Below are 57,671 nucleotides of genomic sequence, written 5' to 3'. Positions count from 1 at the left end.
CTTCCTCAATTCATCAATGTTCTGAGGGGGCAAATGTCTGTGGTAGGTCCTCGTCCTCATATGTTGGCCGTTGATAATTACTACAAACCAAAAATCGGAAGATATAGCTTAAGGAGTATGGTAAATCCTGGAATTACAGGACTTGCACAGGTAAGCGGATTGCGTGGTGACTTTGGAGATGTAGAGGTAGAAATGAAGAAAAGAGTTCTTGCTGATGCTTTCTATGTAAGGAACTGGAGTTTTGTTCTGGATCTGGTGATTATATTAAAAACCGTGTTACTGGTAATAGGCGGGGATAAAAATGCAAAATAAAGCTATGCTAAGGTTAGGATAATTTTAACATTATCTGGACATCAGTCTTCACTTCAACCTTAGCCTAATTCAATAAAAAAGTCTAATTTAGCGGTATGTTAAAAAAGTTTTTCACAGCAGTAGGGGAATATATTATTCTTTTGGGAAAATCCCTGCAGAAACCCCAGAAAATGAGGGTTTTTTGGAAGCTGCTCATGAGGGAAATTAATGATTTGGGAGTAAATTCTTTCGGACTTGTAGTCTTCACCTCGATCTTCGTGGGGGCAGTAGTAGCTATTCAGATGTTCAACAACTTTGATGCTTCTTCGTTTCCAATCCCTCCTTCATTTGTAGGATATGCAACAAAAGCAGTACTTGTATTAGAGTTCGCGCCTACCATCATCAGTTTAATTTTAGCGGGTAAAGTGGGATCTTATATTGCTTCCAGTATTGGAACAATGAGAGTATCTGAACAAATTGATGCTTTGGATATCATGGGAGTCAATTCGCCCAACTTTCTGATATTCCCAAAAATCATTGCCTGTATGATTTTTAATCCTCTTTTGATTGCTATCAGCATTGTCTTTGGTATTGCCGGAGGTTATATTGCTGGTATCTTAACAGGAAACTGGACAGAAAACGACTATATCACTGGGATTCAAATGTATATGCCTAATTTATTTGTCTATTACGCATTTACAAAAACAGCTGTTTTTGCCTTTATCATTGCCACTGTTCCTTCTTATTTCGGATATTTTGTAAAAGGAGGTTCTCTTGAAGTAGGTAGAGCGAGTACCCAGGCGGTGGTTTGGACAATGGTATTTATTATCATTTCCGAATTAATTCTAACCCAATTAATATTAAGCTAATGATTGAGGTAAAAGATCTTAAGAAAAGTTTTGGTGATGTTGAAGTACTTAAGGGAATTTCAACCACATTTGATAAAGGCAAGGTAAATCTTATTATTGGGCAGAGTGGTTCAGGAAAAACAGTTTTTCTTAAAAGCTTACTCAATGTATATGATCCTTCATCAGGAGAAATTCTGTTTGATGGTAAAGATATTAACACGATGACCCGTGATGAAAAGCAGCATCTTCGTTCAGAAATTGGAACGGTATTCCAGGGGAGTGCCCTTTTTGACTCTTTAACTGTGGAGGAAAATATTATGTTCCCTCTTGACATGTTTACCAACCTTACTTACAGAGAGAAAAAGAAAAGAGTATTCGAAGTAATAGGAAGAGTACATCTTGACAAAGCAGAAAGAAAATATCCTTCTGAAATTTCAGGGGGAATGCAGAAAAGGGTGGCCATTGCAAGAGCTATTGTAAACAATCCAAAGTATTTATTCTGCGATGAGCCTAACTCAGGACTGGATCCATATACTTCAAAAGTCATTGATGATCTTCTTTATGAAATTACCAAAGAGTATAATACGACGACCATTATCAATACCCATGATATGAACTCTGTAATGACGATTGGCGAGAAAATTGTATACCTAAGACTTGGTATCAAGGAATGGGAAGGGAATAAAGACATCCTGATTACAGCAGGCAATAAAAACCTGATAGACTTCGTTTATTCTTCAGAACTGTTTAAAGAGCTGAGAGAATATTTACTTGAGAATAATAAAACAATTGAGAATACAAAATTAGACGATAATGAAAAAGGTATTTAGTATAGCGTTAATAGGGTTTTCAATGTGGGCTTCTGCACAGATCTCACTGGCAGGTAAGGCCAATATAATATTTCCTACAGGCTCACCATCATGGTCCAACATTAAAGGAACTGTGAATGATGCTATTGAAGGAACAGGAAAAAACAACGTAGGTTTCAATGTAGGACTTTCAATGAAAGTAGGATTACCTACTTCATTATTCTTAATGCCCGAGGTATATTATACTCACTTTAAGAATGAGTTTACTACTGAGAATACCACTTTTGATGTAAAAAGCAACCGTATTGATGTTCCGGTTCTTTTAGGATATAATCTTTTAGGGAATATGTTAGGTGTTTTTGTAGGGCCGGTAGGAAGCTTTAACCTAAGCAAAGACAATACTTACAACGATTTTAAAGAAAATGCAAAAAATAACTTTACTGTAGGTTATCAGTTTGGAGCTCAGCTTGAAATCAAGAAACTTATTGTAAACGCAAGATATGAAGGAGCTTTCAGTAAAGATGAAAGAAACTTCATCAATAAAGTTTCCGGTTCGGAAATCAGATATGACAACAGACCTAACCTGTTTATGGTTGGTTTGGGATATAAATTTTAATCAACAACCGAAAATAACAACTTTAAATCCTCAAATTTATATTTGAGGATTTTTATTTTGCTCTTCAAGCTCAGCCTGGCGTTTTGCAATGTCTGCCGCCTGCTTTTCCAATTCTTCTTTTTCTTTCTGAAGCTGCTTGAATTCTTTTTCTTTTGTTCAGCCTTTATAGCACTTCCTTTACTCAGATATCCTACCATTCCGCCAATGATAAGTCCAATTCCTACTCCAGCCATGATACCCATGATGTGAGAAATTTTGATCTGCTCTACAGCAAAATCAGTGGTAAGATAAAATAATAAAGCAGAAACCGCTAAGAGGATAAGACCGGTAATTGATAAACTCTTCATAATATTGTGTTTAAGTAATTATGTTATAAAAGCTAAACCAAATTTACTAAAAAATTAATAAGCCTTTATACAGGAATCATATTTTAATGGTGTTTTCAATAATAAACATAACCATTATTATTCCAAATTATGTGAAAAAGAAAAATATTATCAAATAAAAACGGACTCATTTTAAAAATCAGTCCGTCTTTTTATAATAAGCTAATAGATTATAACTTTCCTCCCGCAGCTTTATAATATTCTAAAGCTTTTGGTAAGTCTTTATTGATATCTGAAATTCTTGTATCCGGGCTCGGGTGAGTAGATAAGAATTCCGGTTGTCTTGCTCCCGAAGAAGCAGCTTCCATTCTGTTCCAGAAGGGGATAGCAGCTCTTGGATCATACCCCGCCATAGACATCAGATAAAGCCCCATTTCATCAGCTTCCGATTCCTGGCCTCTACCATATTTTAATAATGCAACTTGTGATCCAATAGGGTATACTTTCTGGAAAACGCTTGCCCATTGTGCATTAGAAATAGCTCCACCAAGGATAGCTCCACCATACTGAGCCATCATAGCCTGAGAAATTCTTTCATTTCCATGACCAGCCAATGCGTGAGAAACTTCATGTCCCATTACCACGGCAAGTCCATTATCATCTTTGGTAACAGGTAAAATTCCTGTATAAACAGCTACTTTACCTCCTGGCATACACCATGCATTCAGTTCATTGCTTTGCAAAAGAGCAAACTCCCAGCTATAATTGGCAAGATCAGCAGATCTTCCTATACTCTGATAATATCTCTCTGCTGCATTTTTAATTCTGTTTCCTACATTTACCACTCTCTTTGCATCTGCTGTTCCGGTAATAAGTTTACCTTTAGACAATGTCGTTTTATATTCCTGTGCAGACATTGTTAAAATTTCTGAATTATTGGCCAGCTGTAAAGATGATCTTCCCGTAATTGGATTTGTAGTACAGGCAGCGACCAACAGAGCGAATGCTCCCATTCCTAATAGATGTGTAACTTTCATAGTTTGAGTGTTAATAATTCAACCTTAACAATTTTTATTCCAAAATATTTTTGATATCGAATTTTTGCATACATTTTGCTATTTAAATTTAATAATTATCTCTATCATGAAAAAGTATATTTATATTCTGACGATCTTTGGATTTTTATTTAGCTTTCAGAGCTGCGCATCACAGGGTTCATCAGATCCAACAATAGTAAACGCGTTAGTAGATTCCCAGGAATTTACTTTCTACGCACAGAAAGCTAACCCTACCAATTATGATGTCATCAATGTAATGAACTCTATGCCCAATTCTACTTCAACCAGAATGTTGAATCTGAATACAGGAGATTATACGATTGATGTAAGTAAAAATAGTGTGGATGTAGTACTTCCCTATTTTGGAAGATTATTCAATCCTTCGTTTGGAAATACTGATAAAAATGGCTACAGATTTACTTCAAAGGATTTCACCATCAATAAATCTCAGAATAAAAAGGGAACCTGGACTGTGAAAATTCAGCCTAAAGATGTAAGCACTGCTGAAGAGATTAATATTGAGATCTTTAAAAACGGAAAAGCATTCGTTTCAATAAAAAGTAATGACAGACAACCGATCACGTATGACGGCTATGTTTCTAAAAGTGAAGTAAAACAGGAAAAGGAAAAACCTTAACCTCTATTTTCACCTGATAAAAATTTTTCAACAAATAATTTGGCTTCAGTGCTTGGATTTGAAACCATCTCTGAAGCATTTTTTTTGTGCATTTGATAAGCTTCCTCTACTCCATTACTCTTTTTCAGAAGAGACAGAATGTATTCCTGAACCCAATATTCGAAACGTTTCTCGGCTTGTTGGATACGGATTTCTTCAAAACGTCCGGTTTTCTTTTTCAAATCAATAAACTCAAAGATTTTGTCATATATTTCCTGCAGCCCTTCATTGTGCAAAGCAGAACCCAATAGCACAGGGATCTTCCATCCTTTTTCTTTTGGCGGAATAAAATCCAGGGCTCTCTTTAATTCAAGTCTGGTATTTTTTGCTTTTTGAAGGTTATCCTGATCTACTTTGTTGATGAAAATAACGTCTACCATTTCCATGATTCCACGTTTTATTCCCTGGAGCTCATCTCCACCACCAATGATTTTAAGGAATAAAAAAACATCAGTGATATCAGCGACTAAAACTTCAGACTGCCCTACTCCAACAGTTTCAATTAAAATATAATCATACCCAGCAGCTTCACAGATCATCATTGTCTCAAAGGTGGTATTGGCTACTCCGCCCAGGAATCCTGAGCTTGGGGAAGGGCGTATAAATGCATTTTCTTCTTTTGCGAGTTCTTCCATTCGGGTTTTATCTCCCAAAATACTCCCTTTATTGATTGATGAACTAGGATCAATGGCAAGGACAGCCACTTTTTTGCCTTGGGCAATAGCTAATCTACCGAAACTTTCAATAAAAGTAGACTTCCCTGCACCGGGTACTCCAGTTACTCCTACCCTTATAGAGTTTCCTGTTAAAGGCATAATTTTTTTCAGAAGTTCTTCCGCCTGTACTCTATGCTCAGCTTTTTTACTTTCAACTAAAGTAATAGCCTTTGCAATCAGACGCTTGTTGCCTGACTGTATTCCCTCAATAAGTTCTTCTGTAGAAAATTTCATTGATTCAAAATTAATAATTAAAAAGCTAACGGTCAATAGTTCATCCTTAAAGGCAAAATAAAAAATGCGGAGTAGTCAATTTTATATTATAGTATTCACAATAATTCAAATTTTATTTCTTCTAAATTAAAACTACAGCACGCTCTATCAAAGGGTTCCGGAATTTATTACATTTGTTATATATCAAAATAAGAAACATGAAAAAACTCTTTGCTGCGGCATCATTCACTGCAATTCTTTTAGTTTCCTGTACTCCTAAAGCATCAACGTCTGCTGCTACAGCAGGAACTTCAACTTCTACGGCTGAAGAGATTGCCCAAGGAAAAACAATATTTGAAAACTCGTGTGGAAAGTGCCATAAACTGCCAGATCCTACTTCACACAATTCTATACAATGGGTAGGAATTATGAATGCTATGGCTCCTAAGGCTAAACTAACGGATGAACAGCACAAATGGGTATATGATTATATTGTTTCTGTGAAAAAGTAATCATCAAACAAAATAAAAAGGTATGAAAAAGTTAATCTTAAGCGGTATTGCAGCATCAGTATTTCTGATATCCTGTGGACCTAAAAGTACGGCAGTAACGGGTCCTAAATATACCTCATCTGAACAGCTGGCCCAAGGGAAAACTATTTTTGAAAATTCCTGCTCGAAATGCCATAAACTGCCAGAACCTACCAAACATGATAATCAGGGCTGGATTAATACGTTAAGTAGAATGGCTCCTAAAGCCAAGCTTAGCGATGACCAACATCAAATGGTCTATGATTATCTGATCTCTGCAAATAAAAAATAAGCTTTCAGATGAAAGCTTATTTTTTATTTGCAAATCAATTATATACAAACAGGATCTATTATTCTGCCTTTTTCCTTGTTCTCGCTTTAGGCATTTTATTCTGAACCGCCTTTTCTCTCTCTTCCAAAATCTCAAAAGTACTTTTGCAAAAGCTGAATTTTCTCGCTTCTTTAAGCTGTTCTAATGCTTGTTTATATTCTCCTTTTCTTTCCAATAAAAGAGACGCACAATTAAGAATTTCAGCCTTATCTATTCCCTTCATTTTTAAAGCATATTTGATAAGCTTCTCTGCTTCCTCATAATCTTCATTACTCAAAAGGCATTCAATATAGTATTTAGGGGTGTTCACATTTCCTATATTGCTCTGCATGGCTTCTTCAAAATATTTTTTACCTGTTTCATAGTCTTTCAAAACTTCTGAATATACTCTTCCCATAAGGCAAAGGCTGTCTGCATCTTCAGGTTCATAGGATAGGGCATAGTTCAGAGCATCCAGGCACTCTGCCATATATATGGGAAATAGTCCAATGCTTCAAAATAGTATTTATTCTTAGTTAAGGTCATTGCTGTAGTTTTTTAATTCCTGTTTAAGGATATTCCTTTGTTTTTTATAGGTTTTATCCTGATACGTATTTTTAAAATCTGTTCCGGAAAATGTACGGACAGGATTTCCGCGTTCAACCTGAAGATGAAGATTCCAGGTTTCTTTCATTCTGTGTTCCAACTGTTGAATATAGACTCCCATTACCTTTTCTTTTAACCTGATAATGGATAGCTTTTTATTTTTCAGTTGTGAGCGTGTATCCTGCACAAATACGGATTCATTGGTTGGAATGTGGATAGCACGAACGGCTGTATTCACTTTATTAACATTCTGCCCGCCACTTCCCTGACTTCTGGCTGTCTGAAATTTTATTTCTCTTTCGTTGAAATTAATGGTTTCCAGATTTTCCACTTCGAAGATACCGATGAACCATTTATTTCTTTTATGCAGTTTCCTGAATGTGCTCTTCCCTTCCCAGCAGACACTTCCTAACCATGTCTTTAAAAATTCTTTTATATTTTGTCCTTTTAAAAGTATGGTTACAGACTTCACGGTCATATTTACATCGCCATTTTCACGATGAATAATTTCGTAACCTATATTATTTTCTTTTACTTCTTCTAAAAAGGTCTTTAATACTTTAGAGACTACCCATTGGCATTCTAAAGGACCTCTTCCTGAAGTGATCTGTATTAATTTTTCCATTGTTATTTTGGCATTTTGCTTAATAAGGGATGTCCAACAGGATTTATTCCCTTTTGTAATAATTCTTTTGCCGCCATTACGGCCCAGCATTTATCGCTGGAATGAATATTTCTGTAGAATGAAAGTAGAACATCAGGTTTCACCACTGTAAATCCATTGGTTTCAACAGTTTCAAGATCATTTCTTTCAAAAAAATCGATAGTGATTCTGTGATACTTTTCATTTTCCAGTTCTACTGTTTTTTCGTACCGTCTAAAGTTTTCTTCACTCGGAAGATGATCATAGCGGGTCCATACTTTTTGAAATCCTTCCTGCTGAAGAATGATAACTACTTCAGCAACGTTTTCTTTCTTTACAAAAACATCAATATCCTTGTGGTCATGAGCATGCTTATGTTCTGTATGTCCTGTTTCAGACATAAAATGCCATGCCCAGCCACCTGATATAATTACTTTATTCCTTAGTTTTTTTAAAATTTCGAGGCCTAGCAGGATTCTGAATTCCGGCCAGACTTCTCCATATCTTTTTATATTATGAGGTGCTCCCATTTTTTTTTCGTTGAGGGTTAATAATAGACAGCTATTTGATATGTCATAGTATTAAACCTTATAGGCTTTTGAAACCCATAAGGTTTGATTTACACTGAAGTTATCTATCCATTCTCACAATTCTTGGCTGGAATGTTCCCAGAATGTCTACCAACTCACTTTGCGCATTCATGACTTCATGAATGTCTTTATAAGCCATAGGTGCTTCTTCTGTATTTCCGCCCATGAGGGTAACATCTTTAAGTTTCAATTCTTTTTTGATGTCATTCTGAGTAAAAAGACTCCTGCATTCTCCTCTTGAGTGGGCTCTTCCTGCTCCATGTGAAGCTGAGTTCAGAGATTCTGGATTTCCTTTTCCACGGACGATAAATCCTTTGGCAGTCATAGAGCCAGGAATCATTCCCAATTCATTTTCATTGGCTGGAGTAGCTCCTTTTCTGTGAACGATCACTTCTTTTCCATGATGGATTTCTTTCCATGCAAAGTTGTGATGGTTCTCAATTCTGGCTTTTACCCTTCCGCCGACTGCTTTTACCAGCCTTCTGTGGATATCATCATGACAGGCAGAAGCATAATCTCCTGCAAGGTTCATGGCCGTCCAATATTCCAAACCGAGGTGTGTGTTTAGATCCAGCCAGGCAAATTGCTGAGCTTCTTTAGGCAGCGGACATTGTTCTACTGCTACTCTTGAGTAATATTGAGCTATTTCAGCACCTAATCCCCGAGAACCGCTGTGTGAAAGGATTCCCAAATATTTTCCTTTAGGCAATCCTATTTGCTCATCTTCTTCTGTGATGTCCACTTCACCAAATTCCACAAAGTGATTTCCTCCTCCGGAAGATCCCATCTGTTTGATCGCTTTTCCTTTTAATCTCCTTAAAATAGGGATCATATCAAACGTATCTCTATCAAAGATTTCATGATCTATATGAGATTTATGAGTCTCATACATTCCGAATTTTGTATGTTCGGCAAGGGCTTTTTCATATTTATCCCTTGCTCCGTTCAGATATGAAACGGGGGTATCCAAAATGCTAAGACTCATTCTGCAGCCGATGTCCATCCCTACTCCGTAAGGAATTACAGCATTTTCTACGGCTAAAACACCTCCAATCGGAAGGCCATAACCGCTGTGAGCATCTGGCATTAATGCGCCCTGAACAGAAACAGGAAGCTTCAATGCCGTGTACAGCTGATTTTTAGCTTCTTCGGAAATATTATCCCCAAAGATCTGAAAGTCTGCACGCTGTGCATTCAACATCCTTTTTTCTGTTTTTTTAGAGGAGAGCAAGGTTTCCGCAATTTGCCCGAAGGTTAAATCTTTTTCGAATTGCTCCGGATGCATCAGAATTTCCTTGAGAAGAGATTTTACATAATGAATATTTTTAGTAGCAAAATTTCTCTTCATGACCTCCAAGGCTACGTTTACACTTTGATTATTTGGATAGCCCAGTTTTAATATATCTTTTCCTTTTAGTTTTAAATTTCCCATTATTTTTGTTTTAAATGAAGGACTCATCGTCCAAAAAACTTTCTGCAATCTCTGTTGCAGACATTGCGCAGGTAGTATATTTCCTGCTTTTGATAAGATCTGTTTCGTATTCCATTTTCCATGGATTAGATTTTCCGTGCATTTTTTTCTGAAGAATTCCTATGACTTTATGCTGTTCCAGATAGGCATCCAGTTCTGCCTGTTCTTTTTCCAGTTCCGCATCTATAGGTTTTTGATGGGTAATCATATGCGGTCTTGTCCTCAGGGTAAATCTCCACGGTTCCGTAAATTCGTAGTAAGTTTCATTGCATTTCCGGAAGGGGCAGTATTCTTCCCTCTTCAGGAAATACTGTCTTTCTCTTGGGGTGAGCCCGAATTTTGGACTGCTCCAGGAGTATGAAGAAACGCGATTGAGCTTTTGTTCTCTTTCTACATATATTCTTCTGCCAAATTTTCTTTTCTTTTTTAAAAACTGACGGCTTTCGGAATACATATACGTATTGATTTTCTTCAAAAGTCCTTCAAAGAACTCTCCATCGCTGCTCCGCATAACATCATCCCTTACTACAAAGAATCTTACGAATCCTAATTGATAAGGAGTTTGCAGAGGAATCAATGGAATGTTTTTTCTTATATGCCAGACTTCCTTACTACGTTTATACTTTTTTCTTATCTGTTTTTCTACATCTTTTTTCATTGTTCTTTTTCTGCTTCTCAGGCTTCTTAGCCTATAAGACAGAAGGTTATCATTTTCCATGTAAGACACAAGATATCAGATACAATATCCAGAATACCGGATTTGATCTTCTTCTATTTTCTTTCTCAACTAAAATAATAGTTGAATGAATTAATAATGATGAACAGTTATAGTTTGGGATATAAAACCTCAACTATTTTGTTCTTAAAAACACTTAAAAAGATTTCGGGGAAACGTGAGTTTGAAATATTGCGCAATAAAAAACCCGAAATCTTTACGACTTCGGGTTTTGATATTGTATTGTACTATTATTCTAAGAATGTACCAAACCGCGAAGCCTTACCACCATAAGGGGTAATCCAACTGTAGAATTCTGATTAGTTCTGAACATTGCTTCGTTGTTTTTAAATGGTTAAACTTGATTTTCAGGTGCAAATATAGAATTATTTTTTTAATCATCAATTATTTAAATCTTATTTTTGTGAAAAAAGAGTTTTATGTATAAAGTTTTATTGGCCTTACTTCCAATGCTTTTTATAGGATGCAAGAAAGAAGAACCTGTAAAAAAGGAGGTAATAAAAGTATCAGAAAAAGGCTGTTTCTCTACGAATTTCATGGAAAAAATTCTTGATTTGGAGGAAATAAAAGATCAGGCAAAGTTTCTGGATTCACAAACCCAAGGAAAGGGTAAAATCGGATTTCTTGTAGACAGTACAAAAGTAAATACTGGTTGGGATTATTCTATTTCTGTTGGGTATAATGGTCCGGATCGTTTTGAAACCTATCATATTTTCCATGCTTCAAGTGCTCAATGTAACACTTTAGCTATTTTAGAACCTGTATCCGGAGAATATATTTCTATTGAGCAATGGAGAAAAAGCAAAAATGAGCCTGCCGCAATAGAATCTTTATTAAAACCAGGACTTTATAACTTACCTATTGAAAATCTTCCTCAGGTAGATGTAAAATTTATAGAAACAGATTTTGCGGTGGAAGGTTCAGAACAGTACAGCTGTGGAGAATCAAAGTTCAGGTATTTTCCTTTAGCCCGATATAAAAATGTTGAACTGATTCTTGTCCCAATGGATTGCGGAGATTTTGATTACCGGTACTATCTGCTTACCGTAATGAATAACAGCATCGCTGGGGAAGCCTATGTGGAAGGTATTTGGTTTGATCCCGGACAAGATGATAAGAAGGAGGAATTCAGCAGCTATGAAATCAATAAATCAGGAGAAATCACTGTAACAACAGATCATAAGATTGATGGAAATAGTCAAAGGATAACTAAAACTCATTATCAGATTATGGATGATGGTAAAATCGTTCAGAAAAAATAGAATAAAGGCTGTTTCAGACGTTGAAACAGCCTTTATTTTTTCACTTGAGGTAAATAATGCTTAGAAAAATAGCATCAATAACTTTTGTCATCCGTTGGATATCCAATGTTTCTAAAGTGTCTGTAGATTTGTGATAATTTTTGTTTCTAAAGAAGGAAGTGTCAGTAATCATAAGCGCGGAAAAACCGGATTTCCAATAGTTCAAATGATCTGAGAAGTCGACTCCGCTTACAAATTTCGGGGCGGGAAATGTTTCTGTTTTTATCTGATTTGAGTGTTTAAAATGATCTATAAAGTTTCCAACGAACGGCCCTGCTCCGCTGAACTTTTTCACCAAAGTAATAAAATTCCCCTTGTCTCCATAGATCCACGAAAGAATGCCTACAGGGAAATCCTGAGATCCTTTTTCATCTTTAAAATAGCCAATCATTTCTACACTGGCCATTCCATAAACGTCTATATGATTGTCTTTTAAATATTTTGCATGAATATAACTGCCCATATTCTCTGTCCTGAAATATGGCGGTTCTTCTAATGTATAGGCCACAAGATCTATCCGATAATTGAGCTTTTGCCCTTTGAGCATTCTGGCTAATTCTAAAAGCGTCGTAACTCCTGTGGCATTATCATCTGCTCCCTGCTGATCTCCACAGACATCATAATGGGCTCCAATTATTATTCTTTTGCTATTTTCAGTTCCAAAGGAGCAGATTACATTTTTATAAGTTTGCCCACCTACTTTATACTCTTGAAAGCCTGTGCTGTCACTATATGTTTTGAATGTTTGGCGAATATAATCTGCAATGATATTCAGCTGAGCTACATTTTTATGATTCCGGAACTTTGGAGTCTGGGTAAGGGCGACCAAATGTTTCTTAATCTGTGTACTATCTGCAGGAACAGGAGAAGTTTGTACAGTTCGCTCCTTTTTTCCTATTGAAACGAATAATACAATAGCTATAAAGAGAAAGCCTACAAAGAAAATCAGCTTTTTCTTTGTAGGCTTTAGTTTATTTTTTAAACCCATAGATTTGCTTTTAATTTACTAATGAAATTTAAAGCTTTTTGGGATTAGTTTTCTAAAAACCTTTCCAGGATCTCAACAGCACATTTTGGAAGGTTTGTTCCCGGACCGAAAATAAAATCTGCTCCATTCGCATACAGAAATTCATAATCCTGCTGCGGGATAACTCCTCCTACAACAATGGTAATATCATCTGCACCCAGTTTTTTTAATTCTCCTACCACCTGAGGAACTAATGTTTTGTGTCCTGCAGCCAGGGAAGATACTCCCAAAATATGAATATCATTTTCTACGGCCTGCTTTGCTACTTCTTCCGGAGTTTGGAACAATGGAGCCACATCGACATCAAATCCCATATCTGCAAATGCTGTTGCTACTACTTTTGCTCCTCTATCATGCCCATCCTGCCCCATTTTAGCCACCATAATTCTTGGACGGCGTCCTTCTTCTTCTTCAAACTTTTGAGTCAGATGAAGGGCTTTTTCAAAATATTCATTTTTTCCGGCATTCATAGCGTATACTCCAGAGATTGTTTTAATGTTTGCTTTATATCTTCCGAAGGTTTCTTCCATGGCATCACTCATTTCGCCAAGGGTAACTCTTCTTCTTGCTGCTTCAATACAAAGTGCCAATAGATTTCCTTTTCCTGTTTTTGCACTTTCGCGGATTTCATTCAGAATTTCTGTTACCGCTTCAGAGCTTCTCTCTGCTTTGATAGTAGTTAATCGTTCGATTTGCTTTCTGCGAACTTCGGTATTATCAATATCAAGAATCTCAATGGCATCTTGTTTTAATGATGATTTGAATGAGTTGACTCCGATGATGAATTCTTCACCACTATCGATCTTAGCCTGCTTTTTAGCGGCAGCTTCTTCGATTCTCATTTTTGGGATTCCCGCTTCAATGGCTTTGGTCATTCCTCCTTCCTGTTCTACCTCATCAATATACCTCATCGCTTCTTCAATCATCTGCTGAGTAAGACTTTCTACAAGGTTACTGCCTCCCATCGGGTCTACTACATCGCAAATTCCGCTTTCCTGCTGGAGAATGATCTGTGTATTTCTTGCAATTTTAGCTGAATAATCGGTAGGAAGAGCAATAGCTTCATCCAAGGCATTGGTATGTAGAGACTGCGTTCCACCTAATGCTGAAGATAGCGCTTCAATAGCGGTTCTTGTGATATTATTAAAAGGTTCCTGCTCTGTTAATGACCACCCTGAAGTTTGAGAGTGCGTTCTTAATGCTAAGGATTTTGGATTCTGAGGATTAAACTGTTTTAAAAGTGTTGCCCAAATATATCTTGCGGCACGCATTTTAGCAATTTCCATGAAGTGGTTCATCCCGATTGCCCAGAAGAATGATAATCGTGGGGCAAAATCATCTACATTCATTCCTGCTTTGATCCCTGTTCTTACATATTCAAGGCCGTCTGCCAGCGTGTAAGCCATTTCCAATACCGGAGTGGCTCCTGCTTCCTGCATGTGATAGCCTGAAATGGAAATAGAGTTAAATTTTGGAATGTTTTGCGAAGTATATTCAAAAATGTCTGCAATGATCTTCATGGACGGTGCAGGTGGATAAATATAAGTATTTCGCACCATGAACTCTTTCAGAATATCATTTTGAATAGTTCCTGAAAGTAATTCCTGCTTCACGCCCTGCTCTTCTGCTGCAACAATATAGAAAGACAAGATGGGAAGTACAGCACCATTCATTGTCATGGAAACAGAGATCTGATCTAATGGAATTTCATTAAAAAGAATCTTCATATCTTCCACTGAATCGATGGCTACTCCTGCTTTTCCAACATCTCCTACAACTCTTGCGTGGTCAGAGTCATATCCTCTGTGTGTAGCAAGGTCAAAAGCTACGGAAAGTCCTTTTTGTCCTGCTGCAAGATTTCTTCTATAAAAAGCATTGGACTCTTCGGCGGTAGAGAAACCAGCATACTGACGGATGGTCCATGGTTTTTGTACATACATGGTGGAATACGGGCCTCTCAGGTAAGGTTCAATTCCTGGAGAAGTCTGTGTTAATGATTCATCTTTCACATCCTTTTTTCATAGGATGACTTAAGTTCCAGCCCGTCTTTTTCAAAGTTGTAAATTTCTCTTTCCTGAGGCAATACACTAAAATCGGGCTTTTTCACAGAAATTGTTTTTCGCATTCCAATAATTTTTGTCTCCGTAAAGTTAATTTTTTTGAACGAAACATGAAACTTCTGTTAACATTCAGTTTTACTGAATATTAGGAAAGAAAAAGTCCGAATATACATCCGGACTTTATTCAGTTTATTTTAATCTGTTTCTCGTTTTAATGAGATTGGTTTTAGCTTTATGGCTTAAAGTTTTACGCCCATCTCATATAAAGCAAACGATATCAAATCTGCATTTTCACCAATTACCTGATCTGTTGATCTTCCGGCTCCGTGTCCTGCATTTTTCTCAATTCTTAATAAAATAGGGTTCTTACAAGCTTGCTTTTCCTGAAGTTCTGCTCCAAATTTGAAAGAGTGAGCCGGGACTACTCTGTCATCATGATCACTGGTAATAATCATGGTAGATGGATAACATGTTTTTGTTTTTACATTGTGTACCGGAGAATAGGATTTCAGATATTCAAACATTTCTTTGTTGTCTTCTGCTGTTCCGTAATCATAAGCCCATCCTGCACCAGCTGTAAATTTGTTGTATCTTAACATATCCAGTACTCCAACTCCCGGGAATGCTACTCTCGCCAAATCAGGACGTAAAGTCATTGTTGCTCCAACCAGTAAACCTCCGTTTGATCTTCCGGAAAGGGCCATATATTCTTTTGATGTATACCCTTTGCTTTGTAGATATTCTCCTGCTGCAATAAAGTCTTCAAAAACGTTTCTTTTCTGCATTTTTGTTCCAGCATCATGCCACTTTTTACCATACTCACCACCTCCACGGATGTTTGGAACAGCGTAGATTCCGCCATTTTCCATCCAGATCGCATTTACGACTGAGAAAGATGGCTGTAAACTGATATTGAAACCTCCGTAAGAGTATAGAATAGTTGGGTTTTTACCATCCAGCTTAGTTCCTTTCTTATAGTTAATCATCATCGGAACTTTTGTTCCGTCTTTGGAAGTGTAAAATACCTGCTCAGAAACATAATCATCCGGATTGAATTTTACTTTCGGTTTTTGATATACCTCAGATTTTCCTGAATCTACATTGAATTTATAAGTAGTTCCCGGCGTGATATAGTTACTGAAAGAATAATAAAGGTCTTTCTCTTTTTCTTTTCCTCCGAAACCTGAAATATTTCCTTTACCCGGAAGGGTAATTTCTCTGATTAGTTTTCCGGTTTTATCGTATTGTTTTACCTGATCTATGGCATCCACCATATACGTTGCAAAGAAATATCCGCCTCCAGAAGAGATTCCCAATACGTTTTCCGTTTGTGGAATGACATCTTTCCATGTTTCCGGAGCCGGGTTGCTGATTGTAGTTTTTACAAGACGCATATTCGGAGCATCTTTATCTGTGGAAATAAAAAGGTCATCTCCCTGAGTGTCTACAATATTTGCATTGATGTCAAATCCTTTATTAATCTGTACAAAATCACCTCCTTTTTTCAAATCTTTGATAAAAAGCTCATTTCCATTAGTAGCATTCGCTGCAGAAATGATCAAATATCTCTGATCGTCTGAAACGCTTGCTCCCAAATATCTTCTTGGTGTTTTTTCACCCCCGAAGATCAGTTTATCTTCAGATTGCTTTGTTCCCAGCTTGTGAAAATACACTTTATGTTTATCTGTCATTCCGGAAAGTACAGTACCTTCTTTCGGTTTGTCATAACTTGAATAATAGAATCCTTCGTCATTCTGCCATGCAATTCCACTGAATTTTACATCTACTAAAGTCTCATCAATCTGTTTTTTGGTAACAGCATCAATGATGATAATTTTATTCCAGTCACTTCCACCCTCAGAAATAGAGTACGCAGCCAAATTTCCTTTTTTATTGAAAGAAAGGTTAGACATTGAAGTGGTTCCTTTTTCAGAGAATTTATTAGGATCTAGAAATACTTCCGTAGCTTTGGTCTTATTATTTGTTCTGTATAAAACAGATTGTGCCTGCAATCCATCATTTTTGGAATAATAAGTATAATCACCTTCCTTGAATGGAGCAGAAATTTTTTCATAATTCCAGATATCTTTCAGCTGATTTTTAATTTTATCCCTGAATGGAATTTTTGAAAGGTAATTCTGGCTATACGCTACTTCTTCATCCACCCATTTTTTGGTTGCTTCAGAATCATTTTCCAGATCTCTATACGGATCAGAAACTGCAGTTCCAAAATAAGTATCGCTTTGAGTCCCCTTTAATGCTTTTGGATAATTCATTGTTTGAGAATAAAAAGATGCTGAAAATAGAACTCCAGCCGTTAATAACATAGGTTTAAAATTCATACTGAACAGTTTTTATCAAAAATACATAAAGTATGTGAAATAAAAAAAGTCCCTAAATTTCGGGACTTTAGATTATTCAAGAAGCTATTAATCAGTTCTCCGCCAATTAAAAGCTGTCAAAATAGAAATCGGTAAGATTGGTAACAATTTGATCCGGGCTCCCGTTCCAATAGTATATTTTACCTCCTTCTTTCAGCTCATACAGACTAAAGTTCTGGTCTGTGGTTACTGTTTTATCTGCATTTTTAAAATCTTCAATTATCTGAATTAAATATTTTTTCAGTTCCTCAGCCTTTACTTTCTTCGTATCACCTTCAGGCCCATGGGTCAATTTTGATGGCAGCTGAAAACTTACGGTATAGCTTATCTCTGCAATTTTTTCTCCTTCAAGGTATTCGTTAGGAACAATTTTTACGTTGTTAACGGTTACTTTTGCTTTTTTAAAATTCCCGATCATTGCCATGAAATAATCTTCCGCTTCTTTTTTACATGCTGAAGCCGTGGCTTTAGGAAAAGCAGAAAGGAAATTCTCTACACTGCTGTTGATCATTTCCTGCGAAGATTCTTTGAAATTGATCTGGTAAGCATCCTGCCCTTCTACTGTAGGTCTTAAATAATCATTAAGCTTATTTAAGGCTGCATCATCGTTATTTACTAAAGTCCGGAAGTACAGCTCAAAGACTTCTTTGGGATTCTTTACCTCTGTTTGTGCAGAAACGTATTGCCCCATCATGGTAAGCAATAATAAAAAAATAATTTTGTAGTTTTTCATAGTTTATAATTTGAATAATTGTTGTGCTTAAAAGAAAAGCCCCTGAGAAAATCAGAGGCTTTGTTTATTTTTTGTAAACTCTTAGTAGTTTTCTTCTTCTCCCTTCATTTTTTCTGCATTCTCAGCCATAATTACGGCATCAATCATTTCAGAAATATCTCCATTCATGTAAGCATCCAGATTATACATTGATTTGTTAATTCTGTGATCTGTTACTCTTCCCTGTGGATAGTTATATGTTTTGATCTTTGCAGAACGGTCACCCGTAGAAACCATAGATTTACGTTGTGCAGCAATATCTCCCTGTACTTTTTGAAGTTCGATATCGTATAGCTTAGTTCTTAGCATTTCCATTGCCAATTCACGGTTAGCCAACTGAGAACGAGCCTGTTGACAAACCACTACCATTCCTGAAGGCTTGTGGGTCAACTGTACTTTTGTTTCAACCTTGTTTACGTTCTGACCACCGGCACCTCCTGAACGTGAAGTCTGCATTTCAATATCAGCAGGATTCAGTTCGAAGTCTACTTCTTCTGCTTCCGGTAGAACAGCAATGGTAATAGCAGAGGTATGAACTCTACCTTGAGATTCTGTTTCAGGTACACGCTGCACACGGTGAACTCCGGATTCGAATTTCATAATTCCGTATACACCTTCACCTTCCACCTTCATGATCAATTCCTTGTATCCTTTTGCTGCTTCATTGGAATCTGTCACTTCATGTCTCCATCCTTTTGTTTTGAAATACATGGTATACATTCTGTACACATCTTCCACGAAGATTGCTGCTTCATCACCTCCTGTTCCGGCACGTAATTCAACGATAACGTTTTTGTCATCGGCAGGATCTTTAGGAATCAATAGAACTTTAAGCTCTTCTTCTAACCCTGGAAGTTTAGACTGAGCTTCCAGTTTTTCTTCTTTTGCAAGATCTACAAGGTCTCTGTCTGAGCCATCTGCAATAATTTCATCAGATTCTTCAATGCTGTCTAAAGCACCTTTATACTGATCGTAAACTCTTACAATTTTCCCCAAATCACTATATTCTTTGTTCAAAGAAGAATATCTTTTTTGGTCTGAAATGACATCAGGCTGTATAATAAGGTCTGCAACCTCATTATATCTTTGTTTTATAGCTTCTAATTTTGGAATTAATGATTTAGACATTGTCGAATTTTTTAGGTGCAAAGATAAGAATTATTAATTCAAAATTAAAGTATAAATTTTTGAGCATTAGGGATCAAGGGCATAAAATGGTAAAAAGATGTGTTTATAAATTAACCAATCCACTTTTTATGCTTTCAACATTCCTCTTAAACCTCTTTAGAAAGTCTTCTGTCTATCCAATATAAAATGAGCCCTACCGCAATAATTCCTAATCCTATTAAGCTTTCTTTAGGGTTATGAATAAAGGTAAAATACAGAATATAAATACTGAACAGTAAGAAAACAGTTGGGAAAATATAAAAAGCATTGGATTTAAATATTTTTCGATCTTCTTTTTAAGAAAGTATACGGTTGATATCGCTAAACTTGCAAATAACTGAAGGATAAATGCCGTATATACAAAGATTTCCTTGAAACTTCCTGTTAAAATAATGATTGTAGCGATGATGGCATGAGCAAAGATCGCTCTTACTGGGATTCCTTTTTTATTCCCTACTGAAAGCGGCTTCCAGATGCGGGTATCTTTTGCAAAAGCCTGGGTAAGCCTTGATCCTACCCACAGATATCCACTGATGGTTGCAATGAGCTGTAATGCGATAAAAACATTCACAATCTTTCCAAAGGAAAGCCCCAGCATATTTACTGCAGCCTCGCCCATTACATCTTCTTTTCCCGCTAATTGGCTTACCGGAGCATGTTTCAGCATAATATAATTTACCAAAATATAACTTATCGTCACAAAAACGGTTCCTATAATCAGTGATTTAGGCAGACTCTTCTGAACATCTTTTATTTCTCCGGCAATATAGGACGCAGAGTTCCATCCGGTATAAGAATAGGTAACAAAAACCAGCGAGGTTGCAAAGGCAGGAAGCATAATTTCATGCTGCCAGCTGTCACTGAAGTTCAGACTGTTTCCAATCTCTGGAGAATCTGATAATCCTACACCCAAGATTACCAGTACAATAATAAAGGTAATTTTGATAAATGTAAAAAAATTATGAAACCGGCTTGAAGTCTTTAAACTGAATGACAGGGTAATAGCTACTAAAAATATAGCGGCAATGGCAAAGCCATTTCCAAATGAATACTCAAATACGGAAAGATATTTTGACATGGCTAAAGCCGCCAATGCAACGGGTGAAGAAAATCCGATAATCAGGGAAATCCAGCTTATCAGGTATCCGAATAAGGGATGATATGTTTCTTTAAGATAGATAAAATCACCCCCGTTTCCTTTAAAATGAGAGCCTAATTCGGCATAGCAGAAAGCTCCGAACAACGCCAGAATGCCTCCGATTACCCATAATAAGAAAATACTATAGGTATTGGTAATATCAGATAACTGAAATCCCAGGGTTGTAAAAATCCCTGTCCCTATCATATTGGAAACGACAATGGCTGCGGCTGTTTTCCAGCCAATCTGATGTGAAGCAGTACTCATTTATTCATTAAAAATTAAAATTAAGCCTTCCAAAGAAATAGCTTCCCAATGTACCCATCTGAACCGGTGCATATTTGAATACTCCATAGTATGAATTTTTATAAATCTGTAGATCCGGGAAAACATCAAATACATTGTTGGCCCCTACTGTAAAGTTGATATTCTTTGTGATATCATAGCCTACACTTACATCAGTAACTACTTTTGGTGCAAACTCCTGAACTTCTCCGAAGGGATACCCATCTCTTATGACTTTACCAAAATAGGTATTTCTCACGAGAAAATTGAATTTTCCAATTCCATAGGTCAACCCCAATGATGCTTTTGTTTTAGGAGAAAGAGTTTCAGTGATATTAATCTGATCCGGGCCAAAGAATTCTTTTTGTGGGGTGTCCAAATTCTCCGGGAAATGGAAATCTGTAATTTTGGTTTCGGCATAATTTCCGGCAAGGTTGATATTTAAGTTTCCGCCAGCCAGCTTCCAATCATAAGAAACAACTACATCCACTCCTTTCGTTTCGGTATCAATGGCGTTGGCAAAGAATCTGCCGCTTTCCACCTGATTTCCTTCTCCTACTACATTACGATCAGATAATCTGGAATCTGTAATATTGCTGGTAATGACAATTCTGTCTTTCACTTTAATAATATATCCGTCTACGGTAATGAAAAGGCCTTTAGCAGGTCGTAGGGTAAACCCAGCACTCCCATTAACGGATGTTTCCTGTTTTAATTTATCAAATCCCAGAACCTGTGCAGCCTGGCTATCATTATTAAAAATTCCTTTCCTCACAATTCCCCCTCCTGATGTAGAAATATCTGCAAACGAGTTATTAAAATACTGCTGCTGAAGCGATGGTGCCCTAAATCCGGTTCCAACGGCTGCTCTTACTGCATAATTTTTTATAAACTCATACCTTACTGCTAACTTTCCGTTCAGGGTACTCCCAAAATCTGAATAGTTTTCAAATCTGGCAGCGGCATCAATATTCAGTTTTTTATCCAGATCATAAGAAATATCAGCATATACTGCAGTGGCGTGTCTGTCTTTTTTTAAGGCATTGTCTGGTGAAAAACCTATAAAAGATTGTGAACCTCCCGCACCGATTACTTTAGAGTCTTTTGTTGCTATATTTCCGTTTTCATCATATTGGGTATAAGATGCCTCATCTCCTGCTTTGATCTGATATTGTTCAAATCTGAATTCTCCACCGAATGCGATATTGAAGTTCTTGATTTTTTTTGAAACATCAAGATTGACCGTATTTTGCAAAAAGCTATGAGCTCCCGCATAAAACTGTGTTGGGGACTTGATTCCAAGAGAGGCATTATTGGTATTGTTTACATGATAGTTGAAAGTATTACTTCCAAAAGTATTGCTCAGGTCAATCAACCAATCGTTGACATTATACTTCGCTCCTACAGCATAAGAGATATCATAAATCTGAGAATTCAGGACTGCCTGAAAACCATTGGGATATATTTCTTTAACAATATTAAAATCTTCGTTGGGAAGTCTTCTGAAACCATATCCTTTCCCTTCTTTAATACTGAACCCACCAAAAGAATAGAACTTAAAGTTATCGTTCAAGGGATATTCTGCATTGAAAAACAATTGCCCTTGTCTGATTTGTGCATCTCCGATCTGGAAATTAAAATAGTCTCTTGTTAATCCCCTTTTCCTTATTTCATCATCATCATTTTGTCTTGCAATATCTGGATTATCTGCAAATTCATAGGCAAAATTATTTCCGAAAATATCAAGATCATGATTTTGGGTTCTCGTTGTTTTTCCTCTGTGGCTTAATTGCAATGAAAGATTGACAAATCCATCATTTTTCCCAAGAGAAGTTCCATAATTAACTCCCGCCTGGTAAGTATCGCCGTCATTTCTTCCACTTAATCCATAGGTTAAACTTGCGGAAGCTCCGGCATTCTTTTTTAGAATAATATTAATCACTCCGGCAATAGCATCAGAACCATATTGTGCAGCAGCACCGTCTCTTAATACTTCAATTTTTTCTATGGCTATCACAGGAATAGTACTCAGATCTGTTCCTACAGATCCGTTTCCTACGGTATTCTGATAATTGACAAGAGATGTTGTATGCCTTCTTTTCCCATTAAGCAATACTAAAACCTGATCTGGTCCCATTCCTCTTAACGTTACAGGATCAATATGTTCCGTTCCATCTGAAGCGGATTGTCTTACAGAATTGAATGAAGGAATAACATAGTTCAAAAGGTCCTGAGCCGTCATTTGCGGAGATGATCTTTGAACTTTATCAATATTGATCACATCTACAGGAACCGGTGTTTCCAGTTTTGTTCTTTTAACGTTACGGTTTCCTACGATGATAATGTCTTCGATTTGTTTTCCTTTTTCCTCCTGCTCCTGGGCAGCGACCCATATTGTCCCCAGCAATAATACAGCTGTGCTTAGTTTTTTCATCTTTGTTCTTGCCAATTAATAAATATTCTTCCGCAGATTATACTGCAGATACACAAGACTTCAAGAAATGGAATTCATATAGAAATATTGACTTCACTTATCTCCCCCATCGGGTTGGAATTAGCACCTTTACATTTCTGGAATTATGCAGGTTGCTAAGGTTTCATTGGGCCAAATCCCTCCACCTTTCTTGATAAATCTAGTGCAAAGGTAGACTAATTTTTCAAATATGCAAAAGCGAATGAGCCCTATAAAGAAAAAAGGCAAATTCGCTGAATTGCCAATTTGCCTCTCTATTTATTTTACAATCATCTTTTGAATAGCGATTCCTGTTTCTGATTTCAGATGAACCAGATAAGTTCCGGGTGGATAACTGACCTTCAGTTCATAAGTACCATTTTCTTTATCGAGTTTGAACGCATCAAGCTTTTTACCACTCATTTCGAAAATGATGATTTCTCCGTTTCTGGCTTTATTGAAAATCAGTTTAGCAAACCCATTTTTGATCGGATTATCAGCGATCTGAAGGGATAATTTGTTTGCTGCATTCACATCAGAAGTAGATAAAGATCCTGCATTGTTTCCAAAAATTCTGAATTCTCCAGGCTGCAAAGTAATGAGTTCCGTAGTTGAAACAATATTTGAAACGGTATCATCCATCAGATTTTTCCACTGTCCAACATACGGAAAATAAGGCGTAATATTTTGTACGGCTGTAGAATAATTCGCCAGAACGACTACATTTTTCATTCCATTGATGGTACTGTCATACACATAAATCCTTGTGATTAATCCATCAGGATCATTTGCAAGGTTATTGGATTCTATACTATACGTTTTTGATTTGAATACCGGATGGGTATTTCTGATATCAATAATCTTTGCCCATGTATCATAGACTGCTTTTCTGTTAACATCACTATCATATCCCAATGTGAAAGCTACAGGTTTTTCATCAGTCCTGCATCCGTTGCTGATACTTCCATCAGCACATCGGTTGATACTGAATTCATACCCCAGCTCTCCAAACTGCCAGATCATCTTTGGACCGGGAATGGTAAAGAAAGTGGCTCCAAATGTTTTCATTCTTTCTAAAGCTGTATTCAAGTTCTTCACACTATAACTTCCATTAATAGCTCCGTAAGCAAGGTTTTTAAACATCAGCCTTTCTTCATCATGACTTTCTCCATACCCTACAGCATGCATATTGGTAAAGCCATGAAGACTGTGATTCATACGGTCATAATTGCTGTTATCTTTATACCCCATCGTATTTTGATTGTAAGGCTCTGTTTGTTTATTCCAAAGCATCACTCCTTTTCCTTCTGCTATTCTGTAATTAGCCCACTGCTGTTCTTCTGCATCCGTTCCAAGGTGTTCGAATATCATATAAGAGTTTGGATCAAGGGCCCATTGTTTATCTGCATAATGTTTCATAATATCTACTCTGTCCTGCTGATAAGCATTGGTACAGTTTTCATCATTTTCAGAGCAGTTTTGGGTAAAACCTTTTGTTAAGTCCCAACGGAAGCCATCAATACGATACTCTGTCAGCCATTGCTGAAGACATCTTTCAACGTAATACTGAGTTGAAGGACTGCTATGGTTAAAATCATTGAATACATTATAAGAGTGCTTAGGGACCTGATTGAAATAAGGGTTATTAGCCGCCACATCACCATAGCCATCACCATCCGGGTCAATATTCCAAAGCCTTACTAAAGGGGAGCGCCCTGTGGCATGGTTAAAAGCTACATCCAAAATCACAGCTATCCCATTCTGATGGCACAAGTCAACAAATTCTTTGAACTTTTCAGGAGTTCCGTACGCTTTGTCTAAGGCATAATGGAAGGAAGTATTATATCCCCATGAAAGATTCCCGTCAAACTCCATAATTGGAAGCAATTCAATAGCATTGATTTTCAGATTTTTTAAATATGAGATTTTATTAATCAAAGACTGCCAGTTTTTTTCCTGGGTAAAATCTCTTAACAGCAGCTCATACACTACAAGATCTTCCTTAGCTGGTCTTTGAAAATTGCCTGCCTGCCAGTTATAAGGAGTTTGCCCGAGTTTGAATGTTGAAACCTCAAAGCCCTGGCCAGCTGGAAATGCCGGAAGATTCGGATATGTGGAAGATGAAATCCACGGATCATCATAAGAAGATAAAATTTGTGGAGAATAAGGGTCTGCTACCCTCCTCAAATCGTTTGTTCTGTACTGGAACGTATAAAGCTGCTGTGGAGTTAATCCATTTAGCTCAATCCAGTAAAGATCCGGATTTACGGTATCCCTTTTCATCAGATAAGTATCATTCACCGTCCAGTTATTGAAACTTCCTATCACATGAACAAAGTTTTTGTGAGGAGCATACAAAGCAAGCCCAACTTTAGTAGGATTTATTGGACTGTAATTTATTCCTTGCCTGATCCAATCTGGAATAGCTTCAGAAACCACATTCCGGGGAACCTGCAGAATGAATGCTGCACTTTTGGAATTGCTCCCCTCTGTAGCAATCAGCTCCATACTGGCATCCTCTGTAACTGTATAACTGTAAGAATAAGATTGAGAAGGAGCAGAGGTAGAATTCACCACTACTCCATTCGCTTTAAGCTGGAAAGTAGTATTTACATTCGTTGTTGCGGTAATATTGATCGAACTTCCAACCGGTACTGTTGTAAGGCTGTTGGCCGAAGGATTAGTTAAACTCAGGTTCAAAATACCTACATTTACAAAGATATCAGGGGATGTCTGGTGTGCACCGGTTTTATCCTTTAATAAAAACCCAAACCTTCCGATACCCGTTCTCCCGAAGAAGGCTGTTGGCGTCAGTGTTATTGAGTATATATCGGTTGCAGCATTGTAACTAAGCTTATTCAAATCGTTGGAATTATTCCAGCTTCCATTGGTAGGACAATCCTGGCTGCTCTGATAATTGGTATCAAAGGACCATGACCAGATATAAATTGAATTATTAGTTACTCCCCAGGCCGATTCATCAATCTGATCGCCGGGAATTGTGAGGGTAATTGCATCTGTTTCATTAAACGGATTTGGAGAAATCGTATAGTTAATCTGTCCAAAAGCCAACATTGTAATGAATAACAAAGCAGCGGAATATAATTTTTTCATGTCTTTATTTTTATCGAATATAATATTAATTTCTCTTTGCAATGATCATCTTATTCTATTTTGATCAAACAAATATCAACATCACATAAAAAAGGCTCATGAAAAAATTTCAATGAGCCTTTCAATAAAAGTAATTGTAATGAACTATCGTATGTAACGGAAATCTAATAGATATATTGATTCAACTATTAAAAAATATTAATTTTTCATAATTTTCTTTACCACGGATTCTCCGTTCTTTAATTTTAACTCTATCATATATAAACCTGAAGGCAAGCTATTCATATTAATCTGGTTATCTGAAAATGAAGCTGGCACACTTTGTCCTACAGTATTAATAATCTTTAGACCTTCAATCAAGAAAGTACTTTTTACAGTAAGCATTCCCTTTACTGGATTAGGAAAAACCTCAACAGCATTTTTCTTCAAGTTAATATCAGACGTTCCAAGCTCTGATTCTATTTTTATACATCTTACTGAAGACCCTTGCCCTCTTGAAGCTCCTGCAGAGGGATTGGCAATGGTAGTTCCTATAAACAAATATTTACCACCAATTCCCGTAGGAGTAGAACTCCAGTAGTACCCTTTTTGTCCTACAGATGTAAAACTTCCATCTGAGGAACCACGGAAACCTCCCATCGGTAATTTTAAAATTCCTTCATAAGCCTTTAAAGGGGTATAAATTCCGGCAATATCAATAACATCTGCCCAATTTGCCTGAGTAGGTAGTCTCCAGCCTGCCCCTATAGCCTTACATGGGTCAATTCCAACGGTCTCACCCACTTCTGAAAAACCTGAACCCTCCCATTTGTCAGTCAGTCCATTACCAGACCACCATGCTGGAGATCCTGTAATAAAAGACCCATTCTGTAAACCATCCGGAGAGTTCACAGAAGGAGAAGAAACTGTAGACGAAGATCGCAGCTGATGCCCGTCATCCCATCTTCCCCACTGAAACAAATCTCCATAGGCTTTATCATCGTTCATTGCTTCTGCTACTCTTTCACTCCCAAGATTTTGCTGAAGCCATATATTTCCATCCACAGTCCTTACTGTAGTGTAAGTAACTGGTTGTCCGCGATAAATAAAGGTCACACACCCCAGATCTCCAGCATTACTGCCCGGATTCGTATTATTGCAGGTTTGTTGAGCTCCCAACGTACCTCCTGCCATCAGCAATATTCCTATTCCCAGGTTTCGCACTGCAAAATATAAATCTCCAATCATAAATATTATTTTTAATTATTCTAAATTTAATTTAATTTTGCACAAAAGTACCTTACGTAATTAATTCCGGGTTATCATTTCCCACCTTTTAGTTATCCTATAAAGGTGCTTTACGTGGTACTATGGCTGTAAAAATATGCTGTATGGGGGATCAACAGGGAAAAGAGCTTGTTTTCAGATCAGAGAATATTGAAATTAATATGCAGCATTTATCTGCTTCTGAAGGCTCTCCAAAATCATATCTACTTGAACCTACTTCAAGTTTCAATCTTCTGTTCTTATTAAGCCCGGATATTCATCTGAAGGCTCATGATTGTGATACGCAATTCTTATTTAAAAAAAACCAGTATATCCTTCATTATTCATCACGCAAAAACAAGGCAGAATTATGGACTGACAGTGAAGAGAATCTTAAATACCTTCATATTCAACTCAATTATCAATATATTTCAAATCTTATCAACTCGGAAAGCAATAGAGAAGGGGCAGAAATCCTGGAAAACATGATCCATAATAACTTCATCTTTCTTCAAAAAACCACTCCTCCCAACATGACCGTTGAAATGCATATTATTTTAAAAGAAATTTTAACCTATTCTAAAAAGGGAGTCATGCAAAAGCTGTTTATTGAAGCAAAAATCATCAAACTGCTGATTCTCATCTTTGAACAGTTTAATGAAAAGAATACCCTGGAGATTGTATCAAAAACTCCTGAAATGGTAAAAAAATTCATTGATGAAAATTATCACCGGAATATTAAGGCAGAAGAAATCGGAAAGTTGATAGGGGTCAATCAAAATCTTATCAGGAAAGAGTTCAAAGCAGAATATCACATTACGATCAGCCACTACATTTCGGAACTTAGGATGTTGAAAGCCCGGAAACTTATTACAGACAAGGATATTATGATTAAAGAAATTGCTATTGAATGTGGATATGAATATCTTCAGAATTTCACCCGCGCTTTTAAAAAGAAGTTTGGAGTATCACCGGAACACTTGCGGAGTAATAAATAGAAAAACCGCTTAAAAAATTAAGCGGTTTATATATGTTGTTTTGCTTTGATATTACTTTTTCAGAATTCAGGTGAAAAAGCAATGACAATCAATTAATGATGATGTCCGTGATCGTGAAGGAATGGTCCGTTTCCTTTAGGTTCGTTAAAAATAACCTCTACTCCCTCCTGTTCATATATATTTTTTCTTCTGATATCTTCAGGATCGAAAGGTTTTACTTTTCCGAAGTACTCTTTCAAACCTTCAGTTAGCCACATTGGGATTACTAATCCGAAGAACATAAAAATACACCAGAATCCTACTAAGAACATAGTAATAAAGAATACAGTCCAAAGGAACTGGTAGAACGGCCAAAATGCTGATAAAATAGTTATCATTCTCTTAAAGATTTTAGGCAAAAGTAAAGCTTTTTTCTTTTTTACACAAAAGATACCTGCTCTATTTTTTAATTTATTTTAATTCTATATAGATTTTAAGGCGGTGGGAATAGAGATTTGAGGCTTTTGCAAACATCTCATACCTCCACTCCCAAGGTCTTTTATTTTGATTAATGAGCTAGGTCTGCAAAGAAATCATTTCCTTTATCATCCGTAATGATGAATGCCGGGAAGTCTTTTACTTCGATCTTTCTTACTGCTTCCATTCCTAATTCAGGGAAGTCTACCACATCTACTGACACAATATTATCCTTCGCCAGAATAGCTGCCGGTCCACCGATAGATCCAAGATAGAATCCTCCGTACTTGTTACAAGCATTGGCAACATCCTGACTTCTGTTTCCTTTTGCCAGCATAATCATACTTCCGCCATGGCTCTGGAATTCATCTACATACACATCCATTCTTCCTGCAGTGGTAGGTCCGAAACTCCCTGAAGCCATTCCTTCAGGTGTCTTTGCAGGTCCTGCATAATAGATTGGGTGGTTTTTGAAATATTCTGGCATTGGTTTTCCGCTATCGATGATTTCTTTGATCTTAGCATGAGCAATATCTCTTGCTACGATCAATGTTCCGTTCAGTTTTAATCTTGTTTTGATTGGATATTTTGAAAGCTCAGCCAGAATTTCAGGCATTGGCTTATTCAAATTAATTTCAACCGCTTCTTCAAGATGTGGAGGTGTAGCAGGTAAAAATCTTTTCGGATCCTGTTCCAGCTGCTCAAGGAAAATCCCGTCTTTGGTAATTTTCCCTTTGATATTTCGGTCTGCTGAGCATGAAACACCCATACCTACCGGACAAGAAGCAGCATGTCTTGGAAGTCTGATTACTCTTACATCGTGAGTAAGATATTTTCCTCCAAACTGTGCACCAATGGCACTTTCCTGGCAGATCTTCTGAACTTTAGCTTCCCATTCAAGGTCTCTGAATGCCTGACCGGCTTCATTTCCTTCTGTTGGAAGATTGTCGTAATATTTTGCAGAAGCTTTTTTCACAGCAGCAAGGTTAGCCTCAGCTGAAGTTCCTCCAATTACCAATGCTAGGTGATAAGGCGGGCAAGCTGCTGTACCAAGATCTGAAATCTTTTCTTTGATGAATTCTTCAAGAGATTTCTCGTTCAGTAAAGATTTTGTCTTTTGGTAAAGAAATGTTTTGTTCGCTGAACCTCCTCCTTTTGTTAAGAATAAGAATTCATAATAATCTCCTTTTTTGGCATAAATATCAATCTGCGCCGGAAGGTTAGATCCTGAATTTTTCTCATCAAACATTGTTAAAGGAACAACCTGAGAATATCTTAAATTTCTTTTTTGATAGGTATTGAAGATTCCACGGCTTAAGAATTCACCGTCATCCACTCCTGTATAAACGTTTTCTCCTTTTTTACCCATTACAATCGCCGTTCCTGTATCCTGACAGGAAGGAAGCGCTCCTTCTGCCGCTACAGCAGCATTTTGTAATAAATTATAAGCAACAAATCTATCATTATCGGTAGCTTCAGGATCATCAATGATTCTTTTAAGGCTTTCTAAGTGTGAAGAACGCAACATGAAAGAAACGTCCGCCATAGCCTCTTCAGCCAATAATTCCAACCCCTTTGGGTCAACGGTTAAGATTTCTCTGTCACCCAATTTTTCAACCTTTACATAATCTGATGTAAGCTTTTTATACACCGTATCATCTTTCTGAATTGGATACGGATCCTGATATCTAAAGTCCATTCAATTTTTTGTTTGTACAAAAATACGGCTTCCTCTAAAAAAATATGAGCAAAATCAGTCATTAAAATTGATATTTATAATGATTATAAATTGCGAGTTTTTGAGTTTATAAGTACCTTTATACTAATCAAATAATGGGGCCCAACAAGGAAAAGAACCGGCTTCACAATTAAAAAGACTATAAAATTTCAACCACAATGAATTACAGAATAGAAAAAGACACCATGGGAGAAGTGCAGGTTCCTGCAGATAAACTTTGGGGTGCACAGACAGAACGTTCCAGAAACAATTTCAAAATCGGCCCTGAAGGATCTATGCCGCACGAGATCATTGAGGCTTTTGCTTATTTAAAGAAGGCTGCAGCTTATACCAATACTGATTTGGGAGCTCTTTCTTCTGAAAAAAGAGACATGATCGCTAAAGTTTGTGATGAGATCCTTGAAGGAAAACTGAATGACCAGTTTCCTTTGGTTATCTGGCAGACGGGTTCGGGAACTCAGTCCAACATGAATGTGAATGAAGTTGTCTCCAACCGTGCACATGTGAATAATGGCGGAACCTTAGGAGAGAAATCTGAAATTCACCCGAATGATGATGTGAATAAATCCCAGTCATCCAACGATACTTATCCAACAGCGATGCACATTGCAGCCTACAAAAAGGTAGTGGAAGTCACCATTCCGGCAGTTGAAAAATTGAAAAATACGCTTTCTGAAAAATCCAAGGCCTTCAAAGATGTAGTAAAAATCGGAAGAACGCACTTAATGGACGCGACTCCACTTACATTGGGGCAGGAATTTTCCGGTTATGTTGCTCAATTGGAATTTGGCTTAAGAGCTTTGAGAAATACTCTACCTCATCTTTCTGAATTGGCTTTGGGTGGTACAGCAGTAGGAACAGGGCTGAATACACCAGCCGGTTATGATGTAAAAGTGGCTGAATATATTGCAAAATTTACCAACCATCCGTTTATCACTGCAGAGAACAAATTTGAAGCATTAGCTGCTCATGACGCTATTGTTGAAAGCCACGGAGCTTTAAAACAACTGGCTGTTTCTTTATTCAAAATTGCTCAGGATATCAGATTACTGGCATCCGGACCTCGTTCAGGAATCGGGGAGATCTATATTCCGGAAAATGAACCAGGATCATCCATCATGCCCGGAAAGGTAAACCCTACTCAAAATGAAGCTCTGACAATGGTTTGTGCTCAGGTTCTAGGGAATGACACAACCATTTCTTTTGCCGGAACTCAGGGAAATTATGAGCTGAATGTTTTCAAACCGGTAATGGCCTATAACTTCCTGCAATCTGCTCAACTTATTGCCGATGCATGTATTTCATTCAATGACCATTGTGCTGTAGGTATTGAGCCCAATCATGAGAGAATTAAAGAGCTTGTAGATAAATCATTAATGCTTGTAACGGCTTTAAATACTCATATTGGGTACGAAAATGCTGCAAAAATCGCAAAAACAGCTCATAAAAACGGAACAACTCTTAAAGAAGAAGCTGTAAATCTTGGGTTTTTAACTCCTGAACAATTTGATCAATGGGTAAAACCTGAAGATATGGTTGGGAGCCTGAAATAGCAATTCCTATTTTCATTCATAGACTTTAAATAAGACACCGGAGAACTTTCTCCGGTGTTTTTAATTGATATCAATGAAAGATTATTCTATTCCAATGGAAATCCCGAAAACAAGAGCTTTGTCATTTTTAAAATAGCTATCTTTAAAGAAGTTACTAAAATCTTTCTTCACAAATACGCTGAAACTGTTGTAAGAAAATGTAAGCTGAGCTCCATACACAAAAGGATTTACCTGATAATTTCCTTTATTTCTGATCTCACCCTCGTCTCCTTTTACAATATTGTTGGTCGTCATTTTCACTCCTCCATATACATTGGCTCCTACTTTGAAACCTCTGTAATAATTTCGGTACTGGATGTCCATTCCTGCATTTTTAAGTTTTGAAAAGTTATACTGCACTCCTAGCGGAATCATAATATACCCTGTTCTCAATTTACTTTTGCTCAGATTTCCGTTGTATTGCTCAAGGGCAACTCCATTATCCTGACTTTTTGTAAATAACATATTATTATCCATTCTAATGGTTCTCCAGGAAAATCCTAGTCCGGAAGTTATAGCCCAAGGGCTTGTTCGGCTTAGCTGATAATTTAGTTTTAATCCAAATTCGAGATTATTTGCATATCCGATATTCTTATCTAACATATTGTCCGGAAGATTATTGGTCAGCGTCATTACTCCGTAAGAAAAATACCCGGTAAGGTTTCTTGTTGGACGAAATTTCTTTAACAGCTTTGCTTTAAGTTCTTCATTAGAGTTCACATCCGTATTTAAAAGTGAATATCTGACCTGCTTTTGGATGACCTCATCCAGATCAAATCCAAGATCTTCAATTCTTTTATCCATTTTTTCTGAATAACGATCTGCAATCTGAGCTTTTTCTCTATTAAAATCTGCAGTATCAAGATTTCTGGATTTCAATACCTCAAGCTCTTCTCCCATCAATTTCTTTTCTTCCTGAATAATTGCATTAATTTTTGTTGCATATTCTTCAACTTTTTCTTTCACAATAGGGCTTACTTCAGTATCTTTTTTAGACAAATTGATATTGAACTTCTTTTGCGCATAAAATGATGTCGAAACAAGGCACACCATTCCCATTACGATTAATTTCTTGATCATGTTATTATTTTTTTTATTATTTGGAGATAATTATTTAGTATTCAACTCTATAGTAGCCACATTACTTCCACCTTTTGTTTTTTCAATTACATCTTTATGTTCTACTGAGAAAAGAAGTGTGGAGGGATCCACATATTTTTTCTTTTTCACCTGAACTTTTGAAGAGTCTATCTTTGCAAGAGTTTTCGGAGCCTGAATGCGGAGTATTTCAATTTTCTTTTCAGAAATAATTTCTTTGGAACTTATTTTACTTTCTTTTGTGATAGGTAAAACTGCGATCTTTTCAGTTTCTTTTGGAATGGGAACATTTTTCAGTTCTTTCTTTGTATTGGTTTTTTCTGCTAACTGAGCTTGATCCTGCTTCGGTATAGTGATTATTTGTTCCACATCATGTTTCGGTGTCTCTTTTACCAATTCCGGTTGAGCTGATGATGAATCATTCAGTAAAAATAAAACTGTTCCTAAGCTGAAACTCAGGACGATGCATGCAGCTACTAAAAACCAGTTTATTTTTGATCCTGTGGTGGTCTTATTCCCGGACTGCATTTCAATTTCAGACCAAAGATCTCTGGAAGGAGTAATTTCCCGTTCTTCAATCTGTTTTCTGATTTGCCATTCAAAATTATCTTTAGACGTGTTCATTTTTCATTTTTTTTTGTTGTTGAAAGTAGATCTTTCTTAATTTTTCTTTTGCTCTGAACAACTGTGTTTTGCTCACTGCAAGAGAAATTTGCAAAGTATCAGCAATTTCCTGGTGAGAATAGCCTTCTAATACATACAGATTGAAAACCATTCTGTAAGCATCCGGCAATTGATCCAATAATTCCTGGGCATTAAAATCAAATTCAATATTCGGTTCATGGGCATCTTCCTGAAAAGACTGATTGATCTCGTCGAGATAAAATACCGTTTTATGACTTTTAATAAAGTTCAGGCATTCATTCACAACAATTCTCCTGGCCCAGCTTTCTAGATTTGCTTCTTCCCGGAAGCTTTCTATATGCTTAAATATTTTACAGAATGCTTTAATGAGACAATCTTCCGCCTGGTACAAGTCACTTACATAACTTTTTGCCACACTCAGAAATCTCTTTACATTCTGCTCATAGAAAAGCTTCTGTGCAGCCGGATCCTGTTTCTTCAGAAGGCTCAACAAATCATCTTTTTTATTTCCGAACAAAAATTTCATTCTAATACTGTTTCTACTATAAAGACAATGAAAATTGTAAAAGGTTACACAAAAAAAATATTTTTTATTTTGAATTAATTGAATTGTAAAAAAAGACAGGAAATAGAGCTTTCCTGTCTTGTAAATTATGATCCGGCAAATTCATTTGCTCCGGAAACCTGATCTGAAAAATACTGTTCAAGGTCTCTTAAAGTTTCAGGAGTTGTTTGAATGTCTTTTACCAACTGACCCTTATTCACTACCACAATTCTGTTACAAACTTCTGTAGTATGCGATAAGTCGTGGCTGGAAATAAGAAATGTCACTCCATCCTGTTTTGATAATTCTTTGATCAGATTTTTAAGCTTAATCTGGGTAGATGGATCCAGATTAGCAAATGGCTCATCCAAAATGATGATTTCAGGATTTCCAATAATCGCTCCTACAATTCCTACTTTTTTCTGATTTCCTTTCGAAAGGTCCCGGATATACTTTCCCGATTTAAGAATTTCGCCATTAAAAAGATCATGAAAAGGTTTTAAAAACTCATCTACAGAAGCCTTATTCTGGCCTCTTAATTCACCAATAAAATAAAAATATTCTTCGGGAGTCAGATACCCAATAAGAAAGGAATCGTCTACAAATGCGGAAACTTTATTTTTCCAGATCTCAGATTCATTTACTTTTATTCCATCAATGCTTACAAAACCTGTACTTGCCTGAATAAGGTCTAGCATCAGGCTGAAAAGAGTAGTTTTTCCTGCCCCGTTGTTTCCTACCAAACCGAAAGTTTCACCATTAGAAATTTCAAGATGTTCAATATTCAGAACGGTTGCTGTTCCGTATGTTTTAGATAAATTATGTATAGTAATCATAGCTTAGTCTTTATTTTTAAACGCTTCTAAAGTGCTGTATTTTTCTTTTTTATAATGCTTTACAATGATATCAAAGATCTTTTCCCGAAATAAAAATCCTATAAGCCCCAGTATGGCAATACTTACCACTCCCGCCGTAATTCCAAAAAGTGATTTTGCACCGGCAAATACAGCCATAGGAAGAAGCATTTTGGGAATCATCAACAGCATTGACTTTAAATTGAAGCTATTTTTCTGTCCAAATCTTTTTTCTTTTGCATTGAGATCAATCTGTGTTTTGTTGAACGCTCCGGACTAAAGTGTAAATTGTGAATTTACGCCAATATTATAGAGCCCAGCCGCGAAAAAGGTAACATAAATTTCCCAGCCAAAATAACTATAAAGGGCTGCTATAATGATTGAAACTCCAGTCACAATATTCATCAGCCACCACTTGGCTTTTAAATATTCTTTGTAAGGAACATTAAGGGTCATCATCAGCGGATAATAAGAACTGTCAAAGGCAGGAACTCTCTGCCCAAACAGAAACTGAAATCCTCCGGTTACAAAAAGTCCCATAAACATAGTCATTGCCGGAGTTTTATATGCCTTGGAAGTATACATCAGCAAGCCATAGAAAAGAAACATAAAGCTTCCTAAAAGAATTCCTTTGGCTACTTTATTACGTCTCAGCATTTTAACATCATTATTGATGAATGTCCCTATGACCCCATATTTATTCAGAAATGCTATATTTTCTGTTTTCCCTATTGATTTTTTAGCTTCAAGACCTTGATCCAGGTAAAACTCTTTGCGGATATATCTAAAACTAAAAACCCATAATATCACAAACAATGCAGCAGGAATCAGGGAAAGATAAGGCTTTTCATAAAGACCATAGAACGCAATTTCCGAGTAAGACAGTATCGGAATAATATGATAATAACCTAATGCGGCTACGATCACAATGATTACAGCCGCCACAATCGCAACCTTTTCTGTACTGTTCAGAAAAATATTGACAAAGCTATTCAGATAAAACAATGCGGAAATACCAATCAACCACGACAAAATTCCTACAACATTATACCCATGAAATAATGCAATTCCTGAAAATGTAATGAAAAAGAGGGAATTCAACCAGCTGAAAGCTGAAAAAAAGTTTTTACCAACAGATAATTAACCAGGGTTCTCTTTTTTATATTCTGTGTAAGGAAAGGTTTGATATTCTGTGTGGGGATTTCCTGCCATAGATATTTGATGGCTAAATCGGCGACCCAACCTATGAGTAAGAGGGTAGAAACAATCTTTAAAGGATCCTGATGCATTTCTTCCTGAACATACTTAAAGACCAAAAAGGCCGCGCCGGCAAGACAGCCCATGAAATAAAGAATCGCAATGAATCTCAGAATTTTCATGGTAAGATTAACTCCTAGAGAGGTCCCACGGAAGAAGCTTTTGATTTCCAGATTAAGGAACTTTAGAAACATAGTTTAGTTTTTTACATTAGTAACTACAGCGTAAAAAACGTTACAGCTTCTTAGCCAATAAGTTCTTTCGCCTGAGCAAGGGCTGCTTCAGTAATTTTGCTTCCTGAAAGCAGCTGGGCAATTTCATTTAGTTTTTCTTCATCACTTAATGGAATGATGGTAGATTGGGTTTTCCCCGCAATATCCTGTTTTACCACTTTATAATTATCATTTCCTTTGGCTGCAACCTGTGCCAGGTGAGAAATAACAATCAGCTGCATATCTTCAGACATTTCACGCATAAGGTTTCCAATTTCTTCGGCTACTTTTCCTGAAACTCCGGTATCAATTTCATCTAAAATCAATGTTGGCAATTCATCACTTTCTGCAATGATCTTTTTTACCGCCAGCATTACCCTTGATCTTTCACCACCGGAAATAGCCGTTTGAATTGGCTTTAAAGGGAATCCTGAATTAGCCTGGAATAAAAGCTGGATATTTTCTTTTCCAAATAGATTGAATTCCCCGCTATCCTGTAATTCTATATCCACTCTGGCTTTTTCAAGCCCTAATTTTTTAAGAAGTCCTTCTGCTTTTTTAATGAAAACAGGGATATTCTTTTTTCTGTTTTTGGAAAGTTTTTCTGCAAGAATCTGAAGTGACTTTTCTTTTTCAATAATATTTTCTTCAGTTTCAATGATTTGCGCTTCCAATTCTGAGGCATCTTTCTGATCTCCAGCCAGTGTATTTCTGATCTCAATCAGCTCAGTAAGATCCGAAACATTATGTTTCAGGAATAAAGCATTGATTTTATTATTCAGTTCGGTAAGAACGATAAGGTTTTCCGGATTGGTCTCCAGTTTTTCAGCCTCATGTTCCAGCTCAGAAATAATATCTTTCAACTCTACAAATGAAGTTTCAAGCCTTTGATCCAGTTCTGCAAAATTGGTTGAAAGACCTGCAATTTTGGAAAGCTTAGCTTTGGCTTCATTAAAAAATGAAAGAATTCCAATTTCTTCCTGATGAAATCTTGAGAGGATCTGACCTACATTTTCAGAGATCATCCCTGCATTTTCCTGAATAGATAACTGATTCTGAATATCTTCATAATCTACATCATCCAGTTTTAATTCTTCAAGTTCGTTGAGCAGGAAATCTTTATAATCACTTTCTTTATTAGCTTCTGAAAGCTCCGTCTTAAGCTTTTTAAGCAATGTTTTCAGATTCTGAAATGTTGAAAACTCTAGTTGATAGTCTTCAATAATTTTTTTATTCTCAGAAAGTCCGTCGATAATTTTAAACTGATATTCTGAAGTAAAAAGATTAGACGTTTCAAATTGGGAATGGATGTCAATTAACTGGGAAGAGAGCTCTTTCAGTATATCCAAAGTTACCGGAACATCATTGATAAATGCCCTGGATTTTCCGGATGGCAATATTTCTCTTCTGATAATGGTTTGCAATTCATAATCCAGATCGTTTTCAATAAAGAATTTCTTGAATTGATTATTCAGTGCAAACTCGGTTTCTACCACACTTTTTTCTTCTGCTTTTGAAATGGATTTTACATCTGCTCTTTCTCCCAGGATAAGGCGCAGTGCACCCAAAATAATGGATTTTCCTGCTCCGGTTTCTCCGGTAATTACCTGAAGACCGTTATTCAATGATACTTCAAGAGTATCAATCAGGGCAAAATTTTTAATGTAAATTCTTGAAAGCATGGATAATCCGCGTTTTTATCAAAGATTAATATTGATTGTAAAAATAAGTTTTTTTAACGAAAACAGAAACGGCAGATCAAGATTAAATAGGAGGACCTACGCTTTTGAAATGTCTGTAAGCAGTTCATAAAAGCTTTGATGTTGATATTCAAAAGAATCTTGATCTTCATGATCCCAGCGGACAATAGCATTATTGTTATGAGTATCAAAGCACAACAATCCCCAGTCACTATATATTGCAAAGGGAACATATCCCTTGTCAAAAAGAAATTCTCTTGGATAGGTTTCAAACATCATTTCACGGAGAGAAGCTCTCCATGAGCTAACAGGAAGTGAGCAAAAAGAGACTTCTGAGATCTGAAGTTCGTAGAAATGTTTATATTTTAGGAATATTTTAAAATCTTCCGGGAAGGTAAAACCAGCTTCGGCTTCAAATTCATGAAGTTCATCATCTGTAATTGTACTTGTAACGGGAAGCCAGAATTTCCATTCTTCGTCAGGCTGATCCGGGGCAAGCATTTTATCCTCAATATCACCAGGAAGTTGATTGAGTTTATTTTCAACCCAAAAATTAAGAGTCCGGTCTATAATTTCTTCAATTTCACCTTCTTCATATTTTAGTTCTTCCATTTATTCCACTTGTTATCAATGTTTTTAGGAGAAAGAACAATCATCGTTTGTTTCAGATCATTAAGAACAAGTCCCCCATTAGTTCCCGAATTGAAAACATTGAAGATCTCATCACTTTTCGTATCCATGAAAAGATTGAAATAAAAGCCCTGTTGGAATGTATTTTCATACATTTTAAGCTGCATCAGGGCATCAAAAATCACTTTTTTAGCCGGGGTCTGATCCTGGTTAAAAAGATTATCCATTCCTGACCTGTGATAGGTATACATAGTAGATCTCAACTGGCTCCAGTTGGGATTCATAATTTCATTAATTAGTATTGTACGGCTTCTCGGTTCATTGATTGTATTCCAGCCGTCATAGTTTCTGTTTTGAGAGTTTTGAGCAATCTGCTGCGCTTTTGTAAACCATGGAGTTCCTCCCATAGACTGGAAGCTATCTGCATCATACCCCAAGATAAGATAAATATAATAACTGATAACATCCGTAAGATTTTTTCCGGAAAATTGTCTCTCGTTGAAAATAAGGTTTTCATTTTCAATATACTCAAAGCTGAATCTCTGATCCTGAAGGTTCAACAAAGGAGACTCATACGTGGTATTATATACGGGACGTACCGCCTGAACGACAATAGCTCCTTTAAATTTATTGACATCTCTCTCTGAAATGACAATGGAAAAACCACATTTGATTTTTTCAAAATTCTGTAATTTCTTCCCTGTCCAGCTGGTATTATTGATAAAGTCCCTAAGACTTTTTTCCAATGCTTTAAAAGCCTGCTGGTTACTACCTCCTATCTGCTGGGAATTAACCTGAACGGTTGCCAGCAACTCCTGGGAAAAACCAAGATTACAGATACATAACAGAAAAAACAAACTGATAATTCTTTTCATATGGAGATACTTATTTTTTTAATGTCAAATGTAATCGTTCCTTCTTTATAGATATCTGTCTTTGTAAATTTTGACGGTTTCATTGTCTATTAAAAATTGAGAACGGAAATTTATTAAAATTATTTTAAAAGCTGAGATTCAACAAAATTGAGAATATCTTTTGCCACTTCTCCTTTCGACTTCAGATCAAATTCTCTTTTTTCTGTTTTGGTGAAGATCTTAATTTTATTGGTGTCATTTTTAAAGCCTGCCCCTTCATCCCGAAGAGAGTTCAACACAATCATGTCAAGATTTTTCTTCTCCAGCTTTCCTTTGGCATTCTCTTCTTCATTCTGGGTTTCCAAAGCAAATCCTACCAGAAACTGGTGGGTTTTCTTTTCTCCCATTGTTTTAAGAATATCTGGATTTTTCACCAATTCGATCGTAAGGTTTTCATCATTTTTTTTGATCTTTTCCTTAGCAACATCTTTGGGAGCATAATCTGCCACAGCTGCACTTGCAATCCCGATATCTATTTTGTCATAGAATTCAAATACCTTAGCCAGCATTTCTTTTGCAGAAGTTACTTTATGCAGTTCTATACTTTTATCCGTAAGGGTTTGAGAACTTGGGCCTGAGATCAGAATAACTTCTGCTCCTCTCTTTGAAGCTTCTTCGGCCAAAGAAAAGCCCATTTTTCCTGAGGAATGATTTCCTATAAATCTTACCGGATCAATAGCCTCATAGGTAGGCCCCGCCGTAATTAAAACGGTCTTTCCTTCCAGGCTTCTTTCAATAGTATGATCTGCAAAATAGTTTTCAACAGCACTGAATATTGTTGCCGGTTCAGCCATTCTTCCCTGTCCGATCAAACCACTCGCCAGCTCTCCACTTTCAGCAGGCACAATAACGTGTCCATAGCTTTCTGCCAGTTCGATATTTCTTTTTGTAGAAGGGTGTGCATACATATCCAAATCCATCGCAGGAGCAATAAATACCGGACATTTTGCTGACATATAGGTTGCAATCACAAGATTATCACACATTCCGTGGATCATTTTAGACAAGGTATTGGCTGTACAGGGAGCAATAAGCATTACATCTGCCCATAAAGCAAGTTCCACATGGCTATTCCAGGTTCCGTTATGATCATAAAAATCAGAATAAACTGGTTTCTTCGATAGGGTAGCCAAGCTTAATTTGGTTACAAAATGTTCTGCATCTGGGGTCATAATCACCTGCACATCGGCTCCTTGTTTTACAAAGTCTCTGATCAGAAAGTGAACTTTATAGGCTGCAATTCCTCCAGAAACGGCAATAAGGATCTTTTTACCGGAAACACTCATTTAGCTTTAATTTTTTTGAAATACTAAAATACTTATTTTTTCCCACAATCAGGGTTTAAAACAGCAAAGGTCATAAAAGAACTTAATTCCTTTATGACCTTTGTTTATAAAAAAGACAGATGATTACTTTCTCTCTTCTGTTTTTCTAAAATATACGTCTCCATTTAACCATTCTTCAATAGCAATTGAAGTTGGCTTTGGAAGTTTTTCGTAATGCTTAGAGATCTCGATCTGTTCTCTGTTTTCGAAAACTTCTTCTAATGTAGAATTGTGAACAGCAAACTCATCCAATTTATTGTGAAGTTCCGTACGGATCTCCGCATTGATTTGCTCTGCTCTCTTTCCCATGATAACAATAGCTTCGTAGATTGAACCTACTTTATCTTCAATCTTATCTTTGTCGTAAGTAATAGTATTTACTTCTGCTTTTGTATCTTTTACACTCATTTTGAGAAAATTATTTTTATTTTAAGATGGCAAATTTACGAATTATCTTTTAATTTTGAAAGTCGCCGCAGGTGGAGGGGTCTGAAGTGCCGCACTATCCCTCTGCATCTGCTTTGCCTGCTTTTCGTTGCTAATCTGATCTTTAACTTGTTGTTCTGTTTTATTCTGATTGGCAAGCTTTTCAGCTTCTTTCTTTTGTCTGGCCGTTAAAGCTGCAATTCTTGCTTCGGTTTCTTTTTTCACCCCTACAAAATGAGCTTTCTCTTTTTCCAATTTTTCTCTCAGATCAGACGCTGTTTTAGAGTATTCTGTATTTGGAAGTTCTTTTTCAACCATTTTCATATAGGTTAAAGCACTTTCAATACGCTCGTCTTTAAGGTTATAAACAGACTTCATTGCCAATTCATATCGTGATTTCATGATATAATCATAAATTTTCGAACGAAGTTTTGTACTTGGGAAATCTTCCAATACGTTTTCCAATGCAACATTAGCTGCTTTGTACTCACCCATTTTAAAGTATTGTCTTCCGTTTTCATAAGCTTTAAATTCAAGCTTATAAGTTAGTTCGTCAATAAGTTGGCTAATATTCTTTGATCTTTCTGAATTCGGATAGTTGTTCAGGAAGTCCTGAAGCTCATTTACTGCCAATTCTGTACTAGATTGATCCAAGTTGTAATCCATAGATCCTTCATAGTAACATAATGCAGACATATAAGCTGCTTCTTCAGCTCTTGGATCCTTTGGGAAGTTTACTGCAAAGTTTTTAAACTGATGCCCTGCCAGTTTATAACTTTTATCATAGTAGTTGGCATAAGCTGTATTGAAACCTACGTTAGGAAAATCATCCGTTCCTGCTACAAGGTTCGCAAGTCTGTCATAAAGAGCCAATGCATTTTTCCACTTTTTCTTAGTGAAGTTTTCATTGGCAGCTTTTAAGATAAAATCTTTATCAGCACTCTTCATTGCTCTTTCTTGCTGGCTAACACATGATGCCATCACTGCTACAGCAAAAAGACCTAAAATATATTTTTTCATATAAAAAATTCAACAGTTTTCGGATTATACAGCCGATTTACTAATTTGCAAAAATATAACTTTTTTGTCAATAGATTTTTTTTATGAATATTTAACGTAATTTTAGTCTGCAGCGTATCCTAAAATGGCAAAAACACTTAATAAAAGATTCATTCTCACTTTCTTCTCAGCTTCTTTTGCGTAGGCTTCTTCATTTTTACTTGGTACGTAAAGTTCATAAAAGTTTTTATTCCGGATCACGAATAAGGTAGAACCAATAATCATGGTAAGGATATCTTCCGGCTTGGGGGTAAAGGTAAATACTCCTGAGGCTACTCCTTTTTTGATCACTTCATCCAGTTTCTTTACAAACAGCTGATAAAAATCCAGCAATTCATCTTTTAAATTCTCTGTATGACGGAGTTCCTGGGTAACAAACCCATGAAAGTAATTATATTTGAATAACTGCGAAACGATATATTTTATCATTTCCCGCATTTGCATTTCCGGTTTTCCCTCTTTGATGGTATCCGCAAATTCTGAAAAGTTTTCCCTGGTCTTTAATACTCTATATTGATAAAGATAAGACATCATTTTCTCCTTGGAACCGAAGTAATAGGAGATCATAGCGACGTTGATATTAGCTTTGGAGCAAATATCTCTTACAGAAGTTCCTTCGTACCCTTTCTTTGCAATTAATTCTTCTGCAATGTCTAGTATGTGGATCTGTTTTTCAGTAAATTTTTTTTTCATAAAGTGCACTTTGAGTAAAGTTAAGAAATTTTTAACACATTTATAAACGATCGTTTAATAATTTTATATTAATTACAAATAGTGCTATTTTTGACTATGGAATTTTTTGATTTTCACCATCATAAAAAATACATTAAAGACGGAATTTACAATTTGGATATTGGGCAAATTCCGCCAGACTCCCCGTATTCAATAGGAATACATCCCAATGATATCGATAGTAATAATATAGATCGTCAGTTGAGCTGGATGAAAAGTATGATGTTTCAGAACTGTTTTGCTATAGGAGAATGCGGTTTGGATTCTTTGGTCCCAATTGATCAAAAAATACAGGAGGAAGTTTTTTTAAAACAGATTCATATTTCTAATGAAGTAAAAAAACCTGTGATTATTCACTGCGTCAGAAAATTTTACGAGGTAATTTCTTTTAAAAAAAAGGCGGAACAGCCCATGATTATTCATGGTTTTAATAAAAAAGAAAAGTTGCAGAAGATCTTCTGGCTAATAATTTTTATCTGAGTTTTGGAAAAGCTGTTTTGGATAATTTATCTTTGCAGGATATTTTAAAAAACACTCCCTTAGATCAATTCTTTTTAGAAACCGACAATGAAGATTTTAAGATCGAAGAATTGTATCTTAAGGTTTCAGAAATAAAGGAAATTTCTTTGGAAGACCTCAACGAACAAATTTTAGAAAATTTACACACAATAAAAAATGGATAAATACTGGCTGGAAAGAACGGAACTTTTGGTGAAGGAAGAAGGATTAGAAAAGTTGATGAAAGCAAACGTCCTGGTAGTAGGACTGGGCGGAGTAGGTTCTTTTGCAGCAGAATTCCTGGCAAGAGCAGGAGTTGGAAGTATGACCATTGTAGATGGTGATACTGTAGATATTACTAATGTTAACAGGCAGCTCCCTGCTTTACGGTCTACTGTTGGAAAGCATAAAGTAGAAGTTGTTGCTGAAAGACTTCTAGATATTAATCCTGACCTTAAATTGACGAAAATCAATGAATTCCTGAATCCTGAAAGAATGGAGGAAGTAATGGATTCAGCACCCTTTGACTATGTATTGGATTGTATTGATAGTGTAACTCCAAAATTAAGCTTAATTATTGCTGCTAAAAGAAAAAAGATAAAAGTGATAAGCTCAATGGGAGCCGGCGGAAAGACTGATCCTAGTAAAGTATTGGTAAGAGACATCAGCAAAACTGAGCATTGCCATCTTGCAAGACAGATAAGAAAAAGACTGAGAAAAGTAAAAATCGACAAGGGTGTGCGTTGCGTTTTTGCCAATGATATTCAGGACGAAGAAAGCCTGAAAATGACAGACGGAACGAATTATAAAAGATCTTTTTATGGAACCATCAGCTATATGCCTGCTATTTTTGGGCTTTATGCTGCTGCTGAAGTAATTAATCATTTACTGAAACAAGATTAATGCAGAAATCTAACTATCCAAGAGCGGAAAAGCTCAAAAAAAATACCGAGATCAGTTTACTTTTTGAAAAGGGTAAATGGAGAACTTCCGGAAATCTGAGGATCATTATTCTGAAAGATAAACCTACTCTTCCTATTGAAAGTGTGAAATTGGGTGTTTCTGTTTCTAAAAGATACTTCAAGAGAGCTGTTCATAGAAACCGCATCAAAAGATTACTTAGAGAATGCTATCGATTAAATAAAGATTTATTTAAAGAGGCTTTTGGAGAAAAAACTATGGCTATGTTGTTTTGGGTTTCTTCTGAAATGCCTCCAAAATTTCAGGATGTGGAAGCTCAATTCATCAAGCTTTGTGAGGCTCAGAAAAAATAATTTTTGATAGAGGAAATAACTAATGAGTGATCACATTTGATCCTGCTGAAGTTTTCTCTCACAGCTCTTGCTGATTATGCTGATTTTTTATTCTTTTTCCGGGATTGGTACAGATCAACTGTAAAATATCCTTTAACATCGGCGAAAATTTATAGTTAACTCTCACAGATTTTATTTTTTCATATGCTGTATATTTTTCCCACAGATGGCACAGATTACACAGATGATTGTGTATATTAAGCTTGCATAAGTTTATGTTTTACTGTTTTCATTTGCCCCTAAATCACGTAACCTGTAACCCGAATTCCAAATCTCGCATACTTTTTGTAGTTTTATAGGAAACAATAAATCTGAAAATTAATATGTTGGATCAAGTTCCCTATCTTTCGTATGTCATCAGCGCCTTCATCGGCATTGGACTCTCGGCTGCTACAGGCTTCAGGGTGTTTCTTCCCCTATTTGCCGTAAGCCTTGCTTCTTATTTTCACTGGATTCCGACGAATGAAAGTTTTGAGTGGCTGGCAGGTCTGCCTGCACTTATCACTACAGGAATTGCAACAGTTGTTGAGATCCTTGCCTATTATATTCCCTTTGTAGATCATTTGCTGGATACTATTTCTGTTCCTCTGGCCACCATAGCAGGTTCTGTTTTATTCGCCAGCCAGTTTGCTGACCTGGGAACATTTCCGCAATGGGCATTGGCTTTAATCGCTGGTGGAGGAACGGCCGCTACCATAAGTTCCGGTTTTGCAGGAATACGGGCTGCATCTACCGCAACCACAGGCGGGCTGGGAAATTCTGTAGTAGGCACTACGGAAACTGCAGGTGCTGGTATCATGACTGTACTTGCCATGGTGGCTCCCATTATTGCAGCTATTGTAGCAATTGTTCTATTGGTTCTGGTAATTGTATACGGCCGAAAAGCATGGCGGAAACTTCGGGGTAAAAAAGCCCCTTCAACTGAATAAAAAGTAAAAGGTACAGTTTCTTCAAGCTGTACCTTTTTATATTATTTTTAGTTTTTACTTCTAAAATCCTTGATCTCTTTAATTCTGGTTTCGAAATATTCTTTCTTCTCCGGATGCTTTTTAATCAATATATCAAATGCTTTGATCGCTTTAGAATATAATTTTTGTTCAAAATAAAGATTGGCCAATGTTTCAGTCATCAGATGGGAAATATCATCATTCTTTTCTTTGACAACGTAGGTGCTTTCTTCTTTCAACTGACTGATCCTAGGATTATTTTCAATAAAAGCTTCAATCGCTTTTTCTTTGATCTCTTCTTTTTCTTTTTCAACCTCAACTGGTCTGTCAATTTTCAGCCAGCTCTGCCATGTATTGATAAATCCAGGGACGTTGCTGTTGATTGAAGACTGGGGAACACTTTCTACTGCCGCTTGCTTCATTGGTTCTTCTTTTACAGGTTCTTCTGTATCTTTTTTACCTTCTCCAACTTTCAAGCTCGAAATATCTGTTCCAAAGAATGAAACATTCATTACCGGAACTTCTTCTTTCTGAAGATCTGCTGCAGGAGCTTCCTGTATTTCTTCGGTATTTTCAGGTTCTTCATCTTCTACAGCAATCTCTTCTGTAGGGATTTCTACCATTATTTCAGGCTCTTTAGTAACTTCTATCTTTTCAACTTCTGTTTCAGCCGCAGATATTTCTGTTACTCCAGGAGTACTTATCACAGAAGCAGGAGCTTCTTCTGGCTTATTAATTAATGAATCAGGTACGTTAGGTTCAAGACTCATAGGCTTCCATTCGGTTTGAACTTCAGGAACAATTTCTTCTGAAACGTCTTCTATAATTTCAACCTCTGGTTCTGTATCCTCAATTCTTTCTTCCTGTATGGATTCTTCGGTGACGTCTTGTTTTTCAGGACTTTCTTCTGTTGACCAGAAATGGAAACTTTGAGTCTCTGCAAAGCTTATTTCATGATCTTCAACAAGTTGCAACTCTTCCTGTTCTTCTTGCAGAGCAGGTTTGGTTTCCTTCATTTTTTTCTCAACTTCCTCAATCAGGCGTCTCATTTCCTCCTCATGCTTATTCACATTGAGTACAGGAACTTCAACTGTTTCCGAGGCCTCTTCATTGTTAGCCTGAATTTTAACCTCTGGTAAGAATGCGTCTGTTCCATGGAAACTTAATTCGGCTTCAGGTTCCGCTGCTATTTGCTCTTCAATTTCAGAAACAGGAATTTCTTCATCAGCAACCGCTTCAGCATCTTCTACAGAAACTTCAGCAATATCTGGTTCAACAGAGGTTTCTGGCAATAAGGTATCTGTTTCTTCAAAGCTTAGGTTTTCTTCTTCTTCAACTTTTTCTTCCGCAGATTCTGAAGCTATCTGATCTTCATTAATTACTGTTTCAGGGGTAAAGTTTTCTCCAGCGGCTTCTTCTACTTCCTCTTGTATTTTTTCTTCAGCTTGAGCAGTATTTATAGCTCCCGGTTCAGATTTTTGGGTAACCAGAGTTCCAGATTCTAATGTAGACTCAAGATCAATCTTCTCTGGATTTTCTTCATCCAGGAAATTCTCTTCACCTTCAAACAGAATTCTGTTGCGCTCTCCATTTATATAGAGATGTTTCACTTCTTGCGTTGTCGGCAATATGCAGGTTTCTTTTTCTTCTGCCTCATTCTTTTCAGAAGCCGGAGCAGCTTCTTCTCTTTTTATCGGGAAACCTTTAACGTTATAATTGTATTTAACAGGCTTTTCAGCTTCTATTACAGATGACCTATTTTCAGTTACTTCCTGTTTTAATTCCTGCTGGATTTTCCCGTTTATCAGCTGATAAAGAATTTTCTTATCAGTGGTATAAGCCGCTGTTATAGAAAGTTCTTTCTGATAGTTTTCTTTTTCATACAGGTGTACTCCATACAAATGAAGCGCCCTGATATTTTGAATATAGGGAAATGCATGAATCTCTTCCTTCAGAAGTCCAAGGTCTTCTGACTGAATATTTTTCGGATTTTTTATTAATTCTAAAACTCTGGGATTCATTTTACCAATTCGCTACAATGTCGTTAAAAATCTTATTAATAATTCTTTCTGTCACAATCTTCACCTGAGAGTTCTCGATCTCATTCTGTGATAAGTTACTGTTGAAAGCAGCTTCATCCGTATAGGTTCTGTCAAAACTAGAATCTGGGTGTATTTTATTTTCATAATGCACCTTTACTGTAATTGTAAGTTTAGTCTGAGCCTGTTGTACCACTCCTCCAGATGGGTTTGACTGTGTATTGGAACTGATCGTTGTAGAGCCAAAAGCATAGTCTGTAATTTCTCCTTCTATCAGGATATCAGGATTTGATTTTGTTCCTTTCAGAGTAGTTCTCTGTAAAAATCTGTTCTGAATATCTGTTGAAAACTGCTGTGACAATGCCGGATTTACAAGAGTTGCATTGTTTGGGAACTCGTTGATCTGAACGGTTTTTTCGTCTGTAAGAGATGATCCGGTAAAGCTGTAGCATGAATTCAACACTCCCAGCAAAGCAAAGAGTACCATCATTAATAATGGTTGTTTCAGACTGATATTTTTAATTTTAAAATTCATTTTTAGATCCAATTTCAGTGATTTCGTCATGCTCAATTTGTTGAATAGCATCTTCATAAGCAAAATAATTAGCAGTATATACAAATGGAAGGGTAAGAAAAATTCCAATCCCACATGCAAGAACTCCAATCTGAGCTAAAAGTCCTACAACGAATGAAAAAAGAAGAATCGCTATAAGATTTCCCTGAGTCATTACTCTTGAAATATTCCATGCTGTTTTTAAGTCTTTAATTCCTTTAAGGCTGATTAAAGGGACCATATAGAATGCTTTTAAAACAAAATAGTAGATTGCTACCATAATGAAAACGACATAAGGAATTACAAAAATCATGGCAAGCGGACCAGCATCTTCTCCATTATTAGACAACGCTCCTGTTAAAGCCAATACAATAACCAATGGAATATAAATGATTAAAACACCTCCAAAAACAATTAACTGCAGTATAAAGTAAGGCATGAAATCTTTAAAATCAAAAATATCTCCAGGACTTGCAGGCTGGTTTCTATTAATTTTTTGCAGATATTTATACAGGTTACCCATTGCCAACAATCCACAAAAAGGAATAATCGACATGATAAAGCATACTAAAAATGCGATAAAAATGTTTCCAAAATCTTTCTTTAGAAGTTCAAAACCTTTGTTAATATATTCTCCGAATTTAAAGTTGATCGGCTTAGGGGCTAAATTTACATTCATGACTTATTGTGTTTTTAATCTTCCAGATTATACTGTTTTATTTTTCTATATAAAGTTCTTTGTGAAATTCCAAGTTCGTCTGCAGCTCTGTTTCTTCTCCCCTTATGCTTCTCCAACGCTTTGATAATCAAGTCCTTTTCGTTATTCTGAAGAGAAAGTGATTCTGGTCTGTTTTCTTCTACTTCAATATCCTCAATATCTTCATAGCTGTCATCAGGGTTTGAAATAATTGTAGGAGTCTGTACTGCCGGAGCATCGTTATTCTCAAAATACAGTAAAGAGTTGGAATTAAGCTGCGGCTGAGCCTCAGGAGTATAAATTCTGTTGATCAGACTTTTCTCATGGTTGCTCAGGTCACCTGTTCCTCTGTTCTTTATCAATTCCGAAGTTAAGGATTTTAAATCATTAATATCATTTCGCATATCGAAGAGAATTTTATACATGATTTCTCTTTCGCTTCCGAAATCATTCGATTTTGGGGCACTTTGATTATTCACAACCATCGGAAGATGGGTTTCCATTGGAATATATTCTGCAAGTTTTTCAGCCGTAATATTTCTATTCCTTTCTACCACGGTCATCTGCTCTACAAGATTTCTTAATTGACGGATGTTACCAGGGAAAGAGTAATTTTCGATATAATGAACGGCACTCGGCTCCAATTCCAGTTCAGGCATCCTGTATTTTTCTGCAAAATCTATAGCGAATTTCCTGAACAGCAAATGAATATCTCCTTTTCTTTCTCTTAAAGGAGGCATATCAATCTGAACGGTATTCAAACGGTAGTACAGATCTTCACGGAATCTTCCGTCATGAATGGCCTTCATCATGTTTACATTGGTAGCCGCCACAATTCTCACATTAGTCTTTTGGACCTGCGAAGATCCTACCTTCATAAATTCACCGCTTTCCAGCACTCTTAGAAGACGAACCTGTGTTTGTAAAGGAAGTTCTCCTACCTCATCTAAAAAGATTGTTCCGCCATCTGCTACTTCAAAATATCCTTTTCTGGTGGCTGTAGCTCCTGTAAAGGCTCCTTTTTCGTGCCCAAACAGTTCTGAATCTATGGTTCCTTCCGGTATCGCTCCACAATTGACTACGATATATGGCTGATGTTTTCTTCTGGATTCTGAATGGATGATCTTCGGAATAAATTCTTTTCCAACCCCACTTTCTCCGATAACAAGGACGGATATGTCTGTAGGGGCAACCTGGATTGATTTTTCCAGGGCCCTGTTGAGTACCGGAAAGTTTCCGATAATTCCGAAGCGGTTTTTTATGTTTTGCAGCTCGTTGCTCATAAGTAAGTTTTTGATTATTGATTCAATGTTAATGTTCTACAGTTCATCAATCTGTTTTCTGTAGATTTTGTTAAAATGATGAGTATAGACGTCTTTCATTGTCTTTCCTTCATCGTACGTTTTTAAGGCTAACATTTTCAAATCCAAATAATCTTTGTTTCTGATCTTAGAAACTTTACTTTTAAAGTATATATTCTCGGCAAAGTCGTATTCTTTGCTTTGTTTTTCAAAATTTTCAAGGGCTTTATCATATCTTCCCAGCTCAAAATACGTAACACCAAGTTGGTAGTGGTCAAACATGCCCTTTACGTATCCTCTTGCTGCCAGAAGCCTTTCGATAATTCCGACTGCTCTTTCTTTCTGCCCTAAAGCACTGTAGGACATAGCTTTCACTACATCCAGATTATAATCTCCGTTTAGCGACCTTCCTAAGTCTTCCGGATAATATTTTTTAAGCTCTTCCAGATCCAGAACAGCCCCTTTATAATCTCTTAAAAACTGAAACTTGCACCAACCCCGATATCCCAAATGTCTTTTAGGATCTAAAGCCACCGCTTTATCAATAAGAATTTTCCAGGTTGCAAAATCTCCGTTTTTGAGATAAGGCACTGCTTTCTCCATGTAAGCATTAGAGAAATCCGGACAAAGTTCAATCGCTCTGTCAAAACCTTCCTGAGATGCCTGTGAACCTTGTAAATCTGAGGCTGTGTTGTAAAGTTCACACGCTTTTTTGCAGTCCTCACCCTCTATCGCATTACAGTTGACCTGTGCAATAGTATTGGTGTACACTATAAGTAACAAAAAGCTAAGGTAATACCTCTGAAACTTTTCCATCTTCAATTTTATAGGTTAAATACTGATAGTAATCTACTTTTAAACCTTCTATCTCTTTCGGCATCCAGCCATCTAATGATTTTGTGAATGTCAACAGCTTATTTTCCAGCTCTTCATCCAAAGCAAAATCTTTCAAATCTGAATTCATATGCTTTAGTCTGAACAACCCTGTTTTCCCTTCACAATTTACTAAAAATCTAATGGTAATATAACCACTGATCTTCTTTTCTGAATATATATTTTCTTTTTTAAGTTTTTCGGCAATCGCAATTTTTTCTCCTTTATAATCGAACATCTTAGGTCCGTGATAGTATTGAAAACTAAAAGGTCTGTCTTTTCCTGCTCCACACTTCTTAAAACCAGCTTCATCAAGCTTATCGTCAAAAGCAACATCACCCACAGTATCCGGATATTTACTGGTCTTTTTCTCTGCCTGACAAGAAAACAGAACAAAAGAAAATAGAGTAAAAAGATAAACCGCTTTCAAAACTTAAATTTATTCTGTGATTCTCCCTAAAAGTGTGCCTTGGGTGTTATCATATACAAAAACGTCTACAATGTCACCAATTTGCTGCCCTTCAAGCTTATCAAAGACACAAACGGCATTCTGAGAGTTTCTTCCTTTCCATTGATTTTCATTCTTCTTGGAAGTTCCTTCTATTAAAATCTGATGAACTCTTCCTACATAAGACTGCATTCTCTTTCTTGAAAGCTCGCCCTGAAGGGCAATTACCTCAGCAAGACGTCTCTGCTTCACATCAGCCGGAATATTGTCTTCCATTTTCTTGTGTGCAGGTGTTCCTGGTCTTTCAGAATAAGCGAACATATATCCGTAGTCATATTCTACTTCTTTCATCAGGCTTAATGTATCCTGATGATCTTCTTCTGTTTCGTTGCAGAATCCAACGATCATATCCTGAGAGAAGGCCACTTCCGGAACAATTTCCTTAGCTTTTCTGATCAGCTCAAGATATTCTTCACGGGTATGTTGTCTGTTCATGGCTTCAAGCATATTATTGCTTCCGCTCTGAACAGGAAGGTGTACATATTTACAGATGTTATCATGTTTTGCCATCATTCTGAATACATCAAGGCTCATATCCTGAGGGTTTGATGTAGAGAATCTGATTCTCATTTCGGGAACTGCTTTGGCTACAAGATCAAGTAAGTGAGCGAAATTAACAGCAGTTGCTTTCTGCATTTCAGATGCTTTGGCAAAATCTTTTTAGGACCTCCTCCATACCATAAGTAAGAGTCTACATTCTGTCCTAAAAGCGTAATTTCTTTATAACCACTATTCGCAAGATCTTTGCATTCTTCAATTATGGAATGCGGATCACGGCTTCTTTCTCTTCCTCTTGTAAATGGAACGACACAGAATGTACACATATTATCACAACCTCTCGTAATAGTAACAAAAGCGGTAACTCCGTTTCCTCCTAAACGAACCGGATTGATATCTGCGTAGGTTTCTTCCTTGGAAAGGATTACATTGATGGCATCTCTCCCATCATCAGTTTCCTTCAGTAAGTTCGGCAAATCTCTATAGGCATCTGGTCCTACAACAAGGTCAACCAGTTGTTCTTCTTCTAAGAATTTGGTTTTCAACCTTTCCGCCATACATCCCAGAACACCTACCGTCATATTCGGTTTTTCTTTCTTAAGATTTTTGAATTGGGAAAGACGCATTCTTACCGTTTGCTCTGCTTTCTCACGAATAGAACATGTATTTAACAGGATCAGATCAGCTTCTTCCACTTTCATTGTTGTATTGTACCCCTGTTCATTAAGAATGGAGGCAACAATTTCAGAATCTGAGAAGTTCATCTGACAACCATAGCTTTCTAAAAACAGTTTTTTAGAATTCTCAGGTCTTTCGGCAATAGCAAATGCTTCGCCCTGTTTCGTTTCGTCTATATATTTTTCCTGCACGATAATCAATTTAAGGTTCTCATTTAAAAACATAGGAAATTACTCCGTGAATTTTAAATTACGAACAAATGAGTCTGCAAAGATACAAAATATTGTGACAGAATGGCAGGAGATTATTTTGGAGGGTGAAAAGTCATTGGAAGCCTGAAAAAAGACTCTATAGGCTCACTATTTTTGCCGGCAGGCGTCCACTTTTTCTTTCTGAGACGTTTAATTCCGTCCAGAATTCTTTGATCAAATTCAGTATTTCCGGAAGATTTTTCTAATTTTATATTCTCCATTTTCCCTTCTTTGCTTACAGTAAAAGTCGCTACAAGATTAAAAGGTTCATTCCAAACAAAACCACTAAGATCAATTTGTTTGGCTACTTCCTCTCTGAAACGACCGATTCCTCCAGGCATAGCTTTTTCAGGTGAATTCTGTACAGTTTCCTGCGCGAATAAGTTCAATGAAAATAGAGTAAATAAGAAAATGGTTAATAGTTTTTTATTCATCATTTGAAAATTACATATCAACTGATAATGAAGAGAAATTCATTTTTACTTTCATTTCTGATTTAACCGGCTGTCCGTTACAGGTTGCAGGTTTCCAGTTTCTTTTAATTCTTCTCACCACATATTGCATATCATCAAAAAAGGCTTCACTGTGTAATACTTTTGGAGCTCCTACGGCATCTATCACTTTCCCAGACTCATCTATTATTAAAGTAAATGTAAAGTCTCCGCTCAGGGTATAGAAATCTGCATTCAGGTAGGTATACATGTATTTAGCCAGAATATCTTTATACGCTGATACTCCTCCTCCAAAGGCGGCTGGCTTAAAATCATTACATTTTGAAGCAATCTGTAAAAAGGGTTCTTTAATGTCTATTTTAAAAAGGTTTTTATTGTTTTCTACAATAAAAGAATCATCTCTGTCTTCAAGCTCCTGTGCAAATGAAAAGTTTGCAAAACATAAGGCAAAAAATAAAAGTATCGTTCTCATAGCTTGATCTGTTCATTCAATTAATAAACAAAGGTAAATATTTAAAAGTCTTACTAAAAAGAAAACTTCACACAATGTATGAAGTTCTCCAAAAATATTTTTCAGTAAGTTTATAGAGACCCTACTAGCTGCTATAACAACCCTTTGATGTGTTTATAGTTACTTTTAACCGTTTCAAGCACTTCATCCATTTTTCCTCCCAGCATCAGCTGAGCCATAGATTTGGTCATTCCGAGAACCTGATCCAGTTCAATCTTTGGGGGAAGAGCCAAAGCATTGGGATTGGTAAAGATATTAAGGAGATAAGGGCCGTTATAATCCAGACATTCTTTAATGGCATTTTCTACCTCCTCAGGTTTGTGAACATTCTTTCCAGGGTATCCCATAGCCTGGGCTACTAATGCAAAATCCGGATTAATCATATCGGTTTCATTATCCGGCATTCCGCCTACTTCCATTTCCAATTTTACCATTCCTAAAGTTCTGTTATTAAAAACAATGAGTTTTACAGGAAGTTTATATTGAAAAATGGTTGCCATATCTCCTAAGAGCATGGATAAACCTCCATCACCACACATGGCAATGACTTGTTTATCGGGATGAGAAAGAGACGCTCCGATTGCCATCGGCATAGCATTGGCCATAGATCCATGATTAAATGACCCCAGCATTTTTCGTTCTCCAGTTCCCGTAATAAATCTTGCCCCCCAAACACAACACATCCCTGTATCTACAGTGAAAATGGCATCTTTTTTAGCCAGCCTGTCTAAGGTATGGGCTACATATTCCGGCTGAATAGCATCTTCTTTCCCTGAATCGTTGACATATTCTAACTGGTTTTCTTTTACTTTATCATAAAAAGCCAGCTGTTCATTGAGAAAATCAACATCAGTTTTCTCGTTTAGCATGGGAAGTAAGGCTAATATCGTTTGCTTAATATCTCCTGTAAGTCCCAATTCAAGTTTTGCTCTTCTTCCTAATCTTTCCGGACTTTCATCAATCTGAACGATTTTATTTTTCACCGGCATAAATTTCTGATAAGGGAAATCAGTACCGAGAAGGATCACAAGATCGGCTTCATGCATCGCATGGTAGGCAGAAGGAAAACCTAACAAACCTGTAAGTCCGATTTCATTTGGATTATTAGGCTGAATTGCCATTTTCCCCCGGAATGAATATCCTACAGGCGCTTTTAATAGATTGGACAGTTGTATAACTTCAGTACTGGCTTCAGAGGCTCCTATCCCACAATAAAGTGTTATTTTTTTGCTTTCATTGATCAGTGTTGCCAGATTTTTCAATTCATCATCCGATGGCCTTATGACAGGATTAGTTTTAAAGATCTGAGTCGAAGTTGTCGTTTCTTGTGCATCCAGTTCTGAGACATCGCCCGGGAGGCCAATTACTGCTACTCCTTTTTTAGAAATTGCATGTTGGATAGCTGTTTGGACGGTTCTTTGTACCTGTTCAGGACGTGTAATCATTTGATTATAATAGCTGCAATCGTCGAATAGCTTTATTGTATTGGTTTCCTGGAAGTAATCCATTCCCATTTCATCACTAGGAATTGTAGAAGCAATCACCAACATTGGAACATGGGATCTGTGCGCTTCGTACACCCCATTAATCAGGTGAACATGCCCTGGCCCACAGCTTCCTGCGCATACTGCAAGACCGTCCAGTTCGGCTTCAGCAGCAGCAGCATAGGCTCCAACTTCTTCATGTCTCACATGGATCCACTGAATACTGCTTTTCTTCACCGCAATATTTAGGTGATTGAGACTATCTCCCGTTACTGCATAAATTCTTTTCACATTAGCATTTTCGAGCATTTCAACAATTTGCTCTGCTATATTTTTTAGCCATAATTAATAGATTTGGTAGTTGTTCTTTCTTATATTTATTAGGATAAAAGAATCCTATCTCTATCAAATTTAGCCAATTAATTGGAGTTTTCGAGAGCTTTTAATATTAAAAAAATTGTAAATCTTTCACAAAACACTTTGTATGATCATTTTATTTTAAAGCAATTTTAGCTAAGGCTTTGCATTGAGGCATGGTTCTTTTTAAGTTTGCTAAAGCGTTTCAATCGCCAAAACAGCTCAGATATTGTAAAGGATATAAAAAAACGGCTATCCTTTTTTGGACAGCCGTTCAACTATTATTTTCTATTAACTTATTACATTACCACTTCGATCTGGTTTCGTAACAAGTCTTCAAATTCGTCTCTTTTGCGGATTAGATGTGCTTTCCCGTCAAGGAATAGAACTTCAGCAGGCTTTAATCTTGAGTTGAAGTTTGAACTCATTTCAAAACCATAAGCTCCTGCATTGTGGAAAGCAAGAATATCCCCTTCTCTTACTTCATTTAATTTTCTATCCCAGGCGAAAGTATCCGTTTCACAGATATTTCCCACCACTGTATAAATCCTTTCCGCTCCTTTTGGATTGGATAGGTTTTCAATCGCATGGTAAGAATCGTAAAACATTGGACGGATCAGGTGGTTAAATCCTGAGTTTACCCCTACGAAAACTGTAGCCGTAGTCTGTTTGATTACATTAGCTTTTACTAAAAGATATCCACTTTTCCCTACTAAGAATTTTCCTGGTTCAAACCATAATTCGAACTTTCTTCCGGTATTTTTTGAGAATTCTCCTATTACTTTTTCTACTTTTTTACCTAATGTTCTTACGTCTGTTTCTTCTTCGCTGTCCTGATAAGGAATTTTGAAGCCACTTCCCATATCCAGGTATTTCAGGTTAGGGAAATGTTCAGAAAGTTCAAGCATGATATCCAGCGCCTGAAGGAAAACCTCAGGATCTTTAATCTCACTTCCTGTGTGCATGTGAAGACCTTCAACATTAAGGTTAGTACTCTTCATCACTCTTTCAATATGGCGAAGCTGGTGAATGGAGATCCCGAACTTACTGTCGATGTGGCCTGTTGAAATTTTATAGTTTCCTCCGGCAAAGATATGTGGATTGATTCTTACAAAAATCGGGTAAGAGTTTCCGTATTTATTTCCGAACT

At 36.7% G+C, this 57,671-nt stretch carries 51 protein-coding genes, 5 pseudogenes and 1 riboswitch (2 of these 57 only partly in view); of the genes and pseudogenes, 14 read left to right on the top strand and 42 right to left on the bottom strand.

Annotated elements, in window-relative coordinates; translation table 11 throughout:
• The 4 genes from H5J24_RS24705 to H5J24_RS24690 form a co-directional block, all read left to right on the top strand.
• Positions 1-312, top strand: the 3' end of a protein-coding gene (locus tag H5J24_RS24705) for an exopolysaccharide biosynthesis polyprenyl glycosylphosphotransferase (RefSeq protein ID WP_346730011.1). It extends 990 nt beyond the left edge of the window; only the last 312 of its 1,302 coding nucleotides appear in the window; its start codon lies off the left edge, out of view; its stop codon occupies positions 310-312.
• Positions 313-407: 95 nt separating this feature from the next.
• Positions 408-1,160 (top strand): MlaE family ABC transporter permease, encoded by a 753-nt coding sequence (locus H5J24_RS24700; RefSeq protein ID WP_068939101.1) that lies wholly within the window; start codon positions 408-410, stop codon positions 1,158-1,160.
• Positions 1,160-1,969, top strand: coding sequence for an ABC transporter ATP-binding protein (locus H5J24_RS24695; RefSeq protein ID WP_068939099.1), 810 nt, complete (start codon positions 1,160-1,162; stop codon positions 1,967-1,969). Before H5J24_RS24700 ends, H5J24_RS24695 begins: the two co-directional genes overlap by 1 nt.
• Positions 1,953-2,564: an outer membrane beta-barrel protein gene (locus H5J24_RS24690; protein ID WP_068939098.1), complete on the top strand. Its 612-nt coding sequence runs from the start codon at positions 1,953-1,955 to the stop codon at positions 2,562-2,564. The genes H5J24_RS24695 and H5J24_RS24690 overlap by 17 nt, the downstream gene beginning before the upstream one ends.
• Positions 2,565-2,600: 36 nt before the next feature.
• Here H5J24_RS24690 and H5J24_RS24685 read toward each other — a convergent pair.
• Together H5J24_RS24685 and H5J24_RS24680 are read right to left on the bottom strand one after the other, a co-directional pair.
• Positions 2,601-2,911: pseudogene (locus H5J24_RS24685) on the bottom strand (hypothetical protein).
• Positions 2,912-3,120: 209 nt separating this feature from the next.
• Positions 3,121-3,927, bottom strand: a complete 807-nt coding sequence (locus H5J24_RS24680) for a M48 family metallopeptidase (protein WP_068939094.1) — start codon at positions 3,925-3,927, stop codon at positions 3,121-3,123.
• 106 nt (positions 3,928-4,033) lie between these two features.
• Here H5J24_RS24680 and H5J24_RS24675 point away from each other — a divergent pair, with 106 nt between their 5' ends.
• Complete coding sequence (locus tag H5J24_RS24675) at positions 4,034-4,585, top strand: DUF4251 domain-containing protein (RefSeq protein ID WP_068939092.1); 552 nt, start codon at positions 4,034-4,036, stop codon at positions 4,583-4,585.
• Here the strand turns inward: H5J24_RS24675 and meaB are convergent.
• On the bottom strand, positions 4,582-5,574 hold the full coding sequence (gene meaB / locus H5J24_RS24670; RefSeq protein ID WP_068939089.1) for a methylmalonyl Co-A mutase-associated GTPase MeaB: 993 nt from the start codon (positions 5,572-5,574) through the stop codon (positions 4,582-4,584). The two genes, H5J24_RS24675 and meaB, sit on opposite strands and share 4 nt — an antisense overlap.
• A gap of 197 nt (positions 5,575-5,771) precedes the next feature.
• On the opposite strand from meaB, the gene H5J24_RS24665 reads away from it, so the two are divergent.
• Together H5J24_RS24665 and H5J24_RS24660 are read left to right on the top strand one after the other, a co-directional pair.
• A complete protein-coding gene (locus H5J24_RS24665) occupies positions 5,772-6,065 on the top strand; it encodes a c-type cytochrome (protein ID WP_068939087.1) in 294 nt (97 codons plus the stop codon).
• 22 nt (positions 6,066-6,087) lie between these two features.
• Positions 6,088-6,375 carry a c-type cytochrome gene (locus H5J24_RS24660; RefSeq protein ID WP_068939085.1) on the top strand — a complete coding sequence of 96 codons (288 nt, stop codon included), beginning with the start codon at positions 6,088-6,090 and terminating at the stop codon, positions 6,373-6,375.
• Positions 6,376-6,433: 58 nt separating this feature from the next.
• On the opposite strand, the gene H5J24_RS24655 is transcribed toward H5J24_RS24660, so the two are convergent.
• From H5J24_RS24655 to H5J24_RS24635, 5 genes are all read right to left on the bottom strand, one after another.
• Positions 6,434-6,883: a tetratricopeptide repeat protein gene (locus H5J24_RS24655; protein ID WP_232815928.1), complete on the bottom strand. Its 450-nt coding sequence runs from the start codon at positions 6,881-6,883 to the stop codon at positions 6,434-6,436.
• Positions 6,884-6,925: 42 nt separating this feature from the next.
• Positions 6,926-7,624 carry a peptide chain release factor H gene (gene prfH / locus H5J24_RS24650; RefSeq protein ID WP_068939082.1) on the bottom strand — a complete coding sequence of 233 codons (699 nt, stop codon included), beginning with the start codon at positions 7,622-7,624 and terminating at the stop codon, positions 6,926-6,928.
• 2 nt (positions 7,625-7,626) lie between these two features.
• Positions 7,627-8,172 (bottom strand): nucleotidyltransferase domain-containing protein, encoded by a 546-nt coding sequence (locus H5J24_RS24645; protein WP_068939080.1) that lies wholly within the window; start codon positions 8,170-8,172, stop codon positions 7,627-7,629.
• 100 nt (positions 8,173-8,272) lie between these two features.
• Positions 8,273-9,664, bottom strand: coding sequence for an RtcB family protein (locus H5J24_RS24640; RefSeq protein WP_068939375.1), 1,392 nt, complete (start codon positions 9,662-9,664; stop codon positions 8,273-8,275).
• 10 nt (positions 9,665-9,674) lie between these two features.
• On the bottom strand, positions 9,675-10,361 hold the full coding sequence (locus tag H5J24_RS24635; RefSeq protein WP_228407551.1) for a hypothetical protein: 687 nt from the start codon (positions 10,359-10,361) through the stop codon (positions 9,675-9,677).
• A 497-nt stretch (positions 10,362-10,858) separates the two neighbouring features.
• Between H5J24_RS24635 and H5J24_RS24630 the strand changes: the two genes are divergently transcribed.
• Positions 10,859-11,701: a hypothetical protein gene (locus H5J24_RS24630; RefSeq protein ID WP_082810955.1), complete on the top strand. Its 843-nt coding sequence runs from the start codon at positions 10,859-10,861 to the stop codon at positions 11,699-11,701.
• 40 nt (positions 11,702-11,741) lie between these two features.
• On the opposite strand, the gene H5J24_RS24625 is transcribed toward H5J24_RS24630, so the two are convergent.
• The 9 genes and pseudogenes from H5J24_RS24625 to H5J24_RS24585 all read right to left on the bottom strand — a co-directional run bounded on the left by H5J24_RS24625 (position 11,742) and on the right by H5J24_RS24585 (position 27,363).
• On the bottom strand, positions 11,742-12,728 hold the full coding sequence (locus H5J24_RS24625; RefSeq protein ID WP_082810954.1) for a M28 family peptidase: 987 nt from the start codon (positions 12,726-12,728) through the stop codon (positions 11,742-11,744).
• A 44-nt stretch (positions 12,729-12,772) separates the two neighbouring features.
• A pseudogene (gene scpA / locus H5J24_RS24620) lies at positions 12,773-14,892 on the bottom strand (methylmalonyl-CoA mutase).
• Positions 14,893-15,066: 174 nt separating this feature from the next.
• Complete coding sequence (locus H5J24_RS24615; RefSeq protein WP_068939074.1) at positions 15,067-17,169, bottom strand: prolyl oligopeptidase family serine peptidase; 2,103 nt, start codon at positions 17,167-17,169, stop codon at positions 15,067-15,069.
• 106 nt (positions 17,170-17,275) lie between these two features.
• Positions 17,276-17,941, bottom strand: a complete 666-nt coding sequence (locus tag H5J24_RS24610) for a hypothetical protein (protein ID WP_068939072.1) — start codon at positions 17,939-17,941, stop codon at positions 17,276-17,278.
• Positions 17,942-18,022: 81 nt separating this feature from the next.
• Positions 18,023-19,108, bottom strand: a complete 1,086-nt coding sequence (gene prfA, locus H5J24_RS24605) for a peptide chain release factor 1 (RefSeq protein WP_068939070.1) — start codon at positions 19,106-19,108, stop codon at positions 18,023-18,025.
• Positions 19,109-19,325: 217 nt separating this feature from the next.
• Positions 19,326-20,552: an APC family permease gene (locus H5J24_RS24600; RefSeq protein WP_232815927.1), complete on the bottom strand. Its 1,227-nt coding sequence runs from the start codon at positions 20,550-20,552 to the stop codon at positions 19,326-19,328.
• 7 nt (positions 20,553-20,559) lie between these two features.
• Positions 20,560-23,004 carry a TonB-dependent receptor plug domain-containing protein gene (locus H5J24_RS24595; protein WP_068939066.1) on the bottom strand — a complete coding sequence of 815 codons (2,445 nt, stop codon included), beginning with the start codon at positions 23,002-23,004 and terminating at the stop codon, positions 20,560-20,562.
• Positions 23,005-23,098: 94 nt separating this feature from the next.
• Positions 23,099-23,204, bottom strand: a riboswitch (SAM riboswitch).
• A gap of 97 nt (positions 23,205-23,301) precedes the next feature.
• Complete coding sequence (locus tag H5J24_RS24590) at positions 23,302-26,136, bottom strand: alpha-amylase family glycosyl hydrolase (protein ID WP_068939368.1); 2,835 nt, start codon at positions 26,134-26,136, stop codon at positions 23,302-23,304.
• A 198-nt stretch (positions 26,137-26,334) separates the two neighbouring features.
• Positions 26,335-27,363, bottom strand: coding sequence for a T9SS type A sorting domain-containing protein (locus H5J24_RS24585; protein WP_068939063.1), 1,029 nt, complete (start codon positions 27,361-27,363; stop codon positions 26,335-26,337).
• Between the two features lie 143 nt (positions 27,364-27,506).
• Here H5J24_RS24585 and H5J24_RS24580 point away from each other — a divergent pair, with 143 nt between their 5' ends.
• Entirely contained in the window at positions 27,507-28,379 is an 873-nt protein-coding gene (locus H5J24_RS24580) for a helix-turn-helix transcriptional regulator (protein ID WP_068939061.1), read from the top strand.
• 92 nt (positions 28,380-28,471) lie between these two features.
• Here H5J24_RS24580 and H5J24_RS24575 read toward each other — a convergent pair whose 3' ends face one another.
• Positions 28,472-28,756, bottom strand: a complete 285-nt coding sequence (locus tag H5J24_RS24575) for a hypothetical protein (RefSeq protein WP_185124639.1) — start codon at positions 28,754-28,756, stop codon at positions 28,472-28,474.
• 170 nt (positions 28,757-28,926) lie between these two features.
• Complete coding sequence (locus H5J24_RS24570) at positions 28,927-30,534, bottom strand: fumarate hydratase (protein WP_068939059.1); 1,608 nt, start codon at positions 30,532-30,534, stop codon at positions 28,927-28,929.
• A gap of 197 nt (positions 30,535-30,731) precedes the next feature.
• Here H5J24_RS24570 and fumC point away from each other — a divergent pair, with 197 nt between their 5' ends.
• Positions 30,732-32,126 carry a class II fumarate hydratase gene (gene fumC, locus H5J24_RS24565; protein ID WP_068939058.1) on the top strand — a complete coding sequence of 465 codons (1,395 nt, stop codon included), beginning with the start codon at positions 30,732-30,734 and terminating at the stop codon, positions 32,124-32,126.
• Between the two features lie 81 nt (positions 32,127-32,207).
• Here the strand turns inward: fumC and H5J24_RS24560 are convergent, their stop codons facing one another.
• From H5J24_RS24560 to H5J24_RS24505, 12 genes and pseudogenes are all read right to left on the bottom strand, one after another.
• Positions 32,208-33,245: a porin family protein gene (locus tag H5J24_RS24560; protein ID WP_068939056.1), complete on the bottom strand. Its 1,038-nt coding sequence runs from the start codon at positions 33,243-33,245 to the stop codon at positions 32,208-32,210.
• A gap of 30 nt (positions 33,246-33,275) precedes the next feature.
• Entirely contained in the window at positions 33,276-33,887 is a 612-nt protein-coding gene (locus H5J24_RS24555) for a hypothetical protein (RefSeq protein ID WP_068939054.1), read from the bottom strand.
• Positions 33,874-34,434 (bottom strand): RNA polymerase sigma factor, encoded by a 561-nt coding sequence (locus tag H5J24_RS24550; protein ID WP_068939052.1) that lies wholly within the window; start codon positions 34,432-34,434, stop codon positions 33,874-33,876. Before H5J24_RS24550 ends, H5J24_RS24555 begins: the two co-directional genes overlap by 14 nt.
• Positions 34,435-34,559: 125 nt before the next feature.
• The gene (locus H5J24_RS24545) at positions 34,560-35,288 is read right to left on the bottom strand and encodes an ABC transporter ATP-binding protein (protein ID WP_068939050.1); all 729 of its coding nucleotides are present in this window, start codon (positions 35,286-35,288) and stop codon (positions 34,560-34,562) included.
• Positions 35,289-35,291: 3 nt separating this feature from the next.
• Positions 35,292-36,685 (bottom strand): annotated as a pseudogene (locus H5J24_RS24540) (DUF5687 family protein).
• A 122-nt stretch (positions 36,686-36,807) separates the two neighbouring features.
• Positions 36,808-38,457, bottom strand: coding sequence for a DNA repair protein RecN (locus H5J24_RS24535; protein ID WP_068939046.1), 1,650 nt, complete (start codon positions 38,455-38,457; stop codon positions 36,808-36,810).
• 96 nt (positions 38,458-38,553) lie between these two features.
• Positions 38,554-39,087: an SMI1/KNR4 family protein gene (locus H5J24_RS24530; RefSeq protein ID WP_068939044.1), complete on the bottom strand. Its 534-nt coding sequence runs from the start codon at positions 39,085-39,087 to the stop codon at positions 38,554-38,556.
• Entirely contained in the window at positions 39,075-39,980 is a 906-nt protein-coding gene (porD, locus tag H5J24_RS24525; RefSeq protein WP_068939042.1) for a type IX secretion system protein PorD, read from the bottom strand. Before porD ends, H5J24_RS24530 begins: the two co-directional genes overlap by 13 nt.
• A 119-nt stretch (positions 39,981-40,099) precedes the next feature.
• Positions 40,100-41,305: a bifunctional phosphopantothenoylcysteine decarboxylase/phosphopantothenate--cysteine ligase CoaBC gene (gene coaBC / locus H5J24_RS24520; protein WP_068939040.1), complete on the bottom strand. Its 1,206-nt coding sequence runs from the start codon at positions 41,303-41,305 to the stop codon at positions 40,100-40,102.
• Between the two features lie 123 nt (positions 41,306-41,428).
• The gene (locus H5J24_RS24515; RefSeq protein ID WP_029298198.1) at positions 41,429-41,752 is read right to left on the bottom strand and encodes a DNA-directed RNA polymerase subunit omega; all 324 of its coding nucleotides are present in this window, start codon (positions 41,750-41,752) and stop codon (positions 41,429-41,431) included.
• A gap of 42 nt (positions 41,753-41,794) precedes the next feature.
• The gene (locus tag H5J24_RS24510) at positions 41,795-42,790 is read right to left on the bottom strand and encodes an outer membrane protein assembly factor BamD (protein WP_068939038.1); all 996 of its coding nucleotides are present in this window, start codon (positions 42,788-42,790) and stop codon (positions 41,795-41,797) included.
• Between the two features lie 102 nt (positions 42,791-42,892).
• Positions 42,893-43,522, bottom strand: coding sequence for a TetR/AcrR family transcriptional regulator (locus H5J24_RS24505; RefSeq protein ID WP_066693165.1), 630 nt, complete (start codon positions 43,520-43,522; stop codon positions 42,893-42,895).
• 96 nt (positions 43,523-43,618) lie between these two features.
• On the opposite strand from H5J24_RS24505, the pseudogene H5J24_RS24500 reads away from it, so the two are divergent.
• The 4 genes and pseudogenes from H5J24_RS24500 to H5J24_RS24480 all read left to right on the top strand — a co-directional run bounded on the left by H5J24_RS24500 (position 43,619) and on the right by H5J24_RS24480 (position 46,301).
• Positions 43,619-44,244, top strand: a pseudogene (locus H5J24_RS24500) (TatD family hydrolase).
• Positions 44,237-44,962, top strand: coding sequence for a tRNA threonylcarbamoyladenosine dehydratase (locus H5J24_RS24490; protein ID WP_068939034.1), 726 nt, complete (start codon positions 44,237-44,239; stop codon positions 44,960-44,962). Before H5J24_RS24500 ends, H5J24_RS24490 begins: the two are co-directional and overlap by 8 nt.
• Positions 44,962-45,333 (top strand): ribonuclease P protein component, encoded by a 372-nt coding sequence (rnpA, locus tag H5J24_RS24485; protein WP_068939032.1) that lies wholly within the window; start codon positions 44,962-44,964, stop codon positions 45,331-45,333. Before H5J24_RS24490 ends, rnpA begins: the two co-directional genes overlap by 1 nt.
• A 362-nt stretch (positions 45,334-45,695) precedes the next feature.
• Complete coding sequence (locus H5J24_RS24480; protein ID WP_068939030.1) at positions 45,696-46,301, top strand: DUF4126 domain-containing protein; 606 nt, start codon at positions 45,696-45,698, stop codon at positions 46,299-46,301.
• Between the two features lie 47 nt (positions 46,302-46,348).
• On the opposite strand, the gene H5J24_RS24475 is transcribed toward H5J24_RS24480, so the two are convergent.
• The 11 genes and pseudogenes from H5J24_RS24475 to lysA all read right to left on the bottom strand — a co-directional run.
• Positions 46,349-48,340 carry a hypothetical protein gene (locus tag H5J24_RS24475; RefSeq protein ID WP_068939028.1) on the bottom strand — a complete coding sequence of 664 codons (1,992 nt, stop codon included), beginning with the start codon at positions 48,338-48,340 and terminating at the stop codon, positions 46,349-46,351.
• A 1-nt stretch (position 48,341) separates the two neighbouring features.
• A complete protein-coding gene (gene lptE / locus H5J24_RS24470) occupies positions 48,342-48,893 on the bottom strand; it encodes an LPS assembly lipoprotein LptE (RefSeq protein ID WP_068939364.1) in 552 nt (183 codons plus the stop codon).
• Positions 48,883-49,590, bottom strand: coding sequence for a hypothetical protein (locus H5J24_RS24465; protein ID WP_068939025.1), 708 nt, complete (start codon positions 49,588-49,590; stop codon positions 48,883-48,885). Before H5J24_RS24465 ends, lptE begins: the two co-directional genes overlap by 11 nt.
• Positions 49,591-49,604: 14 nt before the next feature.
• Positions 49,605-50,891 carry a sigma-54 interaction domain-containing protein gene (locus H5J24_RS24460; protein ID WP_068939023.1) on the bottom strand — a complete coding sequence of 429 codons (1,287 nt, stop codon included), beginning with the start codon at positions 50,889-50,891 and terminating at the stop codon, positions 49,605-49,607.
• A 36-nt stretch (positions 50,892-50,927) separates the two neighbouring features.
• Entirely contained in the window at positions 50,928-51,725 is a 798-nt protein-coding gene (locus H5J24_RS24455; protein ID WP_068939021.1) for a tetratricopeptide repeat protein, read from the bottom strand.
• The gene (locus tag H5J24_RS24450; protein ID WP_068939019.1) at positions 51,697-52,212 is read right to left on the bottom strand and encodes a hypothetical protein; all 516 of its coding nucleotides are present in this window, start codon (positions 52,210-52,212) and stop codon (positions 51,697-51,699) included. Before H5J24_RS24450 ends, H5J24_RS24455 begins: the two co-directional genes overlap by 29 nt.
• Positions 52,213-52,221: 9 nt before the next feature.
• Positions 52,222-53,657 (bottom strand): annotated as a pseudogene (gene miaB, locus H5J24_RS24445) (tRNA (N6-isopentenyl adenosine(37)-C2)-methylthiotransferase MiaB).
• Between the two features lie 113 nt (positions 53,658-53,770).
• Positions 53,771-54,151: an energy transducer TonB gene (locus H5J24_RS24440; RefSeq protein ID WP_068939018.1), complete on the bottom strand. Its 381-nt coding sequence runs from the start codon at positions 54,149-54,151 to the stop codon at positions 53,771-53,773.
• Between the two features lie 10 nt (positions 54,152-54,161).
• Positions 54,162-54,641, bottom strand: a complete 480-nt coding sequence (locus H5J24_RS24435; RefSeq protein WP_068939016.1) for an energy transducer TonB — start codon at positions 54,639-54,641, stop codon at positions 54,162-54,164.
• A 131-nt stretch (positions 54,642-54,772) separates the two neighbouring features.
• A complete protein-coding gene (locus tag H5J24_RS24430; protein ID WP_283250804.1) occupies positions 54,773-56,494 on the bottom strand; it encodes a thiamine pyrophosphate-dependent enzyme in 1,722 nt (573 codons plus the stop codon).
• Positions 56,495-56,820: 326 nt separating this feature from the next.
• Positions 56,821-57,671, bottom strand: partial view of a diaminopimelate decarboxylase gene (gene lysA / locus H5J24_RS24425; protein ID WP_185124638.1) — the 3' portion only. Its footprint extends 352 nt past the window's final position; 851 of the gene's 1,203 nt are visible here — the last part of the coding sequence; its start codon lies off the right edge, out of view — the gene reads right to left on this strand; the stop codon is at positions 56,821-56,823.

The organism is Chryseobacterium capnotolerans, assembly GCF_021278965.1.
Lineage (GTDB): Bacteria > Bacteroidota > Bacteroidia > Flavobacteriales > Weeksellaceae > Chryseobacterium > Chryseobacterium capnotolerans.
Note: the sequence above shows the minus strand (reverse complement) of the source record. Positions and strands in the feature narration are given on the sequence as shown.

Excerpts from the sequence above, each read along its gene's own strand:
- H5J24_RS24700 (WP_068939101.1), top strand. The coding sequence starts at position 408 with ATGTTAAAAAAGTTTTTCACAGCAGTAGGGGAATATATTATTCTTTTG.
- H5J24_RS24695 (WP_068939099.1), top strand. The coding sequence starts at position 1,160 with ATGATTGAGGTAAAAGATCTTAAGAAAAGTTTTGGTGATGTTGAAGTA.
- H5J24_RS24690 (WP_068939098.1), top strand. The coding sequence starts at position 1,953 with ATGAAAAAGGTATTTAGTATAGCGTTAATAGGGTTTTCAATGTGGGCT.
- H5J24_RS24680 (WP_068939094.1), bottom strand. The coding sequence starts at position 3,927 with ATGAAAGTTACACATCTATTAGGAATGGGAGCATTCGCTCTGTTGGTC.
- H5J24_RS24675 (WP_068939092.1), top strand. The coding sequence starts at position 4,034 with ATGAAAAAGTATATTTATATTCTGACGATCTTTGGATTTTTATTTAGC.
- meaB (WP_068939089.1), bottom strand. The coding sequence starts at position 5,574 with ATGAAATTTTCTACAGAAGAACTTATTGAGGGAATACAGTCAGGCAAC.
- H5J24_RS24665 (WP_068939087.1), top strand. The coding sequence starts at position 5,772 with ATGAAAAAACTCTTTGCTGCGGCATCATTCACTGCAATTCTTTTAGTT.
- H5J24_RS24660 (WP_068939085.1), top strand. The coding sequence starts at position 6,088 with ATGAAAAAGTTAATCTTAAGCGGTATTGCAGCATCAGTATTTCTGATA.
- H5J24_RS24655 (WP_232815928.1), bottom strand. The coding sequence starts at position 6,883 with ATGGCAGAGTGCCTGGATGCTCTGAACTATGCCCTATCCTATGAACCT.
- prfH (WP_068939082.1), bottom strand. The coding sequence starts at position 7,624 with ATGGAAAAATTAATACAGATCACTTCAGGAAGAGGTCCTTTAGAATGC.
- H5J24_RS24645 (WP_068939080.1), bottom strand. The coding sequence starts at position 8,172 with ATGGGAGCACCTCATAATATAAAAAGATATGGAGAAGTCTGGCCGGAA.
- H5J24_RS24640 (WP_068939375.1), bottom strand. The coding sequence starts at position 9,664 with ATGGGAAATTTAAAACTAAAAGGAAAAGATATATTAAAACTGGGCTAT.
- H5J24_RS24635 (WP_228407551.1), bottom strand. The coding sequence starts at position 10,361 with ATGAAAAAAGATGTAGAAAAACAGATAAGAAAAAAGTATAAACGTAGT.
- H5J24_RS24630 (WP_082810955.1), top strand. The coding sequence starts at position 10,859 with ATGTATAAAGTTTTATTGGCCTTACTTCCAATGCTTTTTATAGGATGC.
- H5J24_RS24625 (WP_082810954.1), bottom strand. The coding sequence starts at position 12,728 with ATGGGTTTAAAAAATAAACTAAAGCCTACAAAGAAAAAGCTGATTTTC.
- H5J24_RS24615 (WP_068939074.1), bottom strand. The coding sequence starts at position 17,169 with ATGAATTTTAAACCTATGTTATTAACGGCTGGAGTTCTATTTTCAGCA.
- H5J24_RS24610 (WP_068939072.1), bottom strand. The coding sequence starts at position 17,941 with ATGAAAAACTACAAAATTATTTTTTTATTATTGCTTACCATGATGGGG.
- prfA (WP_068939070.1), bottom strand. The coding sequence starts at position 19,108 with ATGTCTAAATCATTAATTCCAAAATTAGAAGCTATAAAACAAAGATAT.
- H5J24_RS24600 (WP_232815927.1), bottom strand. The coding sequence starts at position 20,552 with ATGAGTACTGCTTCACATCAGATTGGCTGGAAAACAGCCGCAGCCATT.
- H5J24_RS24595 (WP_068939066.1), bottom strand. The coding sequence starts at position 23,004 with ATGAAAAAACTAAGCACAGCTGTATTATTGCTGGGGACAATATGGGTC.
- H5J24_RS24590 (WP_068939368.1), bottom strand. The coding sequence starts at position 26,136 with ATGAAAAAATTATATTCCGCTGCTTTGTTATTCATTACAATGTTGGCT.
- H5J24_RS24585 (WP_068939063.1), bottom strand. The coding sequence starts at position 27,363 with ATGATTGGAGATTTATATTTTGCAGTGCGAAACCTGGGAATAGGAATA.
- H5J24_RS24580 (WP_068939061.1), top strand. The coding sequence starts at position 27,507 with ATGGGGGATCAACAGGGAAAAGAGCTTGTTTTCAGATCAGAGAATATT.
- H5J24_RS24575 (WP_185124639.1), bottom strand. The coding sequence starts at position 28,756 with ATGATAACTATTTTATCAGCATTTTGGCCGTTCTACCAGTTCCTTTGG.
- H5J24_RS24570 (WP_068939059.1), bottom strand. The coding sequence starts at position 30,534 with ATGGACTTTAGATATCAGGATCCGTATCCAATTCAGAAAGATGATACG.
- fumC (WP_068939058.1), top strand. The coding sequence starts at position 30,732 with ATGAATTACAGAATAGAAAAAGACACCATGGGAGAAGTGCAGGTTCCT.
- H5J24_RS24560 (WP_068939056.1), bottom strand. The coding sequence starts at position 33,245 with ATGATCAAGAAATTAATCGTAATGGGAATGGTGTGCCTTGTTTCGACA.
- H5J24_RS24555 (WP_068939054.1), bottom strand. The coding sequence starts at position 33,887 with ATGAACACGTCTAAAGATAATTTTGAATGGCAAATCAGAAAACAGATT.
- H5J24_RS24550 (WP_068939052.1), bottom strand. The coding sequence starts at position 34,434 with ATGAAATTTTTGTTCGGAAATAAAAAAGATGATTTGTTGAGCCTTCTG.
- H5J24_RS24545 (WP_068939050.1), bottom strand. The coding sequence starts at position 35,288 with ATGATTACTATACATAATTTATCTAAAACATACGGAACAGCAACCGTT.
- H5J24_RS24535 (WP_068939046.1), bottom strand. The coding sequence starts at position 38,457 with ATGCTTTCAAGAATTTACATTAAAAATTTTGCCCTGATTGATACTCTT.
- H5J24_RS24530 (WP_068939044.1), bottom strand. The coding sequence starts at position 39,087 with ATGGAAGAACTAAAATATGAAGAAGGTGAAATTGAAGAAATTATAGAC.
- porD (WP_068939042.1), bottom strand. The coding sequence starts at position 39,980 with ATGAAAAGAATTATCAGTTTGTTTTTTCTGTTATGTATCTGTAATCTT.
- coaBC (WP_068939040.1), bottom strand. The coding sequence starts at position 41,305 with ATGAGTGTTTCCGGTAAAAAGATCCTTATTGCCGTTTCTGGAGGAATT.
- H5J24_RS24515 (WP_029298198.1), bottom strand. The coding sequence starts at position 41,752 with ATGAGTGTAAAAGATACAAAAGCAGAAGTAAATACTATTACTTACGAC.
- H5J24_RS24510 (WP_068939038.1), bottom strand. The coding sequence starts at position 42,790 with ATGAAAAAATATATTTTAGGTCTTTTTGCTGTAGCAGTGATGGCATCA.
- H5J24_RS24505 (WP_066693165.1), bottom strand. The coding sequence starts at position 43,522 with ATGAAAAAAAAATTTACTGAAAAACAGATCCACATACTAGACATTGCA.
- H5J24_RS24490 (WP_068939034.1), top strand. The coding sequence starts at position 44,237 with ATGGATAAATACTGGCTGGAAAGAACGGAACTTTTGGTGAAGGAAGAA.
- rnpA (WP_068939032.1), top strand. The coding sequence starts at position 44,962 with ATGCAGAAATCTAACTATCCAAGAGCGGAAAAGCTCAAAAAAAATACC.
- H5J24_RS24480 (WP_068939030.1), top strand. The coding sequence starts at position 45,696 with ATGTTGGATCAAGTTCCCTATCTTTCGTATGTCATCAGCGCCTTCATC.
- H5J24_RS24475 (WP_068939028.1), bottom strand. The coding sequence starts at position 48,340 with ATGAATCCCAGAGTTTTAGAATTAATAAAAAATCCGAAAAATATTCAG.
- lptE (WP_068939364.1), bottom strand. The coding sequence starts at position 48,893 with ATGAATTTTAAAATTAAAAATATCAGTCTGAAACAACCATTATTAATG.
- H5J24_RS24465 (WP_068939025.1), bottom strand. The coding sequence starts at position 49,590 with ATGAATGTAAATTTAGCCCCTAAGCCGATCAACTTTAAATTCGGAGAA.
- H5J24_RS24460 (WP_068939023.1), bottom strand. The coding sequence starts at position 50,891 with ATGAGCAACGAGCTGCAAAACATAAAAAACCGCTTCGGAATTATCGGA.
- H5J24_RS24455 (WP_068939021.1), bottom strand. The coding sequence starts at position 51,725 with ATGGAAAAGTTTCAGAGGTATTACCTTAGCTTTTTGTTACTTATAGTG.
- H5J24_RS24440 (WP_068939018.1), bottom strand. The coding sequence starts at position 54,151 with ATGAATAAAAAACTATTAACCATTTTCTTATTTACTCTATTTTCATTG.
- H5J24_RS24435 (WP_068939016.1), bottom strand. The coding sequence starts at position 54,641 with ATGAGAACGATACTTTTATTTTTTGCCTTATGTTTTGCAAACTTTTCA.